Origin of the sequence: Bacillus sp. FSL K6-0268, from assembly GCF_038005425.1 — a bacterium.
Taxonomy (GTDB): domain Bacteria; phylum Bacillota; class Bacilli; order Bacillales; family Bacillaceae_G; genus Bacillus_A; species Bacillus_A thuringiensis_S.
The window spans coordinates 57,672-115,342 of the sequence record NZ_JBBOTF010000001.1; the positions used below are offsets into that span (position 1 = coordinate 57,672).

Consider the following 57,671-nt stretch of genomic DNA (forward strand, 5'->3'; position numbering starts at 1 on the left):
CCTGCGCCAAGGAACCAAAATGAAGTTTGTGCTTGGCTTAATATGAACATTCCGATTGTGAAAATAATGATTGCAGGGTAAACGAGTACATTTTCACCGAAGCGATCAAAAATCTTTCCTGTAAATGGACGAGAAATGACAACAACAAGTGCGTATACAATAAAGAAGTAACTTGCAATTTCACTTAAACCGAGTTCTTTCGCATAAATAGGAATAAAGGATAAAATACCACTATAAGAAAAGGCTAAAACAAATCCTGTAAGTGCAATCGGAATAGAAGATGGTTCGATTAAGTCTTTCCATTTCATTTTTTCACGTTTTTGTTTGCTAACAGGTGCTTCGTGAGGAATATCGACAAGTAGCCCTAATAAAAATGCAAGTAATGAAAATACGGAACAAACGATAAATAACACAGTAAACGAAAAATGAGAAATAATTGTTAAACCTAAAAAAGGACCAATTACCATTGGCAGACTCATAAATACGCCGAAATATGCAAGTGCTTCGCCTCGTCGATGAGCTGGCGCAACATCAGTTACAATCGTACCAGTAGCTGTCGTTGCCATCCCGAACCCAATACCGTGTAAGAAGCGAAGGGCAAGTAATAAGAATAAACTTTGCGCACCGAAATACATAACAGTAGCGGCTAAAAATAATGAAAGTGAAATAAATAATATTTTCTTTCTTCCTAAATCATCGAGCCATTTTCCTGTGAATGGTCTACATAAAACAGAAGAAATAAGAAACACAGTTGCAACTAAACCAATTTCCTCAGGTTTTCCTTTTAGGCCGTCTATTACATAGACAGGCAGAGTAGTCATAAGCATGTAAAATGTTAAGAAGAGAAATAGACTACTAAAACAAGTTCCGAGGAAATCCTTCGTCCAAAGTTTCTCACTTTGCATCGTCATCCCTCCAATTTAATCTAAATTTTTAATAATTTGTTGTAACATTTGAAATGCTTGATGTAAATCATCTTCGTTAATACCTTCTAGCGTTTTTTCTTCGAAAGTGTCAACTTCTTCTTGCCATACTGGAATCATCTTTATCGCTGTTTCGGATAAAGAAATAAGCTTCTCGCGGCGATCTTTACCTTCTGTACGAATAATCCATCCCATCGTTTCCATACGTGTTAACGTACGAGTCATCGTTGGTGATTCAACATTTAAATACTGGCATAATTCTGTTTGCGTACAAGAACCAGTTTGATTAATGCGGAAAATAACAGCCCATTGCGCACTAAATAACCCTGTTGGAGATACACGTTCATTAAATTTCTTCGTAAACTTTCGAGAAGTCTGGCTGACGATGTGAAAAAAATGTTGTTTTTCGTCCATGTATTTTGATCCTTTCAAATTAGTTATCTAGCTAACTATATACTTTTTTATAATAATTGTCTAGTAATAGACATGTTGATTTATGTAAAAAATTCTTATAGGTTTTATGTTGCGAACGTATATTCTACGTGCTATTCTTTAATTAAGTAAAGAATTTTCTTTCTATTAAATAGAATGGGGGAACTTGTGATGATTAAGCCTGCAACAATGGAGTTTGTTTCACTATCGAACGGAGAAACGATTGCATATCAGGAAGTTGGAAGGCGAAATACAGATATTCTTGTACTCATTCACGGGAACATGACATCGTCACAACATTGGGATTTAGTCATTGAAAAGTTGCAAGATCAATACCATATTTACGCTCTTGATTTAAGAGGGTTTGGACAATCAACGTATAATCAGTCCATAGATTCATTACAAGACTTTGTAGAAGATATAAAATTATTTATCGACGAGTTAAAGCTAGAGAAATTCTCATTAATGGGCTGGTCAATGGGCGGTGGCGTTGCGATGCAATTTACAGCGAACCACCCAACTTTTGTAGAAAAGTTAATTTTAGTAGAATCAGTAGGAATGAAAGGATACCCAATCTTTAAAAAAGATACGAATGGGCAGCCGATTGTATCAAGTTTAGTAAAGACGAAAGAAGAAATTGCGCAAGATCCAGTACAAATCGCTCCAGTATTAGACGCGATAAAAAATATGAACAAACTATATTACCGTACAGTATGGAATCTATTAATATATACACATAATCAACCTGAACCGGACCGTTATGAAAAGTATTTAGATGATATGTTAACGCAACGTAATTTCGTAGATGTGAATTATGCGCTCATTACATTTAATATTTCAGATGAACATAACGGGGTTGTAGGGGGAAGTAAGCAAATTCATCGTATTAAAGCGCCAACACTCGTCATACAAGGTGATAGAGATTATGTCGTACCGCAAGTAGTCGGTGAGGAATTAGCGAAACATTTGCCAAATGCAGAGTTGAAGGTATTAGAAGATTGCGGACACTCGCCGTTTATTGATTGTTTAGATGTATTTATAAAACATGTAGAGGATTGGTTAGAACAGAAATAATCCCCGAAATGAGAAGTGTTGCATATACTATAACATTTGTATGTATAAGGGGAGATTATCAATGCATAAACCATCCTTAATCGCTTATTCGCCATATAATCATCATATCTATACAAAAATAATGATAGATCCGATGTATATGCAAGTTTCACCAGCTGTAGTTCCTTTACAGATGCAGCAGCCACTAACAGCTCATATGCAACATTACTTATATGGACCTTCATTTTATGAAGATCCATATTTTAAACACTTTCATTACAATGTGAAAGCGCAAGTTTGGGAAGGATAGGAAGCTAAAAGGTTCATTCTTTTAGCTTCTTTTTTATTATGAATATTCGTACACGCATTTGCAGAAACAGTTTATAATGAAAAGTGGAAGCGTGAGAAGGAGAGGGAAAGGGATGTCAATGCGTTTTACTTTTTGGATTATGGTTGGGATTGTAGCAATCTCGGGTTTGTCACAAGGAATGCTCTTACCTGCCATTGCAATGATTTTTGAACAAGAAGGGGTTAGTTCAAGTATTAACGGTATTCATGCAACGGCATTATACATTGGGATATTAGTTATTTCGCCGTTTCTTGAAAAACCGATGCAAAGGTTTGGAATGAAGCCAATTATCGTTATAGGTGGGTTTCTCGTTATTATTTCATTATTCTTTTTTACACAAACATTTTCGTTTTGGGTATGGTTTATCCTTAGATTTCTAGTTGGAGTCGGAGATCATATGCTGCATGTCGGAACGCAAACGTGGATCACGACAACATCAGACCCAAGTAAAATAGGGAGACAAGTATCGATATACGGTGTATTCTTCGGAATTGGTTTTGCTGTTGGTCCGTATTTAGCAAGCACTGTGCAGTACGGTCTTGCAACACCATTTATTATATCTACTATACTTTGTTTAATAGGTTGGCTTTTACTACTTCCAACAAAAAATGCATTCCCAGCGCAAGATGAAAGAGAAGTGAAGAGTGAATCATCATTTTCTCGTTATAGACAAGTTGTTGGATTAGGATGGATTGCGTTACTAGGACCACTTGCATATGGCGTACTTGAGGCGATGTTAAATAGTAACTTACCAGTATACGCGCTTCGTAAAGGGTGGTCTGTTTCAGATGTATCCTTCTTATTACCAGCATTTGCAGTTGGGGGTATTATTACACAAATTCCGCTCGGTATATTGAGTGATAAATACGGAAGGGATCGTATATTAACGTGGACGTTTAGCATAAGTACGGGCATTTTTCTACTTGCCGCCGTATTTGATCAATATTACTGGATCGTCTTTGCCTGCATGCTTTTAGCGGGTATGGTTATTGGATCGTGCTTCTCTTTAGGGCTTGGATTTATGACTGATTTATTACCGAGACACTTACTACCAGCAGGTAATATATTATCCGGAATCGCTTTTAGTTTAGGAAGTATTATGGGACCTGTATTAGGCGGCGTATTTATAGAAAAAATACAGTATACAAGCTTTTTTATTGCGGTTATGATTATAATGGGAATTCTCGCAATGTTATATATGGTCTACATGAAAAATCAATTCGCATCAAGAAAAATAGAAAGTAGGTTAGGGCATGACAAAACAACCTAATAAAAAGAAATTTGAAGTACTTGAAAATGAAACAATTACAGACTGCTTAGCACGTATGGAACAAGAAGGCTACGCTCCGTCTCGTCGTATGGAAGAGCCAATCTTTCATGAAGTAAAGAAAGACGGCAAAACAGTAGTTGAGCCGTGCGGTAGGAAGATTGTTTTTGAAGGGAAATTGAAGTAATCCAATAACAAATTCTCTTTATAGTATAGAGCCATCCAATAGTTGGGTGGCTTGTTTTTTTATTAATCAATGAAGGAATTGAATAGAATGAATCTCTCGTTCATTTCTCCTAATTGGCTTCTTTATATGGGGCAAAAGATTGCTACTTTTTTCGTATATTGGTAAAATAAGTTCTTGGGTCTTACTTATTGTTATCGGTATAATGTTTGTCGCTTGAATGAAAGAAATTAGTTACAAAAATTTCGCACTATGCAAAGGGGTACAGCAACGATCCCTTTTTTGGAGGCACCTTAAACATAAAGCGAGAGAAGAGGCTATATGAACGATTCTCCTATCTTGTTTAAATATTAAACGAGTTATTGCAATTGGAATAGGTATATCAAACTAGTCGACATCCTGATGGATTATGTTTTTCTAGCAATCTATCAATTCTGATGGAATTGATAGATTGCTAGAGAATGGAAAATGATTATCTGTATATTCCGAAGTAAATGTAACAGAGTGTCCTTCCATAATTAAGGGTAAAACCAAAATACGTTGTTTTAAAGAATGATTTGTTAGAACTGGTTATAAGTAATAAAACAGAAAAGAGGATCACATGTTAGATACTTTACAGAGAAGTAAAAAGTTTTTTTTATTATGTCTTATTTTTTTAGTGCTTTTAACTGCTTGTGGTAATACAGATGTTAAGACATCTAAAGCTTCATTACCACCGGCTGAATCTAATATAGATACATCATTAAAAGCACCAAATTGGGTAGAGAAGAGTCCTATCCAACAGTCTCCTAATTTTACGGAAGATAAAAAAGTAAAATCGGTTGTGAATTTAATAGCAACGGGTGATAATTTATATCATGACGCAGTAATTAAAGATGGCAAACAAAAAGACGGTTCATATGATTATAACTATATTTATGAAAATATCAAAAAAGCTGTTAAATCAAGTGATCTTGCTATCGTGAACCAGGAGACTCCAATTGCAGGAAATAATCTAAAAGTACAGGGATATCCGACTTTCAATACACCTGAAGAAGTAGGACAATCTTTAGTGGACACTGGATTCAATATAGTGACTCAAGCGACAAATCATGCTATGGATATGGGTATTAAAGGTGTTGCGAATACAAGAGAATACTGGAAGAAATATCCGGATGTTATCCCAGTAGGCATGAATGAGAGTCAAAACGAGCGTAATGAAATAAAAACGATTACAAAAAATGGTATTCGCTTTGCGTTACTAAATTATACATATGGTACGAATGGAATTAAAATTCCGGCTGATAAGTCTTGGGCTTTAAATTTAATTGATAAAAAAGCGATACAAAATGATGTGGAAAAGGCAAAGAGTAGCTCTGATATGGTGATTGTTATGGTGCATTGGGGAGTAGAATATACCTCAACACCTTCAAAGCAACAAAAAGAAGTTGCTCAATATTTAACAGATTTAGGTGTAGATGTAGTAATTGGAAATCATCCACATGTAATTCAACCAATTGAGTGGAAACAAAATAAAGAGGGACATGAAACGCTAATCTATTATTCTCTTGGAAATCTTATTTCTGCGCAAGAAAAATTAGAAACATTGGTTGGAGGATTATCTTATGTACAATTTGTTAAGTATGAAGATAAAACTTTTGGTATACGACAAGCGGCAATCGTACCGACAGTAACCGACTACGCTGATGGTAAGAAACAATTTAAAATTCAATTTTTAAAAGATTATTCGGATGAAGATTCTAAAAAACATGGAATTAAAAAATTTGTCGGCCCCGTTTCTTTGAAGGATTTTAAGGAGATTCCTAGAGACGTGTTGGGAAATTGGTATAAAGACTAATAAACAAAAAGGGAATGAGATACAATTAAAAAATTTATAATTTTAGCATTGGTATTGGCAATGGGATGGAGTCTTGCTGCTTGTAGTGGAAAGCAAACATCTCAGGAAACTACTAATAATAACGATAAAAATAAAAAAGAGATACATGCGAATAAAAAAGATGTTTTACCTATCTCTGATCCTAATGATTGGAGAATTATTCTTGTAAATAGAGAGCATATGTTATCAAAGGAACTAGGAATTGAATTAACAAGTATTACCCAAAATGCTAAGCCGAATATGAAAATAGATAGTAGAATTGCAACTTCCTATCAGGATATGGTAGCAGCTGCAAAAAAAGAGGGAATCAATCTTTATTTAAGATCAGGTTATCGAGCTATAAAATTACAACAAACCTATTATGATGCTTCAGTTAAAAGCTATAAATCTCAAGGCTTGTCGGATAAAGAGGCTAGTGCTAAGGCGTTGGAATATCTTCAGTATCCTGGTGCAAGTGAACATCATACTGGATTAGCGTTAGACATTATTTCAGTTGAATGGCAGAATACTGTAGAAGATTTAAATGCAAAATTTGAAACTACCGATGCATTCAAATGGTTAGATAAGAATGCTGCAGAGTATGGATTTACTCTCCGCTATCCAAAAGATAAAGAGAATATTACTGGCATTAAGTATGAGCCATGGCACTATCGTTATGTAGGAAAAGAAGTTGCTGTTTATCTAAAAGAAAAAGGGTTAACTTTAGAAGAATATAACGAAAAAATTAAGTCTGGTAAGTAAAAATATGCTTTAATTTTATTAAACATTATGCACTGCTACAGGAAAAGGTGAATCTGAGGATGTGTTAACCTTCCGCCTAGTATTGTAAAAACTGAGTATGATAATTTGAGCACGTATGAACCAGTTATCGTGTAAAAAGATGTATGTATTAAGAAATTAAAGTTGAGGATCTGATATTCATATCAGATCCTTTTTCTATCGTTCTTTAAAGAGCGACTGAGCCAAAATATTGGAATGAATATAGAAACAAAACAGCCCAAGGAATAGTATAACGAATCAGGGAGCCTACTCGTACGCTTCATTGGGATTATCCAGAAATAGTTGTTTATGAAATAAGAAAGAACTGGTCTTACTCTCAAGCAAGGATTTAATATGAATGAATTGGATAAAAGGTAGTAATAAAAAACACTGCGCCTGGCAGTGTTTTTTATTATTTCTGCACATAAATACATAGTCATATTGATTAAAGTTTCACTTTATTGAAGAAAAATGCGAAAGCCATTCATAAAATATGGAAATGTTAAAATCCCTTTGATAAAATAGCAATATGTAAAAATAATTATTTGTTAATTCTTAATGTAATGAATATTCATGTTTAAATATACGAATTTAACTACATAGTTATTGTGCTAAAGGGGGAGAAAGATGTTAGATGAATTGTACAATGCTTTTTTAAATGCGTCTGGTTTTACAGAAAGTGCGAGGAAACGAGATCGGTATGATGATTTACACGATTATTTAAAAGATAAAGAAAGAGAGTTAAAGCAATTCATTCAAGAGGCTGAATCAGCAAAGAGAGAGTATGAGAGTAAAAGTAATGGTTTAGAAGCTAATAAAATTCCAGCAGTTGAATTTGAACAAAAACGTCATGAAAAGGATGAAGAATTACATACATTAGTATCCTATTTTAAAAGTGCATTAAGCGATATTGGATCTGCAAAAAGTACAGCTTATGCAAAGTATTTGGAATATAAAGCGAAAGCAGAATCGGAGAAAGCGTCAGCATACGCTGCAGCGACCAAGGCTTTTGAAGAAAAGAAAAAGGAAATTGAAAAACTTATCCATTAAGTATACAAAGAATGGAGGGAACGAACATGAGTGGTAAAGAGGTTGAAATTATAGGAAGTAACACTGCAAGTGCCATTTCTTACGCACAAAACATTGAAAATGGTATGAAGGATTCTTTAAACCAAGCGAAAGACTTAAAAGCATATGTCACAGGTGCGAAATGGAATGGAAAAACGAGAGATGCATTTTTAAGTTATCTTGATTTGATCATTCAATATAATTCAGAAATGGTAGAGGCATTTGAAGGACATACGAAAGCTTTGAAAGAGTTAGATAAAAGCATTCAAACGTACGGAGATAAATCGGAAGTAAGGGCGATAAAACAATTGTGATGGAGAAACGAGGGATAAAAGAATGGGGAAAGAAATGAGTTTTGCACCTGCTGAATTATATGTTCTCGCAGGTGCAGCTGGGGTTACCGATATATTTGGATTGCCAAACCGTGACGCAATTATTTTACTTGATGCAGAATGTGTCACGAAAGCAACTACGAGTTTAAAAGAAAAAGGCCTACTTACAAGTGAAAATGGAATTACCCCTGCAGCTTTTCAAATAATTGAACTATTAAAGGAATATGAAAATTGTCATGAATACACGAGAATGAATAATGTATTAATTGGCTTTTTAAAAGAGGATAAAGACCGAGTGGCTGTATTAACGGAAATAGAGCCAAATAAAAAATACGAGATCGACTACATACCAAAGCCAGACGTATATTTTTCATTATTAACACGCATCCCTTTCTTATTGAGAGAACCGAGGGAAATAGAAGATACATTTTTCTCAAAGAGAATGACAGAGGCAGAACAACAAACATTTGAGGAAAAAGATTTATCAAATAAAGACGTTATAGCGATAGAAACGTATACGAGGCCTCGAAGTAATAGAGGAGGAAAATGGGAATGTTTCTTATATTTTACTGAAGGAGAAGATTTCGTTCAAATAGATGTAGATCGTAATCGATATGACTGGGTGAGCCTCTATGCGGTTAATAAGAAATTGTATGACGTGTTAAAAATGCCATATAAAAAGTTAATTGACCCGAGACAATTCTCGTTAGGAGGTATTCAATAATGCAAGTATCAATGGGAGATAGTGGTTCTGGTGGTGGAGAAGAAGTATTAGTTAATTTTCAAGAACTACTAGATATAGTAATGAAGTTAGAAAATATATATAAAATCCATGTAGACGTCATTGGAACGAATATTGAGAGTTTATTAAGCTGTGATTTTTATCAAAAAGGTGAAGCGATGAGAGTAATTGAAAAATATCCTGATATATTACACAAAACACTAGAATTGGCTGAACACTATTCTAGGTCAGCGACAGTTGTAGGGAATGTATGTGTAGAAATGCTTGAAAAGGACGAACAATTACGTGAAATATTAAGTAAGTTGTAGAAATCACCATACGGCTGGGGGGATGAAAACGAGATGGATGTGAAATATAGACCTGAACCATGGCAAAACATGGGAGATGGTATGAATCGAATTACAAAAGATGCACTCATGAAATTACGGGAAGCAAATGAATCATTAAAAAGAATTGATGGAAGAATACGAGATTTAGACTCGGATGGTAGTATACATTTTAATCCTAAAGATCAATCGCAAAAAATCGGGGAATTACTTGATAGTTATACGACATTACAAAAATATTGCGGAGAAGCAGGGCGATTAGTCTCTGAACATATAGATAAACCTTTTTTAGTAGAAATGGATAAATTCGCTCAAAAAGTGAGAGATACATCTATTCTCAGTTTTGAAACAAATAACCGAATTGGCTCCACAACAACGACAGTATTACCAGGTGCGCATGCGGGCTACGGAAGTGTACCACAAACAATACAGAAGAAGAAAGATAAAATAACAGTAGAAGATATTTTTAGAGATTCTCCTGCATTTGATAACGTACTTAGGGCAGAATACAAAGAACTAAAAAAACAAAATCCAGATGCAAAATTAAATTATGAAGAATACAAGAAAGTAGTCCCATCCACACGAGGATTTGAATACAAATCGATAGAAGATGAACAGAAAAAACTAGAAATGGTGCGAGACATAGGAATAGGCGTAGGAATCATCATCACAACAATCCTTTGTCCACCACTCGGGGCCGCTGCCGCAGTAGTATACGGAGGTGTACAAATAAAAAGCGGTATCGACGGAGAAGACTGGGGAACACACCGGAAATTGAGCCAAGAAGAGCGGGTAGGAAACATCATTTTTGGTGGATTAGACGCAATCCCAGTTGTTGGAGCAGTAGGAAAAGGAGTAAAAGCATTCAAAGGGACGAGTGAATTAGCTGATTTAGCCAAATTATTAAAATTCAAAGAAGGAATGCCTGGTTTTAATCCAAATTTGGGTAAAAATGTGGTACAATCATTGCGTGATAATAAAGCTATTATGCTTGACCGTTTGAAACTAGCGAGCCTTAAAATGGAGAAATCCGGAAATGAAAAGATGTATCAATTTGGCGAAAAAATAGCCAAAAGCATAGATGATAGGACAGCCAAATCGGCAAGTTTTGAAGTTGATGGAAATGGCTTACTAATATCTAAGCAAGGTGGTACAGATTTCCAAAGCTGGGTGAATAAGCATCATACAGAAAGTAATAAGATTATAGATGATAAGATTAAGGGTGTAGAGGCTTCTCTTGCTAGTAAGGGTACGGGTGAAGGTAGTACAAAAGTTAAAAAAACTGATAGTTTGTATAAGAGAAGTAGTTTTAGAAAAGGTACTCGTGTTAAAGCAGAAAGTGAAGCACCAAAAAATGCAACAGGAAAAATGATTTGTCCTACGTGCGGAAAAGATATTCCAGATAGTATTACCATTAATACTAAAAATGGACCAGTAAAAAGAATTGGATATGACTTAGATCATTATCCAGATACTTGGGCAGAAAGAGTTGTAAGTATGAAAACAGGTGAAGTAAAACCAACACGAAAAGAAGTATTGGATGAATATAATGCTCGACTAAGGGTTCAATGTCATGAATGTAATATAAGTCATAAATTTGAAGGAATAGAAGGAACATATAAAGGGGAGATAAAAGAATGATAAATTACGGAGAGCTTTATTATGACCATTATAGTAAATATTTAGGTGATCCAATAGACCGAGAGGTTTTTAAAAATAATGAAGAGCTTCCGAGTATGCAAATTTTAAAATATGAAAATGTATTTGAAGAATGTTTAGTTTTTAATACACTTGGACTCAGTAAATATGAAGAAATAGTAGGGGATAATGTTGAAATTTCAATGGTAGTTGATGGGGCATTTAATAGTACAGGGTATATCCTTGCAAGTGCTTTATTTTATTGTATAGGTAATGGAATAGAAATAGGACGAGGAACAGCAATTAGTGGTATTGAAAGTATTGATAAATCATTTGTTCAAAAATATAATAAAAGTGCAGTTTACTTTACTGAACCATTCGCTTTTCCAGAAGAATATGGTGATGTACGTACTGGAAGTGAAGATCAAGATGGTAAAATTTTGTTAGCATTCTTTATTTCCCAGTCGGAATATGAATGTTTTGTAAAATACGGAACAGAAAAATTTGAAGATTTGTTAGAGGAAAATAACGTAGATCCTTTTAATGTTAGCAGGAAATCTATAATTTGAGGGTTAATTAGTATTGAAAGGTATAGACAATTAGGGTTAGAAATTAAAGAATTCACATAAGACAAGTAAACGAAAAAGAATTTATTTTTGAAGTGGAAAGAATAAGAATAAGCTGTTAAAAAGTAAATACTCCATGATGGTTGTACCATCATGGAGTATTGTGTGCAATGATAGAATAGAAAACGAAGTACGAGCTTAGGCGATATGACATTTTACATGGTGGTGAATATAAAAACATGAGATGGACATAAAACTAACGAACTCGTACAAACTCGTAAGTTTTAACGTAGTAGTTGCCACGATATATAAAAGGTGTCAAACTGTACTACAAAACTTACAAAATTAGCGATACTTAAAAATATATTAACTTAAAGTACTTGATTGTCGATTACAGGCAACAAGTGCTTTTTTTGTTTTAGTGTAGAAATAATGTGGTACAATCGCCTAGGGAAAATAAGACTTTAAAGAATGCACTAGATGCTATGAAAAATACTCCTATTCCAGTAGCAGTTAGGACGGTGGATACTGGAATAGGAATGAAGCTTCCTTATATAGAATCTTCAACTGTTGGAGAAGTAGCTGGAAAGTTTTCAAAGGCAAGTACGGCAGCTAAGGATGATGCTTATCAACTTGCTAAGGGTAGTGGTGGTTCAGGAGTTAGTAAGGAAGGTAGTGTGGCTAAGGGTACGGGTGAAACTCCTAAGATAACTGAAATAAAAGAGAAAGATCTTGGGAAGCACATTATTAAAGGGAAAAATGGAAGGAAAGAACTTGCGCCAAACGTGCGTTATGTTACCGAGGATGGTTATAAATATACAACAGATGAGCTTGGTAGAATAGTAGATGTTGAGGCAGGAGAATTAATACTTCAAAAAGGAAAACGAAACACAGGAATGCAAGTGGCTGCAGGAAGAGAAGATAGATTGCCGGATGATGATGGTGGGCATTTGATAGGGACGCAATTCCATGGATCCGGTGACATTGATAATTTAGTCGCTCAAAATAAACAGATTAATCGGTCAGGTGGAGAATGGGCTAATGCATTAGGTGGAAAGCCTCCTAAAAAAGTGACAGTAAAGATTGAACCAGTATATAGTGGGCAATCAATGAGACCAAATTCGTTCATGGTAGAATATCAAATTCAAGGGAAGAAACCGGTTATACGTGAAATTTTAAATAAAGCAGGAGGTAAATAATATGTCATTTGAAAATGAATTAAATAAACTTTATCGTAAAATTGCTGAAAAGATAAACGATATGATACCTGTTGAATGGGAAGAGTTTTACTTCAATGGTGAGATAATATGAAGTGACCTCCTAGATTATCAAGTCAGGGATTTTAACCCATAATAATGAATGAAAACATTATGAATGGGGTTATACCCTATGATAATAGGAGGCCACTATGGAAAATATAATATATATTGGGATGGATGTCCACAAGGAAAGTTTTAGCTTATGTGCACTACACGGAACAACTGGGGAAATTGTAAGAGAAGCACGATGTGCTTCAAATGTATCTCTCGTAAAAAAATTCGTTGAGAAACTGAAAACAAAATATGGTGAAGATATAAAAATTAAAGCTGGATATGAGGCTGGTTGTTTAGGGTATTCACTTCATAATCTTCTTGAACAAAATGGAATTGATTGTGATATTTTAGCTCCCACAACAATGTACAGTTCATCAAAAAACAAAATGGTGAAAAATGATAAATTCGATGCCAAAATGATTGCTCTTAATTTAGCAAATGGCACCTATAAAGAAGTATATGTTCCAGAAGAAGAGGATGTTGCCGTGAAAGAGTATATCCGCATGTTAGGTGATTTTAAAACATCTTTGAAAAAAATAAAACAACAGATAAAAGCATTCCTTTTAAGACATGGCTATGTGTATGAAGGGAAATCAAGCTGGACAATCGCTTATATGAAATGGTTAAAGAATCTTGATCTACAAGGATTATTCAAAGAAACGTTAGGCGAATACCTATTACAGTATGATGTTCTAGTCGATAAAATTGAGCGGTTCAGTTTGAGATTAGAAGAATTATCTCATCGTGAAAGGTACGAAGAACCAATCGCAAAGTTAAGATGCTTAAAAGGTATAGATACAACATCGGCAATGACTGTTCATGTGGAAATTGCAGACTTCACTCGTTTTCCCACGGCTAAAGCATTTATGGCTTATGTAGGATTGACGCCAAGCGAAAGCTCAAGTGGAGAGAAAATCAGTCGACGTTCGATTACAAAACAAGGAAATTCGACCGTTAGGTCTACTCTTGTAGAATGTGCAAATGCGTTGGTAAAAGGAGCAATCGGATTAAAATCGAAGCGAGTGAAAGCAAGACAAAAAGGGCAACGAAGCGAAGTGATTGCTTATGCGGATCAGGCTGTAGAAAGGTTACAAAGAAAATATTATCGCATGATATATCAAGGGAAGCCTAGAAATGTTGCCGTTACAGCTATCGCAAGAGAACTGGGGTGTTTTATATGGGGATTAGAAACAGGTAAAATTCACCGAAAATAAAGAGGGAAGGATATGAAGTTGATTGATTCATAGTTAGAAATCAAAGGTATCAATTGATGGCATAGATGAGCTTCAGAGATAGTGAATTACAGGTCTGGCTATCTATGACTCACCTCTTCTGGCATGGCTGAAATTCTGATAAACAAGCTATTTATTAGAATTTGAAAAGGTGTGATCCACGCAGTGAGATTATAAGAGCCTAACGACGAACCATTAACCTGAGGTAACCAATCCACGAATAACAGAGTGGTTAACTGTCGATAGATCTTATTTCTGAAGCTTTTGTATGCCATCAAGAAAAATATTATGGGTGAAAAACTATTGACAAAGGTCACTTCATAACAGGTGAAAGATGGGGAAGGAGGAGTTTATTTTTTCTATACAACCTTAGATGAAAAACAAGAATATAAATATTCACACTATATACCTAGAATGTATAATGTTGATAGAAAAATTTATAATCAATTTCTGCACGAATTATTTGATTTGACAGTTCAATTACAACAAGTATTTATTGATAATCAACAAGAGGCATGGTTTTCAGTTACAATGATTGTGAATGGTGAAGGGAAATTAACAGTTCGGTTTAGTTATGTTAACTGGAATGATTCAGAATTTGGACCTTCAGATAGAATTGAATATTTTGAGTATAAATATTTAAATAGAGAACTAACAGATGAAATAGACAAAGAACTGATGGCAAGAATGAAAAAGTATGAAGAAGAGCGGTCTTAATATAAAAAACATAGTGATTTTGTAAGTATTATAACCACATACATGAATAAAAAACAAAGTATATGTGAAGTAGACAGGAAAAATAATAGTGTGTTTGAAAATACGTACACCATGATGATTGTATCACCATGGTGTACAATGTGCATGAAACTAGCGAACTCGTACAAACTCGTAAGTTTTAACGTAGTAGTTGTTACCACATATAAAAGGTGTCATACTGTTACTACAAAACTTACAAATTTATGCTGCTTAAAAACAGATGAAACTTAAAGCACTTGATTGTCTATTTGAGGCAACAAGTGCTTTTTGCGTTTTAGCGTAGAAATAATGTGGTACAATCGCTTAAGGAAAATAATCTATTAAAAAATTTAAAAATACAAGGCTGGAAAACCGTAGATAAGATTAATGATGCGGACTACTTCATTAAAGGTCTAGTAGCCAAAGGTGTGGACTGACCACGAATAATAAAGTTGTTTAAAAAATCGTACAGAATTGAAATTTAATACCATCTTTTGAGTTTCTCGTATAATAAAAGGAATAATGTTTCGATATCTGTGGTTAGTTAATAAAAGGGAATGAGGTTTTGGGAGTGAAAATACCGCCACATATTACAGGTTTGAAAGCAATACATTTAAATTCCCATAATGAAAATGAAACAAAGAGAATATTTTATGATGTATTGAGGACATGTAAATTCAAAATAGTAGAATGGATACAACCACACTATCCCAAAAATTTTTTTGAAGTGATAGTGATAATAGACGATAAGGAATTTATTATTTTATTGCATGAGTTTTATCCTTTCTTAGCTTTTGCGGATAAAAATGTAGAAGGAAAAATTATTTTTAGTTTTATTGATATGCCCATATTAGAAAGTGAATTTGAAGCGTACTATCAAGTTTTGTCGAAAGCTTATTTAGAAAAGCCTTTTATACCTAGGGAACACAACTTAACAGAAGAATTAAAAGATGCTAAATATTGGCGACCAGAAAATATCGGTGAAGTAATTTTTAATGTTTGGGATTGAATATTAAAGGGGTGATTATTAATTATTAGCTATCCAGAAATTAAACACTTTTATTATTCACTTAAATGAAAAAGTGCAACAAATAAAACTTATTTTTAAACAACTTTAATAACCTCGTACCAAATTAACAGGCAGAAGGTTATTGCATTTCTAGACACAAAATTAAACAACTTGATTATCACTGCACATGAACTCCGTATCCCTATTCGTTAAAGGTGTAGAAATACTGCCAGATGGAAGTGTCGCTAGAACTGGAACGAACTATAGCGGGAAATTCCAAGAAGCCCATGATGCCTCAAAGGCGAGTATTCAGAGTAGGATCTCGAATTTGGAGAGTGGTGGGGTTAAGGGTACGGGTAATAGAGAGGCTGAAGTTCCACCTGCTTTTAGACAAACTGATTTTGCTAGTTCTTATGAGGCAAGGCTTAATCAGACACCTGCATTAGAGAATCCAAAGGTTGAATTTGAGGGAATACGGGGTGAATCTAAGTGCATACTTAAGCCACCACCAGACCGTCAATTAAAACAAATTTTAGATGAAGTTGGGATTGAGGGTATTCAATATAAAAATGCAGTTCCTGACTTTTCACCAACAGCAAAGGCACAAGTTGAAATCAACTATATGCTTGGAGGAAAAGGAACTTATGGAGGGAAAGCCAGACGAGCTAATTTTGTTCAATCAGACCAAAAATTAGCTGACCAGATTAATGGTTCACCTGAATTAGCAAGTCAATTTGGGATGGAATCTGGTAAAATCAGTGCAAGAGATATAAAAAAATATCGAGAAAAAAATAAATTAACATGGCATGAATTAAATGATGTTAAAACAATGCAACTCGTGCCAACAAAAATAAATAGTGAATTCGGACACCTTGGTGGTGTAGGGGAAATAAACGCAGGAGCTTTTAAACCTGGAGGGTTTGCTAATAAATAAAAAGAGGAGATTTTAAAATGACTATAAACGATCCAATTTTTGGTGAACTTGAGTATGAGTATGGTTGGACTAAGGATACCATTATTCGTTTTTTTGGAAAAGAATCTGAGATATCTTTGATGATAGATGGTGAAGAAGATGGAGAGTTTGATGAAGAGCAGTATATGGCATATCAAGCATTAATGCAGAATTGGGAGGATTTACAGCCAAGTTTATTGCAATCAATATTAGACTATTACAAACAAAAGCGACATGAACTAGGTTATGATATTGGATTAAATGAAAATTATCCATTAATTGAAACACCTGATCAAATACTAGAAATGATAACTTTAGATGGAATTGTTGTTCCATATGCGGATATTTTTGAAGGGCGAGATATTGGAATTACATTTAACTGTACATGGGATATAGAAAATGGATTAGGGCTTCGTCTATTAAATGAAAAAATAATTGAAGTAGGTTATCAGGATGTTGCAATTTAAAACAGGCTGTTAAAAAGTAAAGACTCATGATGGTTGTACCGTCATGGAGTACTGTGTGCAATGATAGAATAGAAAATAAAGTACGAGCTTAGGCGAGATAACATTTTAATGGGTGATGAATATAAACACATGGAATGTATATTAAACTAACGAACTCGTACAAACTCGTAAGTTTTAATATAGTATTTGTCATGATGTACAAAAGGTGTCATACTGTTACTACAAAACTTACAAATTTACGCAACTTAAAAACATATGAACTTAAAGCACTTGATTGTCAATTAAAGGCAACAAGTGCTTTTTTGCGTTTTAGCGTAGAAATTTAAAAGAGCATTATAATTTTATAAGTGGATTAAGTGTTAAATTTTTATTGTTGTTTTATAGATTGTAATGGCTATGTACAGTGTACGACGATAGTAGAGGGGAAAATAAAGGGTTGTGTTATTTTTTGAAGTCATCGTAAAGTACGTTTTAACGGATGGACGTTATGCATACGTTATCCGCAAAAAACGGGTAAACGTTACAGGGACTTTAATTGCTGTAACGGGAAGGGGCTCAATATGGGAGAGAAAGTAGTTGGTTATGTACGAGTTTCAACGGAAGGACAAGTGCGTGAAGGGTATAGCCTAACGTATCAAGTAGAAGAAATTGAACGGTACTGCATCGAAAATAAACTACAACTGCTTCACATATACGAAGATAAAGGAATCAGCGGAGCGAAAGTAGATGAAGATGGATTAACAGTTGAACGTGAAGGTCTACAAGAGCTATTGTCGGATATGGCATATCATCAAGTGAGCAAAGTTATTGTACTAAATACATCTCGGTTATGGCGCTCTGATATGGCAAAAGTGTTAATACAACGAGAGCTAAAGAAACACAAGGTAGATGTGAAAGCAATTGAACAACCAAATTATAGTATATACACGCATGACCCAAATGACTTTTTAGTAAATGGTATGTTAGAGCTATTAGATCAATATCAACGTCTTGAGATTGCATTAAAGCTAAGTAGAGGCAGAAAGAAAAAAGCAGAACAAGGTGGATATGCGGGGGGCGGTGTGATGTTTGGTTATAGAGTAAAGAAAGGACAAAAAGTGTTAGAGGTAGATGCGGAGAAAGCGATAGTTGTACGTAGACTATTTGAATTAAGACACTTTTTTAAACATTGGTCGCTAACTCAATTGGCAGAACGACTAAATAGGGAAGGGTATTGTACTGAGAAAGGAAAGCTGTTTACGAAAGTACAAGTGAAACGCATGTTAGATAGAGAGAACTTTTATCGAGGGGTGTATACATACGGGCAAATACAAACAAATGGGAAGCATCCAGCAATTATATAAAAGTCGTACTTAAAAAAATCGCTCATTTTACTATATGTACTTATGAAATTATGAAAATGGATAGGCTTGCGTACCTATGCGCATCGGAAGATGAACGCTCGAACTAAGGTTGCCGACATTTTTATATATGACTAAATCATTGGATAGAGGGATGAGTTATGCATAATAGACAAAACTATTTGTATGTAGGAGTAGATTTACATAAGGAGCATCATACGGCTGTTATTATTAATTGTTGGCAAGAGAAACTAGGAGAAATACAATTTGATAATAAACCATCTGCATTTTCGAAGTTCTTATTAGAAGTAGAGACATATGTGAGTGATGGTTTATCAGTTGTATTTGGTTTAGAAGATGTTGGTGGTTATGGAAGAGCGTTAGCGAAATATTTAGTAGATCACGAACAGGTAGTAAAAGAGGTAAACCCAGCTTTATCATTTTTAGAACGAAAAAGCCAAGTGATGATACACAAAAATGATAGTTGGGATGCGGAATGTGTGGCACGCATATTGATAAACAAATTTAATCAATTACCAGATGCAAAGCCAAACGATTTATTATGGTCAATACAACAACTGGTTTCAAGAAGGAATGCATTAGTAAAAGCACAAAGTTCATTAAAGAACCAATTACATATTCAATTAAACCACCATTATCCAAGTTATAAAAAGTTTTTCTCAGAGTTAGATGGAAAAACAGCATTAGCGTTTTGGCAGCAATATCCGTCACCCTCTTGTTTAGAGGGGGCGAATATAAAGCAATTAACAGCTTTTTTATTAGATGTTAGTAACAATACATGTTCAGTAAAGAAAGCAAGTGACATATTAAAACTTGTAAAAGAAGATGGACATACAGTGAAGGAATATCAAGAAACACGAGACTTTTTAGTAAGAAGTATTGTACGGGACATTGAGTTTAAAAAGACAGAAATGAAATACATCGAAAGAGAATTAAAACAGTTAGTAAATCTACTAGATTATCAATTAGAGACGATGCCGGGAATAGAACTTGTGACGGCATCGGCATTAATTGCAGAAATTGGGGATGTAAGGCGATTTTCAAATGCCAATAAATTAGCACGATTTGCGGGGATTGCACCTGTTTACTTTGGTTCTGGTGGGAAAGGTAAGACACACAAAAGCAAACAAGGAAACAGGGCGCTACACGCTTTATTTTATAATTTAGCTGTACAACAAGTGCAAGTAGCGAAAGGAAGTAAGTTACCTAGAAACCCAGTGTTTCATGCATACTATCAAAAGAAACTTAAAGAGGGAAAAACAAAAGGACAAGCATTGGTATGTATTATGAGAAGGCTTGTAAACATTGTATATGGCATGATGAAATATAAAACAGCTTATGAGTTGCCGGTAGTGGAAGAAAAAGAAGTAGTTTAATAAGGTTTTACATGGTTTGCTTTTTTATTGTGAGAGTTTAAGATTACAACATAGGGTACGGGTGAAGCTACTAGACTTATTCCAGGTACCCCTGGAAAGGTTACAGGAGGTAGTTCTACAAAATTAGGGCAAAATTTATTGGAATCCATGGGGCTTCCACGTTCTGCATCACGGAAAGGATATCAGGCGCAACATATAATACCTAAAAATTTAAGAAATCATCCGGTATTAAAGAAAATTGGAATGGATATGGATCATGCTGATAACGGGATATTTTTACCGATACCAGCAAAAGATCCAAGTGCTTTGTCTAGGCATAGAGGATTTCATAGTGTATATAATAATGTGGTTAAAGATCAGTTAGATAAATTAAATATCAATCAAAGTATTAAGGAGTTGGAACAACAAGTATTTGAATTGCAACAAAAATTAAAAAAAGGTACAGAAAGTGGCTTGCCATTATACAAATCAAAGGTATTAGAAATTGGTATTGAGAAGTTTTACAAAACAAAATTAAATGAAGAAATAAAGATTTGGCAAAGAGGTGGCGGTGCTACTGAAGAACTTTGGGAAAGGTGGATAAATAAATGAAGTACGGAAAAAACACTCAATTAGTCGAAGAGGTTATTAATTTTATTACAAATTTACAACTTTTTCATAATGAAAACCTTCTAAATCGTGATGTTGTTATGGTTAATGAGTATGAAAGAGCACAAGAATTGGCATGGTCTCAAGATTTGGATGAGGTTGAAAACGTTTGGGAAGATATTAAATCCTCAGAAGGTGGGGAAATAATAGGACAATTATATGAGCATGATTTAAACTCTATGGAGCGTCCTATAAGGGAGATTATTCAATCATCTGAGAACTATCCAGGTGATTTTGTATTACAATATATTGATATTTTTGAAGAAATAATTGGAGATTTACATATGTGTGCACTAAATCGTTTAGTAAATGGAAAAGTTGATAATTTTTATGAAAGAATCTTTGAGGTTTATAAGCTTGGGGGATGGCCTTGTGGATGGGAAGGTGAATATCCACAAGGGAGAATAATTGTATATTCACCAGATAAAAAATAAAGTATATTTGTAGTGGAAAGAAAAACAATAAGTGGTTTAAAAGTAGAGACCCATGATGGTTGTACCATCATGGAGTATTACGTACAATGATAGAACAGAAAACGAGGTGCGAGCTTAGGTGAGATGACATTTTACCGAAAGATGAATATAAACGCATGGAAGAGACATAAAATTAACGAACTCGTACAAGCTCGTTAGTTTTAAATTAATATTTGTCACGATATATATAAGGTGTCATACTATTATTATAAAACTTATAAATTAAAGCTACTTAAAAACAGATGAACTTAAAGCGCTTGATTGTCAATTATGGCAACAAGTGCTTTTTTGCATTTTAGAGTAGAAATAAGTTGGTAAACGTATAATTTTATAAATGTATTAAGTGTTAAATTTTATAAACTGTAGTGGCTTTGTACAGTGTACGACACTACTAGAGAAAAAACTATTGTAAAAATAAAGGGTTGTATTATGTTTTGAAGTCATCGTAAAGTACGTTTTAACGGATTTACGTTACGAACACGTTATCCGCAAAAAAACGGATAAACGTTACAGGGACTCAAATTACTGTAACGGGAGGGGATTTATGATGGGAAAGAAAGTAGTTGGTTACATACGAGTTTCAACGGAAGGACAAGTACGTGATGGGTATAGTTTAGCGTATCAAATAGAAGAGATTGAACGTTACTGTAACGAAAATAATTTAGAACTACTTCGTGTGTATGAAGATAGAGGATTAAGCGGAGCGACTGTTGATGAAGAGGGATTAACAGTTGAACGTGATGGACTACAAGAGCTATTGTCCGATATGGCGTATAAACAAGTAAGCTATGTTGTTGTGTTGAATACATCACGATTGTGGCGCTCTGATATGGTGAAAGTATTGATACAACGAGAACTAAAGAAACATGAAGTAGATGTGAAGGCAATTGAACAATCAAGCTATAGTATTTACACACATGATCCAAATGACTTTTTGGTGAATGGCATGTTAGAACTATTAGACCAATATCAAAGACTTGAAATTGCATTGAAGTTAAGTAGAGGTAGAAAGAAGAAGGCTGAACGAGGTGGATATGCAGGTGGTGGCGTACTTTTTGGCTACAAGGCCAAAAAAGGACAAAAGGTGTTAGAAGTAGATGCTGGGAAAGCAGTAGTTGTACGTAGACTATTTGAGTTAAGACACATTTTTAAACATTGGTCACTTACCCAATTGGCAGAACAATTGAATGTAGAAGGCTACTGCACAGCGAAAGGTAAACAATTTACGAAAGTACAAGTGAAACGCATGTTAGATAGAGAGAATTTTTATCGTGGCATGTATAAATACGGGAAAATACAAACAAAAGGACAACATGCAGCAATTATTTTATAAACTCACTTAAAAAATTAGCTCATTTTACTATACATACTACTAAAGAGATGAAAAATGGATAGGCTTGCGTACCTATGCGCATCGAAAGATGAACGCTCGAACTAAGGTTGCCGACATTTTTGTATATGACTAAATCATTGAATAGAGGGATGAGTTATGCATAATAGACAGAACTATTTGTATGTAGGAGTAGATTTACATAAGGAGCATCATACGGCTGTTATTATTAATTGTTGGCAAGAGAAATTAGGAGAAATACAATTTGAGAATAAACCATCTGCATTTTCGAAGTTTTTATTAGAAGTAGAGACATATGTGAGTGATGGTTTATCAGTTGTATTTGGTTTAGAGGATGTTGGCGGTTATGGAAGAGCATTAGCGAAATATTTAGTAGATCATGAACAAGTAGTGAAAGAAGTAAATCCAGCTTTATCATTTTTAGAACGAAAGAGCCAAGTGATGATACAAAAAAATGATAGTTGGGATGCGGAATGCATAGCCCGTATACTAATAAATAAGTTAAATCAATTACCAGATGCAAAGCCAAACGATTTATTTTGGTCGATACAACAACTAGTGTCAAGAAGGAATGCATTAGTAAAAGCACAAAGTGCGTTAAAGAACCAATTACATATTCAATTAAACCACCATTATCCAAGTTATAAAAAGTTTTTCTCAGAGTTAGATGGAAAAACAGCATTAGCATTTTGGCAGCAATATCCGTCACCCTCTTGTTTAGAGGGGGCAAATATAAAACAATTAACAGCTTTTTTATTAGATGTTAGCAACAATACATGTTCAGTAAAGAAAGCAAGCGACATATTAAAACTTGTAAAAGAAGATGGACATACAATGAAGGAATATCAAGAAACACGAGACTTTTTAGTAAGAAGTATTGTACGGGACATTGAGTTTAAAAAGACAGAAATGAAATACATCGAAAGAGAATTAAAACAGCTAGTAAATCTACTAGATTATCAATTAGAGACGATGCCGGGAATAGAACTTGTGACGGCATCGGCATTAATTGCAGAAATTGGGGATGTAAGGCGATTTTCAAATGCCAATAAATTAGCACGATTTGCGGGGATTGCACCTGTTTACTTTGGTTCTGGTGGGAAAGGTAAGACACACAAAAGCAAACAAGGAAACAGGGCGCTACACGCTTTATTTTATAATTTAGCTGTACAACAAGTGCAAGTAGCAAAAGGGAGTAAGATGCCACGAAATCCAGTGTTTCATGCGTACTATCAAAAGAAGCTTAAAGAAGGAAAAACAAAAGGACAAGCATTGGTATGTATTATGAGAAGGCTTGTAAACATTGTATATGGCATGATGAAATATAAAACAGCTTATGAATTGCCGGTAGTGGAAGAAAAAGAAGTAGTTTAATAAGGTTTTACATGGTTTGCTTTTTTATTGTGAGGGTTTAAGATTACAACATAGGGTACGGGTGAGACTCCTAAGATAACTGAAATAAAAGAGAAAGATCTTGGGAAGCACATTGTTAAAGGAAAAAATGGAAGGAAAGAACTTGCGCCAAACGTACGTTATATCACTGAGGATGGTTATAAATATACAACAGATGAGCTTGGTAGAATAGTAGATGTTGAGGCGGAAGGATTAATACTTCAAAAAGGAAAACGAAACACAGGAATGCAAGTGGCTGCAGGAAGAGAAGATAGATTGCCTGATGATGATGGTGGGCACTTGATAGGGACGCAATTCCATGGATCCGGTGATATTGATAATTTAATCGCTCAAAATAAACAAATTAATCGTTCGGGTGGAGAATGGTATAATATGGAGAAATAATGGGCTAATGCATTAGGTGGGAAGCCTCCTAAAAAAGTATCAGTAAAAATTGAACCAGTATACTTAGGTTCATCGCTAAGACCAAACTCATTTAAAATAAAATACCAAATTGAAGGCCAACGTAAGGTAATACGTGAAATACTTAATAAAACAGGAGGTTGATGTAAAAGTGTTCGAATTAGAATTAAATAAAATCTATCAAAATATAGCGCAAAAAATAAATGATACAATTCCCGTAGAATGGGATATCTTTTATTTTAATGCAGAGATTTATAACCAAGAGGGTGGGGTATTATTCTTTTTCAATACCCCAGATAGATCGGATGAATATATATATTCCCATGATATACCAGATGTATTTAATGTGAGTGAAAAAGAATATGATAAGACATATGATGAATTATTTCATTTAAGTGTAGAGTTACAGGAAATATTTATAAAAAATAATCAGGAACCTTGGTATTCTTTTGATATGATTGTGACATCTGAGGGGAAAGTAAAAATTCATTATGGGTATACTAAATGGTATCAATCTACTTTTGGACCGAATGACCGAGTGGATTATTTTGAATATAAATATTTAGGGAAGAAACCTAGTAATGAAAATGAGCGAAGAAAATTCGAAGAGATGAAAGAATATGAAGAGCAAAATAAATCTTAAAATATTTTTTTGTTAAATTAAGGAATGTATTATTAGCGAGTAAATATGTAAAATATCCAAATTAACTAGCTTTAGTTGGACTATTGAAAGAAGAATAGTGACGGATTAATGTTACTTATAGAACATATGAAGTTAAAGCACTTTATTGTCTACTTGAGGCAACGAGTGCTTTTTTAATAGATAAACATGCTGTAAATTTTTAGAAATTATTTTTTATGAATTCAGGCTAACAAAAATTACAAGTATTATATAATTGAAATTAAACTAGCAAAAGGTGTGGACTCCGTAACCCCATTCGCTAAAGGTGTAGAAATAATGCCAGATGGAAGTGTCGTTAGATCTGGAACGAACTATAGCGGAAAATTCCAAGAAGCCCATGATGCCTCAAAGGCGAGTATTCAGAGTAGGATCTCGAATTTGGAGAGTGGTGGGGTTAAGGGTACGGGTAAAAATCCAGAAATAGTGAAATTTACAGAGGAACAATTATCTACTAAACCCTTATATTCTAGAAATCCTGAAAAATGGCAGAAAAAAGGTGGGAAAATCGAAATTAGTGAGGAAGGAATATGGACTTATATTGATTGGGAGATTCCTCCAAATCGAGTTTCTTATCCTGGAGGTTTTCCCAACTTTAAATCTGCTGGGTTGGTAAGACAAGAAGTTCCGATAGGTGAATTTAATAGATATGACATTGATTTTGCTAAAGCTGATGAATTAGCTCCAAATGGACCAAAATTAGATGAAAACACATGGCACCATCATCAAGATTTAACAACAATGCAAGAAGTTAGTAAAGAGATACACAGAAGATTTCGACATATGGGTGGAATGTCATTAGCTAAGAAGTTAAAAGATTAAATAGGAGTGAAATAAATGAATTTAAATGCTTTTGGTAAAGCAACTGAAGAATCAATTGAAGAATTAGAAGAGTTTTTAGGATTTTTACTTCCGGAAGATTATAAAAAATTTTTAAGTGAATATAACGGAGGGACTTCGAAAGTTAGGTATAGTAAATTTTTTGTTAAAGAATTAAATCAGGAAATCCCTTTAGATGTTTTGTATGGTATAGGTGTAACAAAAACTTTTGATTTAAGTGAATGCTATGAAGAGTTTGAAGAAGATATGTTACCGACCAGTTTAATCATAGGAGATGATCCGAATTCAGGGTTAATTGTACTTATTACAGATACTGAAAACCATGGTGTATATTATTGGGATCAATCTTTTTATTTTCCACAGTCTAGTGAAGAAGAAAATACGTATAAAATAGCTGATAGCTTTAAGGATTTTATTAATGGATTGAAGAATCCTTAATTACCAGCTTTTGTATGTTGTAATTAATAATTTAAGATATTAAGCAAATATACGAAATGGGTTACAGTAACTTTATACATGAGAATGCTAAAAAATGTGGTACTTGGTTAAAGATAACAATCATATATGTAGATGAATAGAAAATAAAGTGTATTTGCAGTGGAAAAAAAGTAGGCTATTAAAAAGTGCATACTTCAAAACACATGGAATGCATATTAAACTAACGAACTGATAGAAACTCGTAAGTTTTAATGTAGTAGTTGTCATGACATATAAAAGGTGTCGTACTGTTACTAAAAAACTTACAGATTTATGCTATTTAAAAATACATGAACTTAAAGCACTTGATTGTCTCCGAAAGGCAACGAGTGCTTTTTTATTAGATAGACATGCTATAAATTTTTAGAAATTATTTTTTATGAATTCAGGCTAACATAAATTATTAGTATTATATAATTGAAAATACATTAGCAAAAGGTGTGGACTCCGTAACCCCATTCGTTAAAGGTGTAGAAATAATGCCAGATGGAAGTGTCGTTAGATCTGGAACGAACTATAGCGGAAAATTCCAAGAAGCCCATGATGCCTCAAAGGCGAGTATTCAGAGTAGGGTCTCGAATTTGGAGAGTGGTGGGGTTAAGGAGACAGGTGAAGGTAGTAATACAAACCCAAACAAAATTAAACTAACTTCAGAACGAGAAAAATACTATCGAATGAAAATAGATGAAGCCAAAGCGCGAGGAGATTATAAGGCAGCAGATGATATTAGATATGATTGTCATTGTGAAGAAACAAAACAACCTTTAGAGCGTAAAGATTGGGACGCTAGGACTGAAAATTTAAGGAAGAGCCAAGAGCGTGGAAGAGAAGAAGAAATAAAAGGGAGAAAAGCCTTGGGAGAACATCTTGATCGCCAATTAGAAGACAATAACGCTGGTGAGGTTGTTACATATACATCTAGTAGATGTTTAACGTTTAAATATAGGAAGAAAAACAATTAAGCTTTTATTTTATTTAAAATGGATACTCTATTAGTAGTGAATAATAAATAATTTTGCTTTGCTGTCTTAATTAAAATACGATCAGTTGTACCATATGCTGTTCCAATTCGGATTGCGCTTTTTTCTTCAACACCAGCATATGTATTATCTTCCGTTACCTCAGTGATTTCACATAATGGAATATGAATTTTAGAGAATTGCCATGAAATAATTAATTCATCTTTTGTTTTTTCAACATGAATACCTAACATATTACCAGAACCTTTCTATAATAAAATTTCACTCGTACTATTTTATTATACAAATTTATAAATTATATTTCTATTTTTTTACAGAGAGTATACAATTAACAACGAGAAAAAGGTTCATAATTACTTTCATTCCTATTATAACAAATTCTACAATAGAAAACAGAACGTATATTTGGTATAATCAAAATATACTATATGAAACGATGTACATGAGTTTGAGATTTATGAAAAAAGGTAAGTAATACATAATAATACATACGCTATAGGATTCAGTTCATGTTATAAAAATCAATAGTTAGAAAGGAAAAGAAGTATGAATCAAATTTCATTCGAAGATTTATTTGAAGAAGAAAACAAACGAGAAAAGTTGGAGGTAGCTGAGATTCCCGTACCTTTATCGCCCTTACAAAAGGCTATTTTAGAGTTAATTAATTCTGAAGAAATAAGTGCACTTGAGTTATGCGAGCAATTAATACGAGCTGGTAAAATATCAGATGAAAGATTCACAACGGATAAGCCTAAAGCATATGGGCAAGTATGCTTACTATTAGAAGGTTTTGTTAAAGAAGAAAAGCTTATTTTTGTCAAAAGTGATGAGAAAAGAGATAGAGTATATAAATTGAAAGAAGAAGATTCTAGCGAATAAAATGTGTAAAGTATAGTAATGAAATAAGGAAGTCCTCATATTTGTGTTGAAAGATTATTTTCACATAAGCGTGGGGATTTTTTTGAGGGAGGATGTATGAAAGCTATATTGCTAATAATTTTACGGAGTTTTTAAATAAGTTACATGATTAATAGTGGAAAGGATTCAAACTTATCTGGCAGTGATAAATGAAAATAGTTACATAACCTCGTTTCTAATAAAAAGGGGGGATTAAAATGAAACCGAATTATTTTACAATCGCAATGTATCCGACTGTAGCATTTAACGAAGAAGAGATATTAAATCGTCTTCTAGATGTATTTGAGTCAAACGAAAAATCCGCTCCTACTCATTGGGGAAACTGTGAAACGATGCAGGTAGAATATAATCGCCAGGAAATCATAGAAAAAGTAATTTCGGAGCGTAGAGTATCTGAAGTTCACCTGTATCGTGATAAAACAGTGCATTATTAACTCTACATCAGTAGAGTTAATAAATTATTTAAATAAAAAACTGTTAATAAACAACGAGAATTAATGACGGGTTATATTCACTTAAGAATATAACCCTATTTATTAGAACCAGTAGTATATAAGGAGATTATTCTACGAGTTATATACAAATATTAGACGAGGAATATTTGACGTTGTAAAAGAAAAAATATTTACTCTTATATCATTATTGATGTTGTCCTCAATTTTCCTCATGTAGCACTTGAAAATCAGTAACAAGTGAAACGATTTTTCCTGCTTCATCAATTCCCCAATAGGAAGGATAAAATCCATCTCCATAACCTGAACGGAATATAATGATATTACTTCCTGTTTCCTCACACACCACGCAATTTCCCCAATCTTCATCATGTTCTGTTAGTATGTCATCTATAAGATCATCATACAAACTAGTAAATTCTTCTCCTAGTTCTTGTTGTAACCTATCTTCTATTTCTTCTAACTTACCAATTGCTTCAACATCTGCAAAGCACCCTAAGCCTGTATCAACTGGGTAACCAAAAATATATCCGTCTTCCAGTTCACTGACATTTTGTCCTGGTTTTGTTGCCATCTTCCATCTTACCGCTTTTGACTCCGACAATTTCAATTCGGCACCAGCAATGACTCCATCTTCCTTATGCCACCAAGCAACAATTGGATATGTACCTGGCTGAATTGTTTGTTCGAAGTGATTTGTATTAAAAATAAGAGGATCACAAGCAACAATTTTACCTGAAGTAACTTTCAACTGTTCTAGTGCTTCGGAACGCAGGGCCTCACTATCCGGTTTAGATAATTCACGTAATAACTTTGACATAATGTTTCTCTCCCTTTCCTTTTAAAATATTTGTTGGTGCTGCCTCCCATATATTTTTACATGAGTTACATTTGTGTTCTGTGGTATTTCTAGCGCCTTTGTATGTTCCTATAACTTCGATATTATCGCCATGAACTTCTAAAACCTCTGCGGCATATCATACCCGCGTTTTCTAATAGTTCTGCAACATATTCTTCATGCGTTTTACGTTTTCGGATATATTGCTCCCCCGTACAAGTGTAGATAGAACAAACATTTATTCATTGAAAAATATAACAAATGAATTTGACTTTAAAATTAGAACCAGTTTTGAGGATGTAAATAATAATCCACCCGTTGATTATATTATTTTAAGGGTAAAAATGCATTAATTAAAAATTCAATAAAAGAAGATTAGACTAGATAGTGTTTCTAGATTGATCTTCTTATTTTATATTCTCAGGGGATATCCCACTTCACTGCGACTCATTGCAATATGTCTACTTCTGTGACACATTACACAATTGTACAGTGATAATGAAGTAATATGAAAAAAAATATAAAGATTTAAATTTAATCCTATATATTTTTTATAAATTCTAAAAGTAAATCCCTTATTTTTGGTATGATTGACAGAGACTATTTAATTTCTTATGAATATTCTTAAAAAGAGAGTGATGCTATATGAAATCAATAAATATAAATGGGAATATATATCATATTGAATCTGTTCCTTTTGAAGATAAGAGTGAGCAGGATGAAGAGGGATACTACGAATATTTTTACAAAGGAGTCAATTTATCGTTTCACTCGGACAAAGAAATAATTAAAGCCCGAATTTATGAAGAGGAAGAAATAATATATTTTTTAAAAAATCCATCTCTTGCATTTGGTAAAGATTTTGAAGCTATAAAAGTATATATAATTAAAGAATATGATGTAAATAAATTTAAAATTCCAGGTGAAAAAAAGTCTATATAGAATTATAGCTATAATTCTATATAGGCTTTACCATGACCAATTATAATAAAACAGGAAAACTCACAAAGTATTTATGCCTGTGGGTGATGAAAGGAATGTATTCGAAATTGAGTAAATCAAGTGAAATAAGTAGATTTGAAAATAGATTCTCAGAAAATGTGATTGAAATAGCAGCTGTCACAGGGGCATTAGGAATCGGCGCATCAAAAGGCGGTGACAACATTTTGTGGACTGCGTCAATTGATTTGATTGCGTGGAAAGACTTACATACCAATGAAACGATTACAAAAGAAGATATACGACTCGCATGGTTGGTTGATGATGCAGAATGGAGAAAATCAAAAGACATTTTGACAGCAAATACAGTTGTAACATTACAGGTGCGCAAGTCAGAAAATTCATTGATGCTTGTTAAGGTTTTGGAAACACCATATAAAGATGATGAGTTGGAAATCATCTTACAAGATGCAATGAAACCGCTTTTTTATCATGATGAGATGTTGGGTGTGTTCGAACTCGATAAAAGAGTGAAAACTTTTGAAAAGAGAATATCTTGGGCTGGTGAAGAATGTCATTTATATTTTGATTGGAGTGAAGACAAACATATGATGAAGTCTGCACTGGAAACAGCACATGCACTTTTCAAAGAGCAAGATGAATGGAAAATGAAAATGTACGCTGCAAAAGAACTGGTAGAGTTAGCAAATGAATGGCTACAAGATGATGATGAAGCAGAAATCGACGAAATTACAAAAGAAATGTTCATTAATTCCATCACATTAAGCAGCTTAAGCGTTTATTCAGAAGGTGATTTTGAAATATTCTTTTCGGATGGAGATATATTTTGGGGACATTCTATCATTGTAAGCGGAAATATTCATGAGGGGCTCTCTTCGGCTGAGATTGCAGGATAAAGTGAAACTTCCATCAGTGGGGATTTTTCTTCATCCTTACTGATGGATTATTTGAACCACTCGGGCACTTACTGTCCGAAAGTAGCGAGGGAAAATGTATTTTTTGTGGCTAATCATTTTACGGAGTTTTTAAATAAGTTACATGATTAATAATATTATCCATATATAATGGTTCGTATAAATGTAAGAAGCAATAAAAGGAGAGAGAATGATGGACTTAGAGCATTTAAAAAAAGATATTTGGTATGGAGAAGTTTCTAATCATACAATTGAAACTCTTAAGTCTAACCTAAGGGATGGTCAACAGAGAAAGAATGCTTTATCTTAATTAGTGAATTGTTAAAGCTAGGTGATTTCTCTGTAAAGGGGTTACTAATCGAACTTATGAATAGTACTCGAGATGAGCTTGTGTTGAATTTATGTACTAGACTATTTTGCTCAGTAGCTACTCACGATGATTTATTAGAAACGAATAATTTGAAATTCCTTTCAAGTGCTTCAGAGGATGGAGTTCATAATTTTGTAGTAAGTGCTGGTGAAACTCTTTCATATCATGTAGTACCATATCTTTTAGCATTACTAGAAGAGTGGGAAGATACCTTTGTTGAAAAAGCTATTAGAAATGAACTTTCATGGATGCTTGGAATTGAGGACGAGTATTATGAAGTATCGTTAGAAGAATTTAATGAAGCTTATTCTGGTTTTATCGAAAATAATGATGCGCAAGAATATTATTATCGTAATAGACTATCTTTTCCTGGAGACTTGGCAAAGGAGTTAGTGTCGGAAGTTATGAGTTCTTTAAGAGATAGAACTACTTATAATGTTGTTACTATACCTTCCGTTTTATCAATTTGGAGTGGAATCAAATGTCCAATTCAATATGATACGATTATAACAAATGAAAAAAATAGAGAGTTGATGTCATATATTGATGTTTTAACAAAGAAAGAATGGAAGATTGGTAAAAAGTATTTTTATGGATATGTAGTCGTATAAGAAAACGATATATGCGATGAATATAAAACATTCTATGGCACCCTGCTAAGGAGTGATTTTTACTATAATGGAAAGCTTTAATGGATGGTATGTTTTATGGAGGAAAATAAAAAAACAACTAGTAGCTCAACTAAATGTAAAAAGATATAAACACATCAAGAAGGTGAACGAATGATATTGCCAGAGGATTTTCGAGAGAAATGGGATGTTAATAAAGATGGCCCACTCGTTACATTTCATGAAAAAGAATTAATAAACAAAAACTTTTCAGATGAAGTGAAACGATTTTTGTCTATAGGAGGCTTACCAGAAACACCGTCACCATATTTAGAGTTTACTTCATCTCAGTCTTTCGTAAGGTCTATTACAACTGTATTTCATATGCCAGAAGAGTTTCGAAAATATTGGTTTTTAGGAACAACTAGTTCTGGAGATCCAATTTGTCTAATTGAAAAACAAGAAAATGTAGTATTTCTAAATAATAGTGATGAGTATAAAGAAGTGTTTATGAATTCTTCTATACATCAATTTGCAGAATGTTTATTAGTATATTCAAAAATGATCGATAAGGCAGTAGAGATTAATGGTGAGGATGCCTTTATCGATAATAATATACCAGAGTGTACAATAAGTTGGTTGAAGGAAGAGTTGAAAAAAATTGATGATAAGTGTATGGAAAAGGATTCTTTTTGGTTGATTGAAATTGAGAACTTATATGAATAATTGAAAGTGAAAAAGAAAATGTATGGTGCATGGAAGAGGAGTATGGTGATAGTGAAGAATGCTATGAGTACATATTTTAAATTAAGAAAAGAATATTTTGATAGAGGTTTGAATTTCTTATTTAAAACACCATATAACGAAAAAGTTGATTTTGTTATATATCAAGGTGAAATAGAGGAAGATGAAATTTCATGGAAACCAGTTGAGAAATATATTGAAACTGATTTAACAATACTTGAGGAGCAATTCGCAATTAAGTTTCATGATTCAGTTTATCACTATTTTAATTCATATTGGTTCGCTGATTTGGATGGGTTTATCGGTGACCATTATATTAGTTTAGAAGCTGTATTACCAAATAAAGAGTTGGACTCTTTCAAAGAGAAGTTAGAAGGGTATGAGAAAAATCATTGTAAGCTAGATAAGATTCCTATAGGAGTAGAAGGAAATGGTTCATTAGTTGTTTTAAATAATGTAAGCGGAAAGGTCGAATTGGAGGATTTCGAACGTGGGTTGTTTATAGAGGTTTCGAATAGTTTAAATGAGTTGATTTCTAGTTTGAGATTACAAAATAGTAAAGTGAAGAATGTTTATATGAATTATAGAGGGGCGTAGAAAAGTGGAATATAGTGGAATGGTTTCAGTTTGGTTTGGAATTTCTAAATCACTTCAAAATCTTGAGGAGTATGTCGATATAGATTACACGATAGATGGTGATTCAGTTCATTCAAAGTTTGGGACGAGCTTTGAATTCGGTTATTATGATGAAGATAATATTGAAATTTGTTTTTATGAGAATAATAAAAGGGACGTTGAACATATTTTAAGTGATTTTTCTTATAGTGAACAAATTATTCCTAAAATAAAAAAGCTAATAAATGGAGATAGTTTAGCGAAAGATATTAACTTTGCTATTGTTCTATATGATTTTAAATATAATGAAGTAAAAAGAGAAGATATGTTTGATGGTTTAGAGGTTACATTGATTGGTTCTATGCCATACAGGTAGGTTGTACGGGGTTGCTAATTTATTTCACAAACACATGGATAAACCTTATAAAGGAGGGATACAAATGCATGCTTTGCTGAATTGTTTAGAAGAAGTTTTGGAAGAAGACATATATAAGCGGGCAGATAAAGAGCAGGTGAATGAAGTAATAAATAGATTAGGTGTAGAAGTATCTGATACATTTAGAGAGTTTTATTATCGATTTGCAGGACCTTTTTGGGAAGAGCACGTTCCTTATGAATTACTTGATATTATAGATGAAGAGAATAATATTGAATACTACACAATTATTGCTCGAAAGGAACATGGATTTCCTAATAAGTATTTAGTTTTAACGGAAATGACAGCAAATGCTGCATTGGTACTTGATAGTGTAACCGATCAAGTTTACTCAGTAAATTTTGAAGGTGGAGATGAATTACTTTTAAGTGGAAAATTAAAGGAGAGTTGGTCAACATTTTATCTGTTTTTGAAAGACTATTTTAAATGTTAGGTGTTAACAGAAATGAATAATAAACAGGGACATCTTTACGAGTAACATTAAAGAACTATTATTGGAAATAAAAAATGAAGATCCTGATATGTTTAGTGAATCTGTTAATGAAATTATTGAGCTTATCTAATAGTTGAATAACCTTAATTAAAAAGGTGTCAATCCTTCTCGAATTGACACCCAGATACGAATCTGTTTAACACCTTACATACTTACGCTTAAAACCAAGTCTTCCTCTATCAAGTTCTTTCTGAATACTTTCAGAAGCATTTAACAAACTGCTTTTTTTATTATCACGTTTGACTTCAACTATACCAACTTCTTTTGCAATCTCGACTGCTTTTTCGTGTAGTGGTACATATGAAATTGCCACAGTGTTTAGGAAATTATTCATAGCGGATTTTGTTCGTTCTGGAGAATGATGAATTGTATCTTTCACCATTTCAAGCATATCGGAAATTTTACTTTCGGAAAATTCATTGTCTTTGCGATTTCCTAAAAGCCAACAGTAGCAACTCCAGCCTGCAGACATTTTAAGCTCGTCCCCACTTGCAATCCATTTATCAGCAACATCTTGTGCAATATTTGACTCCGATAAAGTTACTGCCACTACATAATCAGATAGCATATAAAAATATGCCCCGTCTATCCAGCGGTCAAAATCAGACTCACTCATAGCTTTTGGGTCGGCAATAATACCTGCAAAGTACATAGCATCGTAGTTACCTGTGGCATAAAGCTCTTCAGCTAATTCTTGGTTTACTTTTATTTTTTTAGCGATTGGTTTCATAGCGCCTGTAGCTACGCCAAAAACTGGCTCATGGGCGCCGTTAGATATGTATATTTTTTTCGTTCGTTCCTTACCTAGAGCCTCAAGTTCTTGCATAATTGTTTTAAAATCCATAGCTGTGCACTTCCTTCCTTCATGTAAGAGCCTTTTTAAGTCTTTCATATTTCTTATTTTAATACTAATTGTATTTAAGAGGTATGTCTACTTTCTAAAGGCATCGAAACTTGGTTTGATTTTTAGATGAACTACATTACACTTTAGTGTAAATAAAGAGCTAATTAAAAGAATGGTATAATATAGAAAAAGTAAGTGATGAAAATTAAATAGGGGGAATTTAATTGGAAATAAAATTGAATCGATTATATAGAGAGATAGCGGAAACGGTTCATGCCATGATTCCAGAAGAATGGGAGAAATTTTATTTTTATGCACAAATATCAGAAGATGGAGGGGGAACTTACTTTTTCTATAACAACTTCAGAAATAAAGAAAATTATAAGTATAGTGTAGAAATTCCTTTTAAATACGAAGTTGATGAAGAGGAGTTTGAAAGGAAAGAAGATTTTTTATATAAATTGAGTAAGGAATTAAGAAATGTTTTCAAAGATAATCAGCAAGAGCTTTGGTACTCTTTTACAATGTCTCTGGAACATAGTGGGGAATTTAACATGCATTTCGATTATACAAATTGGTTCGATACAGAATATAGTTTTAGTGATCAGGTGATTATTTGGAAACATAAATACTTAGGTGAAGTACCAATTGATGAAAATGATAAAGAGCTAATTCATAAGTATGACAATGAATTTCCGAATAATCCTATTTGACTGAAAGGAAAGAAGAAATGGTTTTTATAAAAATCATGAATTTTAAAGCGTAAGTTGAATGAGAATATATATTCATAATGGAGGACGCTATTAATGGAAGTACACGGAATGGTTTCAATATGGTTCGGTAATATGCAAACGCAAGATCAGTTGGATACATAATATAGATGTTACGTATGATGAAGAAGGAGACTCTATACCAGCAAGATTTTTTGTTGATTTTAATATTGATATGATTGATGTAGATGAAGATTTTATTGAAAAGGAAGTGTTAGAAGAAGCGAGTGATGACATTTCTATGTTATTAACGGGATGTTCATATGATGATAAAATACTTTCTCGAATTAAGGAAGTAGTTAAATTAAATAAATCCTATAATTCTATCGTTTTAATTTATAATTTTCAATATGACAATTCAGTAAGTAATTGTGAAGGTTTTAATTTTGTAACTGCTACAAGTTATCTATAGATACAAGAAAATTGCAGTAGAATAAAAAATACATTTGTATAGTTTTTCCAATGAATATTTGGTATGATGGTGAATGGGAAAAATATACAAGCAGTTAGTGGTTCATAAAAGACCTGCGGTAGTATGTCAACTGAAAAATAATATATTTTGAAGTTATCAAAGGACAAATTGCTTAAAAAAGACATCACGAAACTAGACCAGCACCGCATGTAAAATACTGGAATTGATTGAAAGGTAGCGATGACAAGTTTTATGTCACACTTTCACACACCTTTCAGGCGTAAAGAGTTGGTGATTACGTAGTAGCGCATCCACCAATCGCACAAATTTTCTTGCGGTTAGAACGAGTGCACGTTTGTGTTGATGTTTTGGTACTTCATTATACTTTTTTGCGTAATATTCTTGGTATTCCAATACATGCTTTCTTACAGAGTTGGCGGCTTCAACTAAGTAATACCGCAAGTAATGATTCCCATTACGAGATAATGAAGTATTTTCAGCGGTGAACCGGCCAGACTGGTATGTACGCCAATATAACCCGGCATATTTTGCGATTTTGGTTTCATCGTCAAATCTTTCGATTTGGCCAATTTCAGCGATAATACCAGCGGCATATATAGGCCCGATTCCAGGAATGGATTCTAATGTTTGCGTTAATCCAGCCATGATCCGCTTAATAGATTTTTCTAGTTCTTTAATTTGTCTTTGATAGGTACGAATGATTTCGATTGATGTTCCTAAAAGAATATCGATTGAGTCTTCTACCACCTTATCTAAACGGTACGACGTGCGAACAGCCTTTTGAATGGTTGATGCGACACATTTCGGGTCACCAAATCGATTTTTACTCTTTTCCTGTAGGAACTCAGCGAGTTCCTCTAAAGGCATGTCAGCTAGCTCTTCTAGACTGAATTTTTCAAGGAACAATTCCATCATGGCGTTACCAAATATAGAAGAATCGACTTCTTGTGAGAACGTATTACATTTATAACTTAGGTGTTGTAGAAAATGTTGTTTCTCCTTTGTCAACATTCTAACGAGTTGATAACGAGCTCTTGTTAATTGCTGTAATGCCACGTATTGACTTTCTTTCACGATGGACATTTGATTTCGCCCAAATCGTAAATAATCAGCGATGACAAAGGCATCAATTTCGTCAGTCTTATTCATGTCTGAATAACTTTTCTTGAAGTTTGCGACTTGTTTTGGATTTAGAAGAAATACCTTTGTGCCAAATCTTTTTAAGTCTTCGTCATGATGGAGAAACATGGATGGGTGAAAACTGTAAACAGATGTAGATTCTAAGCCGATTTTTAAAGTTTCAACCTCTTGATTGGTTGTGCACTGTAATAATCGTTCTTTAAGTACCTGTGCACCTGGTAAGTCATTACTGACTGAAAAAGAATCTAGCTTTTCTCCTTCACCATTTAAAAAGCAAACTTTCATATCAAACGAACTTACATCTAGACCAACAAATAATCTCACGTAAGAGACCTCCTTTCGATTTAGAATCATTGCTTGGACGTCTCGAGATATCTCTAGTGTGTACGCCGACCAACAACCTCGTGTATAAGAGCTAGTCCTGAATCGAAAGCCGCCCTAGAGCTACTAACATCTAGGTTCGAGGATCAGGCTGCTCAGCCTGCGAGTAGGGAGCCCCGCGCGTTCACTGAGAAACACTCTTTTCGTGTGGTAAATCCACAGGGGAATACAGAATTGTCCCAAATGATCCTAAGACCATTATCTAGAAATATCTTGAGACGTCCAAGTATTTTCTTTATTACTGGACTCTTATTAGAGAGAAAAACTAAGCCTGAGATAGGGCTTAAATATTAATATACGAGGGGGATTGAATTGAAAAGAACGCCTGAATTTGTATTAGGTTTAATTGGTGGCATTTTGGGAATTATTATTTCTATAATATTAATAGTTGTAGCGTTTAATATTATGGAAGGTGTTGATTACGAACTTTTAGCTTATTACTCTATTATTTTAACGGTTCAAATAGGATTGCTTATTTTATCATGTTTAGTAAACAAGGTTAATAATAAAGTTTATGGAGTTTGTATGATTGTGATTCCTATAGTTATGTTGTTTATGTCATTATTCTTTTTACTTATTCCGACAATTTTACAAATTATATCTGGTTCATTTGCATTTAGAACATTAAAGTTAGAATCGAATGTAAGCTAAATATAATTATTAACGTCTGAATATTCGGTTTTTTAAACATTTTCGTTTGCAGTTCAAATTAACATAAAGTACAAAGTTGTACGCTTTAGGAGGAGAAATAAATGATTATTTGGTCTGGTTGGGGTTTTTTAGTCGCAATTATTGTAATTATTAATACTCTTTTGGGTAAGGCTATCTTTGGATCTATAACGGGGGACGCTACATATTTTCAAGATCATAGTTGGCCAATGGCGGTAATGTTTATTATATCAGGGGTTATGTCTTGGTATTTAGGTAAATATATTAATAAGCCAGATGGGAAAGTTTATATAGATACCGAAACTGGTGAAAAAGTTATGTTTAACAAAAAGCACTCATTATTTTTTATAAAAATGGAATATTGGGGACCGATTCTAGGAGTTATTGCGATTGTAACTTTAATTACAAGATAAAAAAAGAGGATGGGTATAGTAAGAGTAATTTATCCAAGTAAAAGGAGAAATCAGTCATGAATGCAAAGAAACTACTAGGGGTAGCAGTTCCGGTCATGTTGTTATTTGGTTGTGGAGTTTCTGAGAAAACGAACACTTCTAAACAGGAGAAAACAGAAGAGTCTAAAGTAAAAGAATCGAAGTCTAATAGTAAGAAAGAAAAAGTTTCAAAGGAAGACTATCCTAATAAAGTGTATAAATTAGGGATAGAGTTTGATAAGTTGTTTGCGGAGCATAACAATATTACAAGAGAGGTTTTTGACGGTAAGAAAAAGAAATCAGATATAGTAGATAGTGTGAAAGAATTAAATAAAACGTTAGATAAATTCGAGTCGATAGATCCCCCTGCAGAGTATGTAAATCAACAAAAGGATTTTGAAAAAGCAATTAGTTATTTTAGAGAGTCTTTTTCTTTAATCAATGAAGTATTCACCCGAAAAGAAAAAAGAGAAAAAGGCGATAAGACTGATAAAGAGTTAATGGAGAAATCCGAAAAGTTAGTGAAAGAAGGAGATATTTACTGGCTTAAGGCATTCAAAGACCTTGAAGGGGATATTAAAATCGGTGACGGTACAGTATCTGTGAAAGATTTGAAAGAGTTAGATAAGAAAGCTGGAATTAATACGGATAACGTTATGAAGAATGTGAAGGATGGTACGGAATTAATTGGTAATTGGGGATTCAAAGGAACAGACGGTTTCATTATGTCACTTATTTTAAAAGGTGATAAGACATTTGAAACGTATGGTAAAGGTGAGTATCCAAATAAAAAGAATTATATTGAAGGCACTTGGGAATATGATAAGGAAGCTTTTACAATCTATTTACATCTCAATAAACGTTTAGTAGACGGTGTAGAAGATACAATTCAAAAAAAGAAAATAGCATATAAAGTTCAAGATTATGATGGGGAAAACTTGCAATTATTTAATGAGACGTCATTTCATACAATTAAGTATGTGAAGCAAAGTTAAAGTTATGGAGGACTAGGTTTAAATGGCCTGTTCCTTCATTAAAGTGTGGGTATGTAAATAATATGTTATCTTTCGTTCTGTTTACTTAGTATCATGTTATTCTTTAATAGAGTAATGAATGGAATTTTACATTAAATATATGAGGTTGGTTACAAATGATAAAGAAATTCACTAGGTTAGTATTAATAGTGGTTATGCCAATCAGTCTTATTACAGGTTGTGGGGCTACTGAAAAAACTGAAGCACAAAAGCCGAAAGCGGTACAAACGGAGAAAAAGGACTATATGGATTATTCATATGGTAGCAAAGGTATATTAGTAAGTGGCAAAGCGAAAGAACGGCAACAATACGAGATTGGATATATGGATGATAATAAGTTAATTGGAATTGATGAAAATATTGAGGACTGTATTATTTTAGATAATAAAGATGAAGCAAGTCTCGTTTGGAAACAAATAGAGCGTGGGTCTATTATTGAAGTGCAATATAGTAAAAATCGCAACGATATCGTCGGCGTACAATTAGTAGAAGATCGTGAGCCATACGAAATTAGTGATAAGTTTGATCGAAATACGATAAACGAAATTGTTGAAAACGTTAAAGGGAATTTGTAATAGATGTATTTCGATAGTATAGGATCTCTTATTATGAAATTGTGAATCAACGGCATTTTTTATATGAAAATGCCGTTGATTTGTGTTAAAAAATAAATGCTATTCTATAGTCTTGTAGAAAAACACGTATTAATCATAAATGAATTATTCTTCGTTCAGCTGTGATGATCGCCGCAAGGTTATTATCCAAAATAAAAGAGCACAAGCACTAATAGATACACCTAATATGCATACGCCATCCCAACCATATTTTGCATACGTATTTGTTGAAAGAATTGCACCTGTTGCACTACCGATAGAATAAAAAATCATGTAACTGGCAGTAAGTCGACTTCTTGCTTCGGGACGCACTGTGAACAGCATACTTTGATTGGTGACATGTACAGCTTGCACCGCTAAATCTAAGAGGATAATGCCGAAAATTAGTAATAATAGAGAGTGATTAATAGATTTAATTAGGAGCCATGAAAGTACTAATAAAGATAAAGCTATGCCAGTTGTTCTTTGTCCTAATCCTTTATCAGCTAATTGTCCAGCTTTAGTAGCAGCTAATGCACCTGCAACTCCAGCAAGGCCGAACGCACCAATAGCTGTATGTGAAAGATTATGTGGTGTAGCACTTAGAGGTAATACTAAAGAAGTCCATAAAATACTGAATGAAGTGAAAATGAGCAATGCTAATATTCCGCGAATGCGTAAGAGTTGTTCTTCTACAAATAATAAGAGTACAGAACGTATTAACTTCCGGTAAGGCATAGTTGTCATTCTGCTCTGTTCAAGAGTAGGTAAATTACGATATAACAAAACAGTTACGAATAGTATAAGTGTAGCGGAGGTGAGATAAACGGATCGCCATCCAGCTAAATCTGTTAATGCGCCTGCAAATGTACGCGCAAGGAGAATGCCTATTACAACGCCGCTTGTAACGAAACCTACTATGCGTCCACGTTCAGCTGGATTTGCTAAAATGGATGCGTATGCGACGAGTGTTTGCGTAACTGTTGCAAGAATTCCTACTAAGGCCATACCTATAAAAAGTACGATGGCCGAGGGAGCGGTCCCAATTACAATTAAAGCGATAACGGATAAAACCATTTGAACAATAATGAGTCTTTTTTGGTTTAATAAGTCACCAAGTGGAACTAATAAAAGTAATCCGATTGCATAACAAACTTGAGTAATAGTAATCACAATACCGATAGTTGAATGACTAATCTTAAATTCATTTGATAAAGAATCAAGTAGCGGATGAGCGAAATATATATTTGCCACCGCCATCCCGCAAGCTATTGCGAATAATAGAGTCATGTAGCGGGACATGTTTGCGCTAATAGGTGAATATAACTGGGGATCATTATGTTTAAGAGTGGTCATCATCTTTTCCTTGCTATTCATAAAATCAGCTCCATTTTGTATTGGTGTAAATAACGTACCGAGCGGTATGTTATTTTGTAAGTAAAATATAATCTTGAGTAAATGTATATGTCAAGTTTATTTTGAGTTAATTCTGTTTTCTTTGACACATCGTTTATAATTTAATACGATATATAATATACTGATTGGTACATAAAGTGTTAGTTTATAATCTAAAAATGTAGAGGAAGGGGATATTTTTAAATGGCTCGACTACGCGAATTTGATGAAGAAAAAGCTTTGGATGCTGCTATGCAACTTTTTTGGGAGAAAGGATACGCTACTACTTCATTAAGTGATCTAACTGCAAGAATGGAAATACAAAAACCGAGTTTATATTCAGCTTTTGGTGATAAAGAGGGCTTATTTGAAGCGGCATTAAGGAGATACACAAATTTACATGCGGCTCGTATACGAACAAAACTTCAAAACGAACAATCTGTAAAAGAAGCAATTCGGATGTTTTTTGAAAATATGGTGGAAGAGGAATATAAAAAAGAGTTCAGTAAAGGCTGTTTTTGTATTAACACAATGGTTGAGCTTGCTCCTCATAATGAAAAGTTTGAAGTACTGACTAGAGAACACCAAATGTATCTTGCAGTTATTTTTCAAGAATTAATCATGAAAGGAATTCGATCAGGAGAACTACAAAGTGATTTGAACGCTAAAGCATTAGCGCAAACATTAGTCACGTCCTTAATTGGATTAACAGTGTTAATGAAATCACGCCCAGAACGTTCCGTTATAGATAATTCGGTATCTATAATAGTATCGTTAGTAAAATAATTTTTGAGTGAGATGTTAATCAGCAAATTAAATATTAAGAAAGTCGATTCCTTATTAAAATAAGAAATCGACTTGTTATAATTATATATTTTGTAAGTTGTCTTTCCAAAAATTATAGCTATTATCAATAACTTCTTTTAATTTGAAATAATTTTCTCAAGTAACTTGCACGTGGTAGAGAGTTTCTCCATCGTCTGTAAAAATACCTGAGTAATCATCTATATACTTCCACTCATCCTTATTGTTAAAGTAGTACATTGCGAATTGGTTGCCCTCATCATTTAACATGTTGTCTGCTAAAACGCCATCCCAGTTTATATAAATTTGTGTGCCAGTCATTTGTCTAAGTTTAAATTGATTAATTTCGTCTGGAGACTCTTCTTCAAATTCTTGACTAAATAAATTATGTTCAATGATCCAGCCTAAAAACATGCCAGTATGTACAAATGCTTTTGACGGTATTTGTAATTAGTTGTAAAATAATGTTTGTTGACGGATTTTGTAAAAAGTATGTTAGATGAAATTCATCTGTAGGGATGACATATAAATATTTTCTTAATGGTTATAAAATATAATTATTTAAATATATAAATAAAAAGAAGTCATATTAGAAGTACATAGTAGATTCATATTTTAACAAATTAATGTGAGAATAAAGGGAGGTTGAGATACACACACGGCGGGAATGTGTATGTATCTATTATAATAATGAATAAGACAATCAAACAACAAGTAATCGCACTATCAACAAGTCTAGTGATTTTAGGGAGCGTACCTTTATCAGTATCAGCAGAAGAGATAAACAACTCTCAAACTGATCAACTTAATATTCCCCAAGGAGAACACGGATCGAGCGGATTAAATTATTCTAATTTCAAGTTGGAAGTTCCTGATCATGTACAAGTTAACGAAGCAGAAGTATCTGAAAATGAAAAAATTCTTTTAGAAGAATATAAGCATAAACATGATGAAACAGAAGAATTAAACAAAATGCAAGATGCTAAGAAGGGGCAAGTAGCAGAAAAGGAAGCTATTTCAAACATTGAAAAGGCATTTGAATCTGTAGATGGTCGAAATGATGGGTCTGATCGTCAAATGAAACCTGTTGCAAAGCCAAGAGGTATTCAATATAGCGCACAGAGTACGAAGAAATATGGAACACTTGCAGGAGTTCCATTTGTGGAGTGGATTGTTCCAGCAGGAAATCCTGATATTCGTCCTGCAAATCCGATGAAAGCACGTTACATTACAATTCATGAGACCGCAAATACAGCCGCTGGTGCTAATGCTGAAAATCATGCGAAATATTTATACAAGCAAGCAACTGAAGGCACTTTCCGAACAGCTTCATGGCATTTTACTGTAGACGATAAACAAATTTATCAACACTTACCAACAAACGAAAATGGTTGGCATGCAGGAGATGGAGATGGATCAGGAAACAGGGAATCTATCGGTATCGAGATCGCGGTTAACCAAGATGGTGATTACAATAAAGCATTAGAAAATGCAAAACGACTTGCAGGTTATTTAATGAACAAAGAAGGAATTGGTGCAGATCATATTTACAAGCATCAACAATGGAGCGGGAAAAAATGTCCTGACATTTTAATTTCACGTGGTAATTGGGCTGGTTTCGTACAAGGAATTCAGTGGTATGCAAATATAAATGCGCAGATTGATACGCCTTTACAAGATAAAAATGACTCATTTAATCCAAATGAAAATAATCCAGCTGAACCTAGCATGGAACTAGTGGTAAATGGTAGTGGCATCAATGTACGTAGTGATGCGGGTATTGAACATCGTGTTGTACGTAAAGCTTCAAACGGAGATCGTTACAAAGTATTAGCGGTTAAAAATGGTTGGTATAAAGTAGGTAATGGAGAATGGATTTTCTATGACCCAAGTTGGATTAAAATTAACTACAATGTACCAAAGGAAGAAGTACAAAAACCAAAAGATGATATTACAGGTGGCTGGTTTGAAGGGCATATTCGTAAATTAAACAGTCTAGGTATTATGCAAGGCGAAGGTAATGGTGTATTTGCGCCATATCGAAATGTAACGAGAGCGGAGTTTGCGAAATTAATCTCGAATGCTCTTAAACTACCAGAGGGAAATAAGTCATTTGTAGATATTAATGAGGCACATCCATCACTTCATGACGGTATTAAACGTTGTGCAAGTGCAGGAATTATTAATGGTCGTGGTGAAGGGATTTTTGATCCTAACTCACCAATTACTCGTGAAGAAGTATCTATTATGATTGACAAAGCATTACGATATAAAGGAATTACAGGTGAGTTAGTAGCATTACCATTTACAGATAAGCATTTAATAACATACAAAGAATCGGTTCAACGATTATACAGTCTAAAGGTAGTTAATGGTGTTGGAAATAATGAGTTTGATCCCCGAGGTACAGCAACTCGTGGTCAGGCAGCTGCCTTTATTGTGAAGATGTTAGATTCAATGCAAAAATAAAATAAAACTTGAATCAGTGGGGCCACTCGCGTTGCAATCGAGCAGTTTATTCACCGAATTTTGAAATGAGAGTTTTACTGCCTGCAAATAGCAGAATAAATTGTATGTAGAAGCTGACATTGGTAGAAGTAAAAAATAAGAAGAATTTGAAAGGAGCTATCCAAAATAATAATTTTGAATAGCTCCTATTTAGTAGGAAGAAAAAATTGTATTTGATAGATTGTAATTAATGTAGAATGCCCTTCCAAGCCCCTCATAAGCCCCTACCAAGTAATAAATCACTAAGAAAAAACAAAAACAAAAACAACTACAAGAACAAAACAAGCACGAAAAAATGAAACCGGCGTTGTAGTAGTAAAAAAATTGTAATTCGAATGCCAAAACCATTCCCGCATGCCTATCTTTATAATGAAGGATTAAAATTTTCCTATTTACTAGCAAAGAGTGGAGGGAAACATATGGCGGTATACCGTAATGTGCAGGTGAACTTTTGGCAAGATGAATTCATATTAGATTTAACGCCAGAGGAGCGTTATTTTTACATATATTTGTTAACTGGTACGAAAACGAAGCAATGTGGTATTTACATATTACCGAAGCGTGTGGCAGAGCTTGAAACAGGTTATAGTATGGAGACTGTTGAGAAGTTGCTAAACAGGTTTGTTGAGTATGGAAAGATTTTATATGATACGGAAACGAAAGAGGTATTCATAATAAACTGGTTACACTATAACCCTATTTCAAATACGAATGTAGAAAAGTGCGTATTACGTGAGTTAAAGACTGTAAAAAGTAATGAGTTCATACATATGTTTTTACGTAAATGCCTTGAAGAAGAATACACGATTCCATTATTATTGCAGTATTTTGGTATGCCAGAAGAAGAGGATAATAGTAGTTCACAAGTAGTTATTGAAGAGAAAGAAGAAGCGGAAGAGATAGAAACCATAGAAGAGGGCGTTCCAAATAGTGAAGTTTATAAGTTTTATGAACAAAATATTAGTAGTTTATCCCCGTATATTGTGAAGGAATTGAAGAATTGGATACAAAGACTTTCTGGAGAGAAAGTGTTAGAGGCACTTAAAATTGCGTTTGAAAATAATAAGAAAACGTTAGCTTATGTGAAGGGGATTTTGAGGAATTGGTGTAGTGAAAAATTAAAGGATTTTAGTGGGGAGAAGTGCGTAATGGGAAGTTTAGAGAGAAGGAAATGTATTTTGAGTAGTGTATTTTAATTTACATTAACTTAACATAGAATGTATGTTCGTTTTCGTGGGATTTATGCTATACTACCATTAAATAAGGGTATTTTTATAATAGATAAAAAGATGCGGGGGGTACAAAGTTTGACTACTAGTACATCTGAGTTGTTTCAATATATTAATATGACAGAAGAACAGAAACAATTATCACAACGATATTTACAGACAAAAGAAGAAGAGATTTTAAAAGATATTCAACTAACGACAATTCGTGATCAAAAAAGAAGCGATTTTGCGGAGCGATTTATAAACGATTTTAGGAAAGTGCATAAACAAGATCCGGATTTTTTTCGATTATTTTACCATATACTCGAGGAGCAATTATTAAATGTTCTTGTAGTCCGTTTTGCGCATGTCAGTTTTTCTAAAATGAAGATTTATTTAGAAAAAAGTGCACTTCCTTTGGACAAACTTGTAGCAATCGCATGTAAATATTTATCCAGTATTTCAAGTTATGTGAATGAAGCAGATGTTTTTCTTAGAGAGTTAACAAGAGAGAATCCGAACTATATAGAGGGACAATTACATACTTTACCAACTAACCAGCAAGTAACATTACTTCTTGTAATGTTTGATGTAGATTATGAAAAGTTTCGTACATATAGTTCTTTATTGAATGAGAGGTTAGAAGAACATACAGAATTTATATTGAAACTGCTAGGGGAAAAGGAAAAGGTTGAAGCAGTTAAACGGTATTTAAAAGGTAAAGATGATAGTGAAGTATTTATAGGTTGGAATTTACCGGAACATATTTGGCGGCTATTATTTTGTGTTCATAAATATTCGGATGTTGCGAGGCGATATATTGAAATATTGGCGAAGAAAAATGTTTGGGGTTTTATAAACTATGCAACACGTTATATGTGTCACACTCTCGGTCAGTCTCAAAACTACAAAAAAACTGGTAGTGTAAATAGAGAAACATATGAAGAAATTCAAAGTTTTTGTACACAGTTTTGGATTTCTAAGGAACGATTTTTCGCGCATCGTCTAAGGCAACATGATTTGAATAGTGAGGATTTTTGTAAGACGTATGAATATGAATTGCTATGCTTTATGTTGGAGGAAGATCCTGAATTTATTCAACGTACTTTGCAATATGTAAGTAAAATGAATTATCTCATCATCGCACGCACGTTAGCTGAAAAAGGATATGAGCTAAATAGAGGGAAAATGCGAGAAGAATTTTTTGTTGCTGCTTTGCAAATAAAATTGTCTACAGTGCGGGATACATATCGTGATTATTTACTAGGGAAATTGTCACTTGAGGATATGGAGCAAATACTTAAAAATCCGAAATATAGAAGTATGTATTGGGGTATGCCGGTGTTAGAGGTTGCGCTTCTTTGGGATATAGATGATGTAGCGAAGAGGGAAGCTGTACTTACACTACAGTTTGGAGATGAAGATAGTGTTAATTTATACGAACTTCTTTACGAATGTTCTGTCAGGGGAGTAGAACCGAAACAAGTATTAGAAGATCTGCTTTCGTATGGATTAAGTAAGGAAAAGCTTATCGCTTATGCAGTTGAAGAAGCTGCATGTTACAGTGAAGAGCGAAATAAGGCGAAGGAAGCGCTTGTTTGTGTAATTGTAAAAGAACAAGCGTACATCATTGAACGATTTGATGAGTATTCTGCTGTGGCCAAAGCATATATTTTAGAAGAGTTAGCAAAGGATAACATGATTAAAATGCGTCCAATTTTAATTAAAAGCTTAGGAGATTCATCTAAAAAAATGCGTGAGTCTGTAGTTAAACTGCTTTCAAAAGATGTAGAAGCTGCAGCAGATGTAGCAGTTGAACTTCATAATAAAAAGAAAATTGTTCGTGAAAATGTGATGAAAATACTTATAGAGTATAAGCTTGAAAAATATACGAAACTTGTACAGGAAGCTTTGCAAGAAAGTAAAAATGAATCTTTCGCAGGGAAATTCTCGTTTTTATTTCAAACGGAGGAAGAAAAGATAGAAGAACTATGTGCACGTATTTTAACTGAACAAACAAGAAATTCACTTCTGCAATTGATTGGGGATGAGCCACAAATCCGTTTACGTGACTCTGATGAAATTGCTGATGCTGCAATTCCGTTAGCCTATCTACAACAGTATATTTCAGATGTTGTTATTGAGAAGAAAGAAACAGCAGAAGTAATTGGTAGAGCTTTAAATGAAGAGGACTTAAAAGAATATGTGCAAACAATATATCAAATATGGATTTCTCAAGACGCAGATGTGAAGAAACGTGGAATTCTTTCGTTATACGGAATGTATAGTGACGACAAAATGGTCGACATACTTATAAAGCAAATTGATGAATGGGTGCTTCAAATGAGAGGAAAGATAGCAGCGGATGCCGTTCGTGCTTTAGGTTTGTCTTCATCTAAGCTTGCACTTATGTCTATTCATGCAATAGCATTTAAATATAAACATAAGCAAGTACGTAATGCAGCAAAAGAAGCGCTAAGTCTTGCTGCGAAAACACGTGGTATAACAGAGGAAGAGCTGGAAGATCAATTGGTGCCGGACCTTGGCTTTACTATACATGGTGAAAAGATAATTGATTTCGGGAATCGAAGTTTTACTGCCATTTTAACTACAGAGTCAAAAATTGAATTAGAGACAGAGGAAGGAAAACGTATGAAGTCACTTCCAAAGCCGAATGCAAAAGATGATGTAGAAAAGGCTGAAGAGGCTAAAAAAGAATTAGCCTCTTTAAAGAAGGAACTCCGAACTACTCTTTCCATGCAAAAACAACGATTGGAAGCGGCACTTTCGTTAAAGCGTTATTGGTCACATAATGCATGGAAGTCTGTATTTATGGATAATCCAATTATGAAGCAATTTTCTATTTCACTCATTTGGGGTGAGTATAAGGAAGGGAAGTTGCTGAACGCATTCCGTTATGCAGAAGGTGGCGTGTTCTGTACAATTGACGGGAAGAGTTATGAACTTTCATTTGGCACTGTTATTGGTTTCGTTCATCCGTTAGAATTGTCTGGGGCGGAGAAGGAATTATGGAAAGAGCAATTAGAAAGTGCGGGAATTGTTCAGCCGTTCCTACAAATTGAGCGTCCAGTGTTTGTAGTAGAAGAGAATGATGAGAGTGCTATTGAGAGATTTGGTGGTATTTTAGTAAATGGTCGTTTGTTATTCGGTAAGATGACGAAGCTTGGATGGATCCGTGGATCTGTTCAAGATGGCGGTGTGTATTATACGTTTTATAAAGAAGATACTCGTACTGGATTAGGGGCAGAGCTTTCATTTAGCGGAGCGCCGATTGGTTATGAAGATGAAGAAGATGTATGTGTATTTGACATTCAATTTTATAAAGCAGGTACAGTGAATCATGGTTCATATGAATACGATGAGATTGATGATGAAAGACGCATTGTACCAAAAGAAGTAGATAAACGCTTCTTTAGTGAAATGTTATATGATGTGCAAGTAGCGACAGGTGCAAATCTTGGGCATAATGAAAGTTGGCGTAGCAAACGATAAGAAAGACCCCCTTCATTGGTAGGAAAATGAAGGGGGTTTTTCAATGTTTTTAAAAGGTTCTTTCTCAAAAAGAAGCGAATAGTGTGAGAAAGGGGTGGTTATATGGAGGTAGTTATAAAGAAGAAACGAAAAAGGGGAAGAAGAATTTTTATTTGGGCTAGTAGTATCGTTCTCTTGTTAGTTATTTCCGCTGCGATTTTTTTGAATATATATACGCTGAAATCTATGCCAAAGATAGATGGAACGATAAAGCTAGAGGATTTACAACACGCTGTTACGGTAAAGCGGGATAGTAAAGGTGTCCCGCATATTAAATCGGAAAATGCACATGATTTATATTTTTCACAAGGATATGTACAAGCGCAAGATCGGTTGTTCCAAATGGATTTAAGTAGAAGACAAGCTTCTGGTATGTTAAGTGAAGTTGTTGGGGAAGCAGCTGTTGACCGAGATAAATTGTTTCGAACACTCGGTTTACGGCGAGCGGCAGAAGCTTCAGTTAGTCAATATGATGGAGAAGCAAAATATGCCCTGCAGTCATTTGCTGATGGGGTGAACGCTTTTATACGTGAGGCAAAAGTGGAAAAGAAATTGCCGGTTGAGTTTACTATATTAGGTTATGAGCCTTCTGAATGGTCAATCGTGGATTCTTTAACAATTGGAAAGTATATGGCGTTTGACTTAGGAGGACATTGGCATGGACAGGCGTTTCGATATTGGGCGCTGAAAAACCTTTCGAAAGAGCAAGCAAATGAGCTATTTCCTACATATCCGAAAGATGCACCTAGATTGCTAGCTGAACTAAAAACTACAAATGTGGACGTAGCACAAAGTTTTTCAAAAACGATAATTCCCCCGGAGTTTAACGGTAGTAATAACTGGGTTGTGAGCGGTGAGAAGAGTGCGTCAGGTAAGCCGATTTTAGCAGATGACCCTCATTTATCCCTTGCGACACCTTCTATATGGTATCAAACGAGACTTGAAATGAAAGATTTAAATGTGAGTGGCGTTATTTTCGCTGGAGTACCAGGTGTTATATTAGGCCACAATGACAAAATAGCGTGGGGCGTTACGAATACGGGGCCTGATGTGCAAGATTTATATATTGAGAAGAGAAATCCTAATAATGAAAATGAATTTCTGTATAACGATAAATGGGAGAAAGCTACGGTAGTTGATGAATCGATTAAAGTAAAAGGCGGGAAGACAATTCCTTATAACGTTACGATTACGAGGCATGGGCCAGTAATTTCAGAGTTTGCGGATAAGGGGAAGGAGAAAACGAAAACAGTATTTGCTTTAAAGTGGACTGCTTTAGAACCGTCAGCTGAGTTAAAAGCTGTATTAAATATGAACAAAGCAAAAGACTGGACGGAGTTTGAAACCGCTCTTCAAGATTTCCATACACCAACCCAAAACTTTGTGTTTGCATCAAACGATGGCACGATTGCTTATAAAGCGAATGGAAATATACCAGTGCGTAAAAAAGGCGATGGTAGCTTGCCTGTTCCAGGATGGACAGATGAATATGAATGGGAAGGGTATATTCCATTTGATCAGCTGCCGAAAGTTATAAATCCGAAAGAAGGTTTTATTTCAACTGCGAATAATAAAATTGTTGATGATGATTATCCGTACCATATTAGCAATACGTGGGCACAGCCATATAGGCAAATGCGTATTCAAGAATTTTTGCAAGAGAAGGAAAAGTATACGGTGAAAGATTTAGAAGAGTTACAGATGGATCAAAAGAATTTATACGGGAAAGAGTTTACTCCTATATTTTTAAAAGAGTTAAATAAAGCATCTTTAAATGAGGTAGAGAAAGAAGGCGTAAACCAATTAACAAAGTGGAATTTTTACGATAGTAAAGATGAACCGGCACCATTAATATTCTATTTATTAATGAAAGAGATTTCAAATACGTTATTTTCAAAAGAAATACCGAAAGATGTAATGAAGTTATTTGAAGGGAAGTCACAAGTTGTTGATGAATTGATTCGAAAAGAAGTAGCGGGAGAAAATAGCGCGTGGTTTACGAAGTACGGAGGTTTCACAAAAGTTGTGCATACATCGTACGAGAATGTAATGAAGAAATTGCAGAAGGAATATGGACCGGATGTTGGAGAGTGGAAGTGGGGCGATTACCATCAACTCGCTTTTACACATCCAATTTCAAAATCATCTAGTATGTTAGCACTACTCGCTTTTAATCGTGAGAAACCAGTCCTGATTGGCGGAAGTCAAGTTACCGTGCAAGCAGCGAGTTACGGCGATAACGGCATTGTAAATCACGGAGCGTCTTGGAGATTCATTATTGATACGAAAGATATGTCAAACGGTTATCATATCGTAGGGCCAGGACAATCGGGACATTTTAGAAGCGATTGGTATCATGATCAAATAGATGATTGGGTAAGTGGAACGTATCATACGACTACATTGAATACGGAGGGAATAGAGGGGAAGGTGCTAAATTTAGAACCGAAGTGATAGGGGGTTTTTGTTTGTGGAGGGACTAGTAATAATCTTTTTGATAATGAAAGCTTATCATTTAGAACATAACCCAGTTCTTAAATAATTTTAACAGCCAGCCTACTATCATTTAATTTGATAGTAGGCTGTTTCCATCTTCGAAATACGCTGTAGCAACTTCTTCAGGATTACGATTATTTCCACATGCTGCAAGTGCTGTAACAAATAAAGCCATTACAACTATTAACATGATTATTCCAGTTTTGAGGGGAATTAGTTAACAAAGACCAGGTATTATTTGCAACAGAACGGTCCCTCTGTACCCCTTGTTTCGTCATTTTTCTACGCCATCCAACTTGACAAATGTTTTTTTATCAAACTACAATGAAAATCATTATCAATAATATAGGGAGGATACTTTTGTCAATAAATGAAAAACAATATATTTATAGGTTAATAACCAGATCTTGTTAAGTCGTATGTACTATTTTTAGTTTAGCGTTGCCCAGAATGTACACCAATTAATCTCGCGAATTACAAGAAAATTATTATTGAAATGAGGCGTGCATTGTGAAGTTGGACGTGAATGAGTTAGCAGAGTATCTTGCCAATAATCCTTTCCGAGTAGAAGGAGTATATCGTTATGCTAAAAATCCAGGTGTGCCTTGTGCTGAGTCTACAGATTCTTTCCCAGGATTTGTATTTCCACTTACAGGGAAGACGCAATTTCAATTTAATGGTACGCCGTATATCCTTTCCCCAGGAAAAGTTATACATGGGGGTGCAAAAATGACATTAGCCCATAAAATGCTTGGTGAAATAAACTGGGAATATATTCTTGTTTTATATCAGATAAGCAATCCAGAACGAGAAGACTCTGGCTTTACTCATCAGCATTTTGAATTATTAACAGGACAATCTCCTCGTCTTGTCGAATTACTTATGCGTCTTTGGGATGTGTATAATCAGCGTGGAGGCATTTCGATGCTTCAGACTGAAATGCTGTTTCGCGAAGCGTTGAATGAAGCTTTATTAAGTGTTGTCAATAGAGAAAACAACTATGAGTCGCATACTTTATTCGAACGAATATCTAGTTACGTTCGCAAATACTATTATAAAGATATTACAATACATACGCTTACAGAACAAAATAATGTTAATCGAAATCGTCTTTCTTACGTGTTTAGAAAGCATGCAGGTATGGGGCCAGCAGAATATTTATTGAACTATCGTATAAAGATGGCTCAAAAAATGTTATGTACAAGTGGTGTGCCTGTACAACAAATTTCGCAGGCTGTTGGAATTGCAGACCCTTTTTATTTTAGTAGAGTTTTCAAGAAGCGAGTTGGCATTTCGCCTACTAAATATCGCGAGAAGTTCATCGATAATCCATACTAATGTCAACAGGGGTCCATTCTTATTTGAAAATCACTGTTCTATACTTATGGAGAGTTAAAGGAAACATTGGATTGAAAGAACTTTCATTGAAATCACTCCTTTGTACTATCTGAATGAAAAGTTCTGGCCGGAGCATTTTCTTTTTAAGCGTAATGACGACTTTTTTACTTAGATTATTGTAATATAGTGGAAGTTAAAAATGAGGAGGGATTATTATCCATTACCAACCTATTAAACTAAATGACGAGTTATCTAAAATTAACGATTATTGGTATCCACGAGTGATTGGTGAAATGAATGATGATCAAATTCAGCTTTTTAAAGCTAATGGAGATTTTATATGGCATGAGCATCCTGATACGGATAAGCTATTTATTGTGCTTGAAGGGGAGATGTTCATCGATTTCCGTGATGGACAGGTGAAAATTTCTAAGGGCGAGATGTTTATTGTCCCGAGAGGCGTTGAGCATAAACCTTTCACTGAAAAGGAATCCCACATCATGTTGGTAGAGCCTAAAAGGGAAATGGATTGATAATCGTAAAAAGATAAAAAAGGAGCGGAAATCCGTTCCTTTTTTATTTATCTTACTATTTTTAGGGGCTTAGTATGAGTAAGATGTGAATAAAGGATGAATAGCATTTTTATCAATAAAAATTTATTGGATTTTTTGTGGAATATATATGAAACGTTGTATAAAATAATCAAGAAAGCCAAAAATTATAGGGGGAAAGTTGTGAAGAAAAATAAGAGTTTAATAAGTTTTTTAGGAGTGTTTATTATGTTGTTTTCTTTTTGTTTTCAAGGAAATGTACAGGCAGATGTAAATACTGTTCAATCTGGAAAAATCAAATCAGGAAACGTAACAGTATGGGAAGTTGGAAATGTAGCGAAAGTATTAGCGGATGTGGAGCGCTTAAATTTAAATACAGTAAATGTACCGATTCAAGTGGATATCCCGAATGTGACTTCTACGAATATGGTAATTAATCAAGCGCAAAAGCAACAAGCTATTATTTTAATTCAAGAATTATTAAAGCGTAATATTCAAGTTATAGTGGAACCGTTCCCGTATATTCAGCAGGGGAATGTTGGAGAGACAGAATGGAACCCAAGTAACATTAATGATTTCTTCTGGAATTGGAAGACGGTTATTCTGCAAGATATTTTTAATTCCATTACAAGTAAATACAATGTGTATGGACTAAAGATTGCTTCTAATTTCGTGAACATGGAGTATGCAGAAGGATACTGGAGCGATACAATTGATTTTGTTCGTAATCAGTATAAAGGAAATGTTTTGTATCAAATGAACTGGTGGTTAACAGCAAGCTGGGACCCTTCTTATGAAGCGAAGTTTAAAGAGAAAATCAATCGTCCGTATTTAAAAAAGGTGGATATTGTAAGTATTGATAGTTGGTTTGAAGTTTCAGGAAAAAGAAATCCAACATATGAAGAAGTAAAGAAAAGTTTATTTGCGACGACAGTGTATAATCGTGGACAAAATGTTGTTCAGCAATTGGAACAATTACATAATGCAACAGGAAAACCAGTTTACTTCGGTGGGTTTAACGTTCCGGCGCGTGAACTTGGATTACAAAATCCGTGGAATCCAGATGTTTCAAATGTGTTTTCAAAAGATGTACAATTAAATGGATGGCGTGCTTACCGCGATGTATTAGAACCGAAACCATATTTTAAAGGTTTTTCAATTTGGTTTATTGGCTCTAATGATAGTACACATGCGTATCAAATACATAGTAAAGAAGCAGAGGCAGTTATTAACGGGTGGTACCGAAAATAATTTTTATAAAATAGGTAAGTTTTAAAGATTACTACATATATTTCTAGTGAAAGGCCTTTCACCATCTTATCACCTAGGGGGCAATCATAATGAAATTTTTGTCTTACCTTACAGTAATTTTGGTGATTCTCGGCGGTTTGAATTGGTTATTTGTAGCGTTAGATTACAATGTAGTTGAGAAATGGTTTGGTTCTATGCCGGCGCTTGTGGACACTATTTATTGGCTCATTGGTCTTTCTGCTATTTATCAAATTTTTGATCGGTTCTTCACGGACAATTAGCAATTATACTTTATTACTAGAGTGTTAAGTACGATTATGTACTTAACACTTTTTTGTATGTTTATAAAAATAGTTTGCACATGCAAGCGATTCCATTGCGTCTTGCGCCGTAATAATAGAAAACAAATTGACCACGTATTATATTTTGGGTTATAATTCAGAAAGTTTAAAAATTAATAAAAATGAGAAATAGGGAGGTTATGAGGGTAATGGAGAGAGTCTATAATTTTTCAGCAGGACCATCAATACTCCCTTTGCCAGTTTTAGAGAAAGTGCAAAAGGAGCTTGTAAATTATAACGGGACAGGCATGTCTATTATGGAAATGAGTCATCGATCTTCTTATTTTCAAAGTATTATAGAGGAAGCGAGTAACTTACTTCGTGAATTAATGAGCATCCCTGATGAGTATGATGTTTTATTTTTACAAGGCGGTGCGTCATTACAATTTTCTATGATACCACTGAACTTAATGAATACGTATAAAAAAGCTGGATACGTACTAACTGGCTCATGGTCTAAAAAGGCACTGCAAGAAGCCGAAAAAGTTGGGGAAGTACAAGTGATTGCTTCTTCCGAGCAAGAGAAGTTTACTACGATTCCTAAACTGGACGGTTTATTAAGTGATGAAAAACTAGATTATGTACATATTACAACGAATAATACAATTGAGGGGACAAAATATGTGGACATTCCACATGTAGAAAGAGTGCCGCTCGTTGCGGATATGTCCTCAAATATTTTATCAGAGCGATATGATGTTTCGAAGTTTGGTCTTATATATGCGGGGGCGCAAAAGAATTTAGGACCTGCGGGCTTAACGATTGCTATTATAAAAAGAGATTTAATTGGGGGAGCAGATCGCTCTTGTCCGACAATGTTAAATTATGAAACTTACAGTAAAAATAACTCCTTATATAATACACCGCCATCCTTTAGTATTTACGTAACAAAACTTGTACTAGAGTGGTTGAAAGAGCAAGGCGGAGTATCTGCGATTGAAGAACAAAATAGAATGAAATCTTCACTTATTTATCATTTTTTAGATGAATCTAAATTGTTTACTTCACCAGTTGATCCTACGTATCGATCACTTATGAACATTCCATTTACAACACCGTCAGAAGAACTTAACAATGAGTTTTTACAAAAGGCGAAGGAACGCGGCCTTGTTACGTTAAAAGGACATCGCTCAGTTGGCGGTATGCGTGCCAGTATTTACAATGCGATGCCAGCACACGGCGTAAAACGATTAGTAGATTATATGAAGGAATTTGAGCTTGAGAATAGATAGGGAGATGGGGATATGTTTCGTGTTCAAACGTTAAATCAAATTGCAGAAAAAGGCTTGCAAGTTTTTACTGAAGAACGTTATGAAGTAGGAGATAGAATCAATCATCCAGATGGAATTTTGCTTCGTAGC

General features: G+C 34.1%; 57 protein-coding genes and 9 pseudogenes (2 of these 66 cut by a window edge). 58 read left to right on the plus strand and 8 right to left on the minus strand.

All coding sequences use genetic code 11. From position 1 onward, the window contains the following. Both MHI28_RS00315 and MHI28_RS00320 read right to left on the minus strand, forming a co-directional pair. On the minus strand, positions 1–905 hold the 5' portion of the coding sequence (locus MHI28_RS00315; protein WP_001190320.1) for an MFS transporter. The gene continues 295 nt to the left of window position 1, outside the view; the window shows 905 of its 1,200 coding nt (coding positions 1–905); the start codon lies at positions 903–905; the stop codon falls past the left edge of the window. Between the two features lie 15 nt (positions 906–920). Beyond that, complete coding sequence (locus MHI28_RS00320; RefSeq protein ID WP_000343679.1) at positions 921–1,337, minus strand: MarR family winged helix-turn-helix transcriptional regulator; 417 nt, start codon at positions 1,335–1,337, stop codon at positions 921–923. Positions 1,338–1,526: 189 nt separating this feature from the next. On the opposite strand from MHI28_RS00320, the gene phaZ reads away from it, so the two are divergent. From phaZ to MHI28_RS00470, 30 genes and pseudogenes are all read left to right on the plus strand, one after another. After that, positions 1,527–2,429 carry an intracellular short-chain-length polyhydroxyalkanoate depolymerase gene (gene phaZ / locus MHI28_RS00325; RefSeq protein WP_000594885.1) on the plus strand — a complete coding sequence of 301 codons (903 nt, stop codon included), beginning with the start codon at positions 1,527–1,529 and terminating at the stop codon, positions 2,427–2,429. 61 nt (positions 2,430–2,490) lie between these two features. Continuing rightward, on the plus strand, positions 2,491–2,718 hold the full coding sequence (locus MHI28_RS00330) for a hypothetical protein (protein ID WP_000549499.1): 228 nt from the start codon (positions 2,491–2,493) through the stop codon (positions 2,716–2,718). A gap of 112 nt (positions 2,719–2,830) precedes the next feature. Further along, positions 2,831–4,027: an MFS transporter gene (locus MHI28_RS00335; protein WP_000062800.1), complete on the plus strand. Its 1,197-nt coding sequence runs from the start codon at positions 2,831–2,833 to the stop codon at positions 4,025–4,027. Then, a complete protein-coding gene (locus tag MHI28_RS00340; RefSeq protein WP_000166303.1) occupies positions 4,011–4,211 on the plus strand; it encodes an NETI motif-containing protein in 201 nt (66 codons plus the stop codon). The genes MHI28_RS00335 and MHI28_RS00340 overlap by 17 nt, the downstream gene beginning before the upstream one ends. A gap of 598 nt (positions 4,212–4,809) precedes the next feature. Further along, entirely contained in the window at positions 4,810–6,045 is a 1,236-nt protein-coding gene (locus MHI28_RS00345; protein ID WP_000887594.1) for a CapA family protein, read from the plus strand. 48 nt (positions 6,046–6,093) lie between these two features. Next, positions 6,094–6,825 carry a M15 family metallopeptidase gene (locus tag MHI28_RS00350; protein WP_000241993.1) on the plus strand — a complete coding sequence of 244 codons (732 nt, stop codon included), beginning with the start codon at positions 6,094–6,096 and terminating at the stop codon, positions 6,823–6,825. A 645-nt stretch (positions 6,826–7,470) separates the two neighbouring features. Beyond that, entirely contained in the window at positions 7,471–7,893 is a 423-nt protein-coding gene (locus MHI28_RS00355) for a hypothetical protein (RefSeq protein WP_000883468.1), read from the plus strand. A gap of 26 nt (positions 7,894–7,919) precedes the next feature. Further along, entirely contained in the window at positions 7,920–8,225 is a 306-nt protein-coding gene (locus MHI28_RS00360) for a WXG100 family type VII secretion target (RefSeq protein ID WP_000014535.1), read from the plus strand. A gap of 22 nt (positions 8,226–8,247) precedes the next feature. After that, positions 8,248–8,967, plus strand: a complete 720-nt coding sequence (locus MHI28_RS00365; protein ID WP_000514121.1) for a DUF5081 family protein — start codon at positions 8,248–8,250, stop codon at positions 8,965–8,967. After that, positions 8,967–9,293: a hypothetical protein gene (locus MHI28_RS00370; RefSeq protein WP_001198201.1), complete on the plus strand. Its 327-nt coding sequence runs from the start codon at positions 8,967–8,969 to the stop codon at positions 9,291–9,293. The genes MHI28_RS00365 and MHI28_RS00370 overlap by 1 nt, the downstream gene beginning before the upstream one ends. A gap of 33 nt (positions 9,294–9,326) precedes the next feature. Beyond that, a complete protein-coding gene (locus MHI28_RS00375) occupies positions 9,327–10,952 on the plus strand; it encodes a GH-E family nuclease (protein ID WP_000382751.1) in 1,626 nt (541 codons plus the stop codon). Then, positions 10,949–11,518 carry a suppressor of fused domain protein gene (locus MHI28_RS00380; protein WP_000611567.1) on the plus strand — a complete coding sequence of 190 codons (570 nt, stop codon included), beginning with the start codon at positions 10,949–10,951 and terminating at the stop codon, positions 11,516–11,518. The genes MHI28_RS00375 and MHI28_RS00380 overlap by 4 nt, the downstream gene beginning before the upstream one ends. A 431-nt stretch (positions 11,519–11,949) precedes the next feature. Further along, entirely contained in the window at positions 11,950–12,714 is a 765-nt protein-coding gene (locus MHI28_RS00385; protein ID WP_000250845.1) for a DNA/RNA non-specific endonuclease, read from the plus strand. Position 12,715: 1 nt separating this feature from the next. Continuing rightward, positions 12,716–12,820: pseudogene (locus tag MHI28_RS00390) on the plus strand (immunity protein YezG family protein); the annotation flags it as partial. Positions 12,821–12,923: 103 nt separating this feature from the next. Continuing rightward, complete coding sequence (locus tag MHI28_RS00395; protein WP_277548338.1) at positions 12,924–14,042, plus strand: IS110 family transposase; 1,119 nt, start codon at positions 12,924–12,926, stop codon at positions 14,040–14,042. A 345-nt stretch (positions 14,043–14,387) separates the two neighbouring features. After that, positions 14,388–14,777: an immunity protein YezG family protein gene (locus MHI28_RS00400; protein WP_340827545.1), complete on the plus strand. Its 390-nt coding sequence runs from the start codon at positions 14,388–14,390 to the stop codon at positions 14,775–14,777. A gap of 589 nt (positions 14,778–15,366) precedes the next feature. Further along, positions 15,367–15,804, plus strand: coding sequence for a hypothetical protein (locus MHI28_RS00405; RefSeq protein ID WP_000701307.1), 438 nt, complete (start codon positions 15,367–15,369; stop codon positions 15,802–15,804). Positions 15,805–15,991: 187 nt separating this feature from the next. Further along, on the plus strand, positions 15,992–16,738 hold the full coding sequence (locus MHI28_RS00410; RefSeq protein ID WP_001089677.1) for an HNH endonuclease: 747 nt from the start codon (positions 15,992–15,994) through the stop codon (positions 16,736–16,738). A 17-nt stretch (positions 16,739–16,755) separates the two neighbouring features. Then, a complete protein-coding gene (locus tag MHI28_RS00415) occupies positions 16,756–17,223 on the plus strand; it encodes a DUF6985 domain-containing protein (protein WP_000154329.1) in 468 nt (155 codons plus the stop codon). A gap of 560 nt (positions 17,224–17,783) precedes the next feature. Next, complete coding sequence (locus MHI28_RS00420) at positions 17,784–18,566, plus strand: recombinase family protein (protein ID WP_000504229.1); 783 nt, start codon at positions 17,784–17,786, stop codon at positions 18,564–18,566. Between the two features lie 158 nt (positions 18,567–18,724). Continuing rightward, positions 18,725–19,960, plus strand: a complete 1,236-nt coding sequence (locus MHI28_RS00425) for an IS110 family transposase (RefSeq protein WP_000551890.1) — start codon at positions 18,725–18,727, stop codon at positions 19,958–19,960. A gap of 78 nt (positions 19,961–20,038) precedes the next feature. Further along, entirely contained in the window at positions 20,039–20,551 is a 513-nt protein-coding gene (locus MHI28_RS00430) for an AHH domain-containing protein (protein ID WP_044784602.1), read from the plus strand. Continuing rightward, a complete protein-coding gene (locus MHI28_RS00435; protein WP_000873545.1) occupies positions 20,548–21,042 on the plus strand; it encodes a hypothetical protein in 495 nt (164 codons plus the stop codon). The genes MHI28_RS00430 and MHI28_RS00435 overlap by 4 nt, the downstream gene beginning before the upstream one ends. 586 nt (positions 21,043–21,628) lie before the next feature. After that, a complete protein-coding gene (locus MHI28_RS00440; RefSeq protein ID WP_340827546.1) occupies positions 21,629–22,414 on the plus strand; it encodes a recombinase family protein in 786 nt (261 codons plus the stop codon). A 156-nt stretch (positions 22,415–22,570) separates the two neighbouring features. Further along, entirely contained in the window at positions 22,571–23,806 is a 1,236-nt protein-coding gene (locus MHI28_RS00445; protein WP_086413314.1) for an IS110 family transposase, read from the plus strand. A gap of 207 nt (positions 23,807–24,013) precedes the next feature. Beyond that, positions 24,014–24,391, plus strand: a pseudogene (locus MHI28_RS00450) (DNA/RNA non-specific endonuclease). A gap of 7 nt (positions 24,392–24,398) precedes the next feature. Continuing rightward, a complete protein-coding gene (locus MHI28_RS00455; RefSeq protein WP_000462360.1) occupies positions 24,399–24,890 on the plus strand; it encodes an immunity protein YezG family protein in 492 nt (163 codons plus the stop codon). Positions 24,891–25,166: 276 nt separating this feature from the next. Then, complete coding sequence (locus MHI28_RS00460) at positions 25,167–25,748, plus strand: HNH endonuclease (RefSeq protein WP_097825875.1); 582 nt, start codon at positions 25,167–25,169, stop codon at positions 25,746–25,748. Between the two features lie 15 nt (positions 25,749–25,763). After that, positions 25,764–26,204 (plus strand): SMI1/KNR4 family protein, encoded by a 441-nt coding sequence (locus MHI28_RS00465; protein WP_001052206.1) that lies wholly within the window; start codon positions 25,764–25,766, stop codon positions 26,202–26,204. Positions 26,205–26,683: 479 nt separating this feature from the next. Continuing rightward, positions 26,684–27,166 (plus strand): annotated as a pseudogene (locus tag MHI28_RS00470) (ADP-ribosyltransferase); the annotation flags it as partial. A 35-nt stretch (positions 27,167–27,201) separates the two neighbouring features. Here the strand turns inward: MHI28_RS00470 and MHI28_RS00475 are convergent. Then, positions 27,202–27,456, minus strand: coding sequence for a SunI/YnzG family protein (locus MHI28_RS00475; protein WP_000900618.1), 255 nt, complete (start codon positions 27,454–27,456; stop codon positions 27,202–27,204). A gap of 313 nt (positions 27,457–27,769) precedes the next feature. Here MHI28_RS00475 and MHI28_RS00480 point away from each other — a divergent pair, with 313 nt between their 5' ends. Then, a complete protein-coding gene (locus MHI28_RS00480) occupies positions 27,770–28,102 on the plus strand; it encodes a DUF3895 domain-containing protein (RefSeq protein ID WP_001071926.1) in 333 nt (110 codons plus the stop codon). 236 nt (positions 28,103–28,338) lie between these two features. After that, a pseudogene (locus MHI28_RS00485) lies at positions 28,339–28,572 on the plus strand (hypothetical protein); the annotation flags it as partial. A gap of 223 nt (positions 28,573–28,795) precedes the next feature. Here MHI28_RS00485 and MHI28_RS00490 read toward each other — a convergent pair. Continuing rightward, entirely contained in the window at positions 28,796–29,413 is a 618-nt protein-coding gene (locus tag MHI28_RS00490; protein ID WP_000040620.1) for a DUF4241 domain-containing protein, read from the minus strand. A 663-nt stretch (positions 29,414–30,076) separates the two neighbouring features. On the opposite strand from MHI28_RS00490, the gene MHI28_RS00495 reads away from it, so the two are divergent. The 9 genes and pseudogenes from MHI28_RS00495 to MHI28_RS36095 all read left to right on the plus strand — a co-directional run. Further along, a complete protein-coding gene (locus MHI28_RS00495) occupies positions 30,077–30,373 on the plus strand; it encodes a hypothetical protein (protein WP_000836202.1) in 297 nt (98 codons plus the stop codon). A gap of 86 nt (positions 30,374–30,459) precedes the next feature. Continuing rightward, positions 30,460–31,287: a DUF2262 domain-containing protein gene (locus tag MHI28_RS00500; RefSeq protein WP_141525962.1), complete on the plus strand. Its 828-nt coding sequence runs from the start codon at positions 30,460–30,462 to the stop codon at positions 31,285–31,287. A 78-nt stretch (positions 31,288–31,365) separates the two neighbouring features. Beyond that, positions 31,366–31,437: pseudogene (locus tag MHI28_RS00505) on the plus strand (SMI1/KNR4 family protein); the annotation flags it as partial. 61 nt (positions 31,438–31,498) lie between these two features. After that, positions 31,499–32,286, plus strand: a pseudogene (imm47, locus tag MHI28_RS00510) (Imm47 family immunity protein). Between the two features lie 171 nt (positions 32,287–32,457). Continuing rightward, entirely contained in the window at positions 32,458–33,009 is a 552-nt protein-coding gene (locus MHI28_RS00515; protein WP_000602770.1) for an SUKH-4 family immunity protein, read from the plus strand. 63 nt (positions 33,010–33,072) lie between these two features. Beyond that, on the plus strand, positions 33,073–33,624 hold the full coding sequence (locus MHI28_RS00520; protein ID WP_153578291.1) for a SecY-interacting protein Syd: 552 nt from the start codon (positions 33,073–33,075) through the stop codon (positions 33,622–33,624). A 19-nt stretch (positions 33,625–33,643) separates the two neighbouring features. Beyond that, positions 33,644–34,018 carry an immunity 22 family protein gene (locus MHI28_RS00525; protein WP_002162741.1) on the plus strand — a complete coding sequence of 125 codons (375 nt, stop codon included), beginning with the start codon at positions 33,644–33,646 and terminating at the stop codon, positions 34,016–34,018. A 64-nt stretch (positions 34,019–34,082) separates the two neighbouring features. Continuing rightward, on the plus strand, positions 34,083–34,511 hold the full coding sequence (locus MHI28_RS00530) for an SMI1/KNR4 family protein (RefSeq protein WP_000543081.1): 429 nt from the start codon (positions 34,083–34,085) through the stop codon (positions 34,509–34,511). Positions 34,512–34,557: 46 nt separating this feature from the next. Further along, positions 34,558–34,641: pseudogene (locus tag MHI28_RS36095) on the plus strand (Imm30 family immunity protein); the annotation flags it as partial. 66 nt (positions 34,642–34,707) lie between these two features. Here the strand turns inward: MHI28_RS36095 and MHI28_RS00535 are convergent. Then, a complete protein-coding gene (locus MHI28_RS00535) occupies positions 34,708–35,415 on the minus strand; it encodes a DNA alkylation repair protein (protein WP_000346304.1) in 708 nt (235 codons plus the stop codon). A gap of 224 nt (positions 35,416–35,639) precedes the next feature. Here MHI28_RS00535 and MHI28_RS00540 point away from each other — a divergent pair, with 224 nt between their 5' ends. Together MHI28_RS00540 and MHI28_RS00545 are read left to right on the plus strand one after the other, a co-directional pair. After that, positions 35,640–36,128, plus strand: a complete 489-nt coding sequence (locus MHI28_RS00540) for an antitoxin YezG family protein (RefSeq protein WP_000403549.1) — start codon at positions 35,640–35,642, stop codon at positions 36,126–36,128. A gap of 93 nt (positions 36,129–36,221) precedes the next feature. Further along, positions 36,222–36,597, plus strand: a pseudogene (locus tag MHI28_RS00545) (immunity 22 family protein). A 255-nt stretch (positions 36,598–36,852) separates the two neighbouring features. Here the strand turns inward: MHI28_RS00545 and MHI28_RS00550 are convergent. Next, positions 36,853–38,082, minus strand: coding sequence for an IS110 family transposase (locus MHI28_RS00550; protein ID WP_100909797.1), 1,230 nt, complete (start codon positions 38,080–38,082; stop codon positions 36,853–36,855). Positions 38,083–38,451: 369 nt separating this feature from the next. Here MHI28_RS00550 and MHI28_RS00555 point away from each other — a divergent pair, with 369 nt between their 5' ends. The 4 genes from MHI28_RS00555 (at position 38,452) to MHI28_RS00570 (ending at position 40,848) form a co-directional block, all read left to right on the plus strand. Next, complete coding sequence (locus MHI28_RS00555) at positions 38,452–38,790, plus strand: DUF4064 domain-containing protein (protein WP_000831726.1); 339 nt, start codon at positions 38,452–38,454, stop codon at positions 38,788–38,790. Between the two features lie 101 nt (positions 38,791–38,891). Further along, positions 38,892–39,221, plus strand: coding sequence for a hypothetical protein (locus MHI28_RS00560; RefSeq protein ID WP_000587855.1), 330 nt, complete (start codon positions 38,892–38,894; stop codon positions 39,219–39,221). Positions 39,222–39,277: 56 nt separating this feature from the next. Further along, positions 39,278–40,234: a DUF3994 domain-containing protein gene (locus tag MHI28_RS00565; protein ID WP_000992199.1), complete on the plus strand. Its 957-nt coding sequence runs from the start codon at positions 39,278–39,280 to the stop codon at positions 40,232–40,234. Positions 40,235–40,389: 155 nt separating this feature from the next. Further along, positions 40,390–40,848, plus strand: coding sequence for a hypothetical protein (locus MHI28_RS00570; protein ID WP_000591641.1), 459 nt, complete (start codon positions 40,390–40,392; stop codon positions 40,846–40,848). Positions 40,849–40,992: 144 nt separating this feature from the next. Here the strand turns inward: MHI28_RS00570 and MHI28_RS00575 are convergent, their stop codons facing one another. After that, on the minus strand, positions 40,993–42,243 hold the full coding sequence (locus MHI28_RS00575; RefSeq protein ID WP_001085016.1) for an MFS transporter: 1,251 nt from the start codon (positions 42,241–42,243) through the stop codon (positions 40,993–40,995). Between the two features lie 222 nt (positions 42,244–42,465). Between MHI28_RS00575 and MHI28_RS00580 the strand changes: the two genes are divergently transcribed. Beyond that, complete coding sequence (locus tag MHI28_RS00580; RefSeq protein ID WP_000113335.1) at positions 42,466–43,047, plus strand: TetR/AcrR family transcriptional regulator; 582 nt, start codon at positions 42,466–42,468, stop codon at positions 43,045–43,047. An 81-nt stretch (positions 43,048–43,128) separates the two neighbouring features. Here the strand turns inward: MHI28_RS00580 and MHI28_RS00585 are convergent. Beyond that, positions 43,129–43,509: pseudogene (locus tag MHI28_RS00585) on the minus strand (DUF7832 domain-containing protein). 246 nt (positions 43,510–43,755) lie between these two features. Between MHI28_RS00585 and MHI28_RS00590 the strand changes: the two are divergent. The 10 genes from MHI28_RS00590 to MHI28_RS00635 all read left to right on the plus strand — a co-directional run. Continuing rightward, a complete protein-coding gene (locus MHI28_RS00590) occupies positions 43,756–45,534 on the plus strand; it encodes an S-layer homology domain-containing protein (protein WP_033794151.1) in 1,779 nt (592 codons plus the stop codon). A 458-nt stretch (positions 45,535–45,992) separates the two neighbouring features. After that, positions 45,993–46,769: a DnaD domain-containing protein gene (locus MHI28_RS00595; protein WP_000312100.1), complete on the plus strand. Its 777-nt coding sequence runs from the start codon at positions 45,993–45,995 to the stop codon at positions 46,767–46,769. Between the two features lie 111 nt (positions 46,770–46,880). Further along, positions 46,881–50,294, plus strand: a complete 3,414-nt coding sequence (locus MHI28_RS00600; protein WP_017763385.1) for a DUF4132 domain-containing protein — start codon at positions 46,881–46,883, stop codon at positions 50,292–50,294. A 102-nt stretch (positions 50,295–50,396) separates the two neighbouring features. After that, on the plus strand, positions 50,397–52,787 hold the full coding sequence (locus tag MHI28_RS00605) for a penicillin acylase family protein (protein ID WP_000454332.1): 2,391 nt from the start codon (positions 50,397–50,399) through the stop codon (positions 52,785–52,787). A gap of 552 nt (positions 52,788–53,339) precedes the next feature. Beyond that, positions 53,340–54,167 carry a helix-turn-helix transcriptional regulator gene (locus MHI28_RS00610; RefSeq protein WP_340827548.1) on the plus strand — a complete coding sequence of 276 codons (828 nt, stop codon included), beginning with the start codon at positions 53,340–53,342 and terminating at the stop codon, positions 54,165–54,167. Positions 54,168–54,460: 293 nt separating this feature from the next. Next, on the plus strand, positions 54,461–54,700 hold the full coding sequence (locus MHI28_RS00615) for a cupin domain-containing protein (RefSeq protein WP_000997179.1): 240 nt from the start codon (positions 54,461–54,463) through the stop codon (positions 54,698–54,700). A 201-nt stretch (positions 54,701–54,901) separates the two neighbouring features. Next, entirely contained in the window at positions 54,902–55,969 is a 1,068-nt protein-coding gene (locus tag MHI28_RS00620) for a glycoside hydrolase family 113 (protein WP_000739768.1), read from the plus strand. An 89-nt stretch (positions 55,970–56,058) separates the two neighbouring features. Then, a complete protein-coding gene (locus tag MHI28_RS00625; RefSeq protein WP_000670803.1) occupies positions 56,059–56,250 on the plus strand; it encodes a DUF378 domain-containing protein in 192 nt (63 codons plus the stop codon). Between the two features lie 209 nt (positions 56,251–56,459). Then, positions 56,460–57,542 (plus strand): 3-phosphoserine/phosphohydroxythreonine transaminase, encoded by a 1,083-nt coding sequence (gene serC / locus MHI28_RS00630; RefSeq protein WP_000442939.1) that lies wholly within the window; start codon positions 56,460–56,462, stop codon positions 57,540–57,542. A 12-nt stretch (positions 57,543–57,554) separates the two neighbouring features. After that, on the plus strand, positions 57,555–57,671 hold the start of the coding sequence (locus tag MHI28_RS00635; protein ID WP_000490231.1) for a 3-phosphoglycerate dehydrogenase family protein. 1,056 nt of this gene lie beyond the right edge of the window; 117 of the gene's 1,173 nt are visible here — the first part of the coding sequence; the start codon lies at positions 57,555–57,557; the stop codon falls past the right edge of the window.

Excerpts from the sequence above, each read along its gene's own strand:
- MHI28_RS00320 (WP_000343679.1), bottom strand. The coding sequence starts at position 1,337 with ATGGACGAAAAACAACATTTTTTTCACATCGTCAGCCAGACTTCTCGA.
- phaZ (WP_000594885.1), top strand. The coding sequence starts at position 1,527 with ATGATTAAGCCTGCAACAATGGAGTTTGTTTCACTATCGAACGGAGAA.
- MHI28_RS00330 (WP_000549499.1), top strand. The coding sequence starts at position 2,491 with ATGCATAAACCATCCTTAATCGCTTATTCGCCATATAATCATCATATC.
- MHI28_RS00335 (WP_000062800.1), top strand. The coding sequence starts at position 2,831 with ATGTCAATGCGTTTTACTTTTTGGATTATGGTTGGGATTGTAGCAATC.
- MHI28_RS00340 (WP_000166303.1), top strand. The coding sequence starts at position 4,011 with ATGACAAAACAACCTAATAAAAAGAAATTTGAAGTACTTGAAAATGAA.
- MHI28_RS00345 (WP_000887594.1), top strand. The coding sequence starts at position 4,810 with ATGTTAGATACTTTACAGAGAAGTAAAAAGTTTTTTTTATTATGTCTT.
- MHI28_RS00355 (WP_000883468.1), top strand. The coding sequence starts at position 7,471 with ATGTTAGATGAATTGTACAATGCTTTTTTAAATGCGTCTGGTTTTACA.
- MHI28_RS00360 (WP_000014535.1), top strand. The coding sequence starts at position 7,920 with ATGAGTGGTAAAGAGGTTGAAATTATAGGAAGTAACACTGCAAGTGCC.
- MHI28_RS00365 (WP_000514121.1), top strand. The coding sequence starts at position 8,248 with ATGGGGAAAGAAATGAGTTTTGCACCTGCTGAATTATATGTTCTCGCA.
- MHI28_RS00370 (WP_001198201.1), top strand. The coding sequence starts at position 8,967 with ATGCAAGTATCAATGGGAGATAGTGGTTCTGGTGGTGGAGAAGAAGTA.
- MHI28_RS00375 (WP_000382751.1), top strand. The coding sequence starts at position 9,327 with ATGGATGTGAAATATAGACCTGAACCATGGCAAAACATGGGAGATGGT.
- MHI28_RS00380 (WP_000611567.1), top strand. The coding sequence starts at position 10,949 with ATGATAAATTACGGAGAGCTTTATTATGACCATTATAGTAAATATTTA.
- MHI28_RS00395 (WP_277548338.1), top strand. The coding sequence starts at position 12,924 with ATGGAAAATATAATATATATTGGGATGGATGTCCACAAGGAAAGTTTT.
- MHI28_RS00410 (WP_001089677.1), top strand. The coding sequence starts at position 15,992 with ATGAACTCCGTATCCCTATTCGTTAAAGGTGTAGAAATACTGCCAGAT.
- MHI28_RS00415 (WP_000154329.1), top strand. The coding sequence starts at position 16,756 with ATGACTATAAACGATCCAATTTTTGGTGAACTTGAGTATGAGTATGGT.
- MHI28_RS00420 (WP_000504229.1), top strand. The coding sequence starts at position 17,784 with ATGGGAGAGAAAGTAGTTGGTTATGTACGAGTTTCAACGGAAGGACAA.
- MHI28_RS00425 (WP_000551890.1), top strand. The coding sequence starts at position 18,725 with ATGCATAATAGACAAAACTATTTGTATGTAGGAGTAGATTTACATAAG.
- MHI28_RS00435 (WP_000873545.1), top strand. The coding sequence starts at position 20,548 with ATGAAGTACGGAAAAAACACTCAATTAGTCGAAGAGGTTATTAATTTT.
- MHI28_RS00440 (WP_340827546.1), top strand. The coding sequence starts at position 21,629 with ATGGGAAAGAAAGTAGTTGGTTACATACGAGTTTCAACGGAAGGACAA.
- MHI28_RS00445 (WP_086413314.1), top strand. The coding sequence starts at position 22,571 with ATGCATAATAGACAGAACTATTTGTATGTAGGAGTAGATTTACATAAG.
- MHI28_RS00465 (WP_001052206.1), top strand. The coding sequence starts at position 25,764 with ATGAATTTAAATGCTTTTGGTAAAGCAACTGAAGAATCAATTGAAGAA.
- MHI28_RS00475 (WP_000900618.1), bottom strand. The coding sequence starts at position 27,456 with ATGTTAGGTATTCATGTTGAAAAAACAAAAGATGAATTAATTATTTCA.
- MHI28_RS00480 (WP_001071926.1), top strand. The coding sequence starts at position 27,770 with ATGAATCAAATTTCATTCGAAGATTTATTTGAAGAAGAAAACAAACGA.
- MHI28_RS00490 (WP_000040620.1), bottom strand. The coding sequence starts at position 29,413 with ATGTCAAAGTTATTACGTGAATTATCTAAACCGGATAGTGAGGCCCTG.
- MHI28_RS00495 (WP_000836202.1), top strand. The coding sequence starts at position 30,077 with ATGAAATCAATAAATATAAATGGGAATATATATCATATTGAATCTGTT.
- MHI28_RS00500 (WP_141525962.1), top strand. The coding sequence starts at position 30,460 with ATGAAAGGAATGTATTCGAAATTGAGTAAATCAAGTGAAATAAGTAGA.
- MHI28_RS00515 (WP_000602770.1), top strand. The coding sequence starts at position 32,458 with ATGATATTGCCAGAGGATTTTCGAGAGAAATGGGATGTTAATAAAGAT.
- MHI28_RS00520 (WP_153578291.1), top strand. The coding sequence starts at position 33,073 with ATGAGTACATATTTTAAATTAAGAAAAGAATATTTTGATAGAGGTTTG.
- MHI28_RS00525 (WP_002162741.1), top strand. The coding sequence starts at position 33,644 with ATGGTTTCAGTTTGGTTTGGAATTTCTAAATCACTTCAAAATCTTGAG.
- MHI28_RS00530 (WP_000543081.1), top strand. The coding sequence starts at position 34,083 with ATGCATGCTTTGCTGAATTGTTTAGAAGAAGTTTTGGAAGAAGACATA.
- MHI28_RS00535 (WP_000346304.1), bottom strand. The coding sequence starts at position 35,415 with ATGGATTTTAAAACAATTATGCAAGAACTTGAGGCTCTAGGTAAGGAA.
- MHI28_RS00560 (WP_000587855.1), top strand. The coding sequence starts at position 38,892 with ATGATTATTTGGTCTGGTTGGGGTTTTTTAGTCGCAATTATTGTAATT.
- MHI28_RS00565 (WP_000992199.1), top strand. The coding sequence starts at position 39,278 with ATGAATGCAAAGAAACTACTAGGGGTAGCAGTTCCGGTCATGTTGTTA.
- MHI28_RS00570 (WP_000591641.1), top strand. The coding sequence starts at position 40,390 with ATGATAAAGAAATTCACTAGGTTAGTATTAATAGTGGTTATGCCAATC.
- MHI28_RS00575 (WP_001085016.1), bottom strand. The coding sequence starts at position 42,243 with ATGAATAGCAAGGAAAAGATGATGACCACTCTTAAACATAATGATCCC.
- MHI28_RS00580 (WP_000113335.1), top strand. The coding sequence starts at position 42,466 with ATGGCTCGACTACGCGAATTTGATGAAGAAAAAGCTTTGGATGCTGCT.
- MHI28_RS00590 (WP_033794151.1), top strand. The coding sequence starts at position 43,756 with ATGAATAAGACAATCAAACAACAAGTAATCGCACTATCAACAAGTCTA.
- MHI28_RS00595 (WP_000312100.1), top strand. The coding sequence starts at position 45,993 with ATGGCGGTATACCGTAATGTGCAGGTGAACTTTTGGCAAGATGAATTC.
- MHI28_RS00605 (WP_000454332.1), top strand. The coding sequence starts at position 50,397 with ATGGAGGTAGTTATAAAGAAGAAACGAAAAAGGGGAAGAAGAATTTTT.
- MHI28_RS00615 (WP_000997179.1), top strand. The coding sequence starts at position 54,461 with ATGAATGATGATCAAATTCAGCTTTTTAAAGCTAATGGAGATTTTATA.
- MHI28_RS00625 (WP_000670803.1), top strand. The coding sequence starts at position 56,059 with ATGAAATTTTTGTCTTACCTTACAGTAATTTTGGTGATTCTCGGCGGT.
- serC (WP_000442939.1), top strand. The coding sequence starts at position 56,460 with ATGGAGAGAGTCTATAATTTTTCAGCAGGACCATCAATACTCCCTTTG.